Genomic DNA, 56,835 nt, shown 5'->3' with positions numbered 1-56,835 from the left:
GTTGGTTGCGGGTTCGTCGATGGGCATCGTGGTCGACGGCCGGCCGACGTACGTGATGGGCGTCGGCGAGAAGGTGTACGTCGTGTTCCTGTCGGTGTTCTCCGAGGCCGTCGCGCTGCTCGCGTTCGGCCTGGTCAAACGCTGGGGCGAGGTCGCGCCGCGCTGGATCCCGTTCATCGGCGGCCGGCGCGTCAACCCGTACGCCGCGATCATCCCAGCGACCCTCGGCGGCCTCAGCCTGATCGCCATCTGGAGCTACGGCTTCCGCGACGTCTTCACCGACCACTTCATCCCGTTCTCCAGCCCCGCCTGGAAAGCGCTGATGATCGCCTGCTACGCCCCACTCCAGCTCTGGGGTCCGGCCCTCCTGGTCCTCACCTGGGCCTACTACCGCCGCCGCGTCAGCGCGCCCGCGGTCTTGGCTTCAGCGCGGTAGCGGGCAATGCGGGAGCCGGCAGCGGGTCACCGTCGTACCCGGCGACCATCGGGAAGCGGTCGGTGCCGCGACTGGCGATCGCGGCCTGCCAGGCATCACGGGAAGCGACGATTTCCTCGTGGCTGCGGCCGATGAAGTTCCACCACATGACCAGTTGTTCCTCGAAGGGTTCACCGCCGAGGAGCAGCAGGCGGGCTCCGTTGGCTGAGGCAACCAACTCGAGGGTGTCGCGGCCGTCGCCCAGGTAGGCCATCTCGCCGAAGCCCGGGGTCAGGTCTCCGACGGTGAGCGAGCCGTCGACGATCAGTACGGCGTACTCGTTGGAAGGCGTGAGCGGAAGCGTCAGCGTGCGGCCGGGATCGATGGTGAGGTCGGCGCCGACGAGTGGGGTGTACGCCGGCGCCGGTGAGGTGACACCGGCGACGGTGCCGATCATGACGGTGGCGCGGGCGCCGTCGAAGTCGATCGTCGGCAGGTCGGCGTACGCGTTGAAGGCGGGTGCGACCGTCGTACGCACGGAGTCCGGTAGCGCGACCCACAGTTGGGCGCCGTGCAGGATCGGTGGCGCGGTCGGGGTGGACACCTCGGAGTGGGCGATCCCGTTGCCCGCGGTCATGATGTTGAGCTCGCCCGGCCGGACCATCGCATGCGATCCGACGCTGTCACGATGCTCGATCTCGCCCTCGAACAGCCAGCTCACGGTCTGCAGACTCGTGTGCGGGTGCGGCGGGACTTGCATTCCCCGCTCCCCCGGTACGTCGTACGAGTCGACACGGCTCGTGAGGTCGTCCGGGCCGTAGTGGTCCACGAAGCACCAGGCACCGACCATTCGGCGGTTCTTGTTCGGCAGCAGGCGCCGTACCTTCGTCGTCCGGCCGAGGATGACCTCCCGCGGCTCGAGGAACTCCAGCACGGGCCCGTCGTTCCCACCGACGCAGACGATCTCAGCGGGGTCTTTCTCGAGGTCACTCATGACGCCGCCCATTCCTGCAGCTTCTGTTGGTCCCAGGTGTTGATGACGCGGTCGGGGGTCACACCGCAGTCCTCGGCGCGCTCGCAGCCGTAGACCTGCCAGTCGAGCTGGCCGGGCGCGTGCGCGTCGGTGTCGATGGAGAACATGCAGTCCGTCTCGACCGCGAGCGACAGCAGCCGCTTGGGTGGATCGAGGCGTTCCGGGCGGGAGTTGATCTCGACCGCGGTGCCGAACTGGCGGCAGGCCTCGAAGACGATCTCGGCGTCGAAGTCGGATTCCGGCCGGGTACCGCGGCCGCCGGTGATCAGGCGGCCGGTGCAGTGGCCGAGGATGTCGACGTGCGGGTTCGCGATCGCCCGGACCATCCGCTCGGTCATCGGCCCGGCCGCCATCCGCAGCTTCGAGTGCACGCTGGCGACGACCAGGTCGAGCCGGGCCAGGATCTCGGTGTCGCAGTCGAGCGACCCGTCCTCGAGGATGTCGACCTCGATACCGTTCAGGATGGTGAACCCGTCCAGCTCGTCCGCCAGCTTCTTGTTCAGCTCGGCGACCACGTCGAGCTGTTGCATCCGGCGTTCGCGGGACAGCCCGTTGGCGACGGTGAGCCGGGCCGAGTGGTCGGTCAGCGCGATGTACGAGTGCCCGAGGCTGTGCGCCGTACGCGCCATCTCCTCGATCGGGCTGCCGCCGTCGGACCACTCCGAGTGCAGGTGCAGGTCCGCCTTCAGTTCCGCGCGCATCGCCGTACCGGCCGTGGTCAGGGCGCCCGCGGCGTCCTCCAGCTTGACCAGGTACGACGGGGTGCTGCCGTCCATCGCCTCGAGGATGACGGCCTCGGTCTTCGGCCCGATCCCCGGTAACTCGGTCAGCGTCCCGGCCCGGCGGCGGGCCCGGACCTCGGCCGGCGGCAGCGCCGCGATCGTGTCGGCCGCGCGCCGGTACGCCTTGACCCGGTGCGTCGGTTGCTGGTCGCGCTCCAGGTAGTACCCGATCGCCCGCAGCGCCGCCACGGCCGCCGCCACACCCGCGTTGTCCGTCATCCCCCCATGATGGCAGCGGTTATGGTCGGGGCGTGGCGAAGAAGGGTCATCTCGCGCGGGCCGAGCGGTTGCAGGGGGCGACCGGTGCGCTGGCCACCGCCGCGATGGCCGCGATGGACGAGAAGCTGCCCTGGTTCGGCAAGCTGTCGGCGCAGGACCGGTCCTGGATCGGGCTGGTCGCCCAGTCCGGTATCACCGCGTTCGTCGACTGGTTCCGCGATCCCGAAGAGCACTCGTCGATGCCGATCCGGATGTTCGGTTCGGCGCCGCGCGAGTTCACCCGGGTCATCTCGCTGCACCAGACCGTCGACCTGCTCCGGACCACGATCGAGATGATCGAGAACACCATCGGCGACCTGCTCCCGCCCGAGGACGTGCCGGTGGTCCGCGAGGCGATGCAGCGCTACGCCCGCGAGGTCGCGTTCGCCGCCGCCACCGTCTACGCCCAGGCCGCCGAGATGCGCGGCGCCTGGGACGCCCGGCTGGAAGCCCTGGTCGTCGACTCGGTGATCCGCGGCGAAGCCGACGAGTCCGTCCGCTCCCGCGCCTCCGCCCTCGGCTGGACCGGAGCCGGTACGACGGGGTCCTCGGAGGTCGCCGTGGTGGTCGGACGCGCCCCCGAATCGGAGCCCGGGAGCGCCAACGTGGCCGACGTGGTCCGGCACGCGGCCCGGGAGGCCGGTGCTGACGCTCTGTGTGCGATGCAGGGCGACCGGCTGGTGGTGGTACTCGGTGGTACGAGTAAACCTGTCGAGATCGTACAAAACCTTGCTCAATGGTTTGGACCCGGTCCGATCGTCGTCGGACCGGTGGTGAAAGACCTGATGGCGGCCGTGACGTCGGCCCGGGCCGCGATCGCCGGACTCCGCGCGGCGCCGGCCTGGCCGCAGGCGCCACGACCGGTCCAGGCCGACGACCTGCTGCCCGAACGGTCACTCTCCGGAGACGGTCACGCCCGTCGCCAACTCGCCTCGGACGTCTACGGCCCGCTTACCATAGGCGGTGGCGTGCTGCTCGACACCGTGTCGGCATACCTGGACTCGGGTGGTTCGGTCGAGGCGACGGCCCGCGCGATGTTCATCCACGCGAATACCGTCCGGTATCGGCTCCGGCGTGTGGGCGAGATCACGGGCTACTCGCCGCTGAACCCGCGCGACGCATTCACACTTCGTGTCGCACTGGCGTTGGGCCGCCTGCTCAACCCCGAGCCCGGTAGCTCCCTTTTGTAGGAACCCTACAAAGTCGGGGCGGTAGAATTCGTGCTGCCTTCCGGCCCACGGACGGCCTGGCTCAGGGAGAGTTGTCACGTGCTCGTCATCGTCGCGCCCGGTCAGGGTGCCCAGACCCCAGGATTCCTCGAGCCGTGGCTGGAAGATCCCGCGTTCGAGAGCCGGCTGCACTGGCTCTCCGCGGTGGCCGGCCTCGACCTCGCCCACTACGGCACCAAGGCCGACGCGGACACGATCCGGGACACCGCGATCGCGCAGCCGCTGCTGGTCGCGTCCAGCATGCTGGCCGCGCTGGCGGTGTTCCCGCATCCGTCCGACGCGTTCACCAAGGTCGGCGCCGTCGCCGGCCACAGCGTCGGTGAGATCGCGGCCGCGGCCGGCACCGGCGTACTCAGCGCCGAGCAGGCGATGGTGCTGGTCCGCGAGCGCGGCAAGGCGATGGCCGCCGCCTCGGCGCTGACCGCGACGTCGATGACCGCCGTCCTCGGCGGCGACCGCGACGAAGTGCTGGCCAAGCTGGCCGAGCACGGCGTGACCGCGGCGAACGACAACGGCCCCGGCCAGATCGTCGCCGCCGGCACGGTCGAGGAGCTGGCCGCGCTGGCCGCCGACCCGCCGGCCAAGACCCGGCTGATCCCGCTGTCCGTGGCCGGTGCGTTCCACACCAAGCACATGGAGCCCGCGGTCCAGACGTTGGCGCGGTACGCGAGAGCGATCAGCACCCACGACCCGCGGACCCGCCTGATCTCGAACCGCGACGGCCAGGTCGTCCACGACGGCCGCGAGGTGCTGAACCGGCTCGTCTCCCAGGTCAACTCGCCGGTCCGCTGGGACCTGTGCATGCAGACAATGGCGGAGATGCAGGTGACCGGCATCCTCGAGCTGCCGCCGGCCGGCACCCTCACCGGGATCGCGAAGCGGGCACTCAAGGGCGTCGAGACGTTCGCGCTGAAGACGCCGGACCAGCTCGACGACGCCCGCGCGTTCGCCGAGAAGCACGGCAGCCCGTCCGAGATCGACGCCTCACCGACCTGGCGGCTGCTGGTCGCGCCGATGAAGGGCACCTTCACCCGCTCCGAGCAGGTCCGCCGGGAGTCCGGCGACACGGTCGAGGCCGGCGAGGTGGTCGCCCAGGTGAAGAGCCTGCGCGACGAGCTCGACGTCAAGGCCCCGCACGGCGGCATCGTGGTCGAGTGGCTGGTCGAAGAGGGTGACCCGGTCTCCCCCGGACAACCGCTGGTCCGTCTCCACCCGAACGGAGCAAACTGAATGACCGCGATCACTGCACAGACCGGTGCGACGTACGCCGGTGTCCTCGGTATCGGGTCGTACCGGCCGCGTCGCGTCGTACCGAACTCGGAGATCCTGGAGCAGATCGACTCCAGTGACGAGTGGATCCAGACTCGGTCCGGGATCAAGGAGCGGCGCTGGGCCGAGGCGGACGAGACCGTCCTGATGATGTCGGTGAACGCCGCCAAGGACGCGCTGAAGGAGTCCGGCATCGAGCCGGGCCAGATCGGCTGCGTCATCGTCTCCACGGTCACGCACCTCTACCAGACCCCCGCGATCGCGACCCAGGTCGCCGTCGAGGTCGGCGCCCCGACCGCGGCCGCGTTCGACATCTCGGCCGCGTGTGCGGGCTTCTGCTACGGCGTCGCGATGGCCAACGACCTGGTCCGCGGCGGCAGCGCGAAGTACGTGCTGGCGATCGGCGTCGAGCGACTCAGCGACATCACTGACCGGACCGACCGCGGTACGGCGTTCATCTTCGCCGACGGAGCCGGTGCCGCGGTGGTCGGACCGACCGACGAGCCGGGGATCGGCCCGGTCGTGTGGGGATCCGACGGGACCCAGCACGAGGTGATCAGCCAGAAGGAGTCGTGGCAGGAGGCGGTCGACAGTTCCAACTGGCCGCACCTCACGATGGACGGCAACCCGGTGTTCCGGTGGGCGTCGTTCGAGATGGCGAAGACGGCACAGCAGGCGCTCGACGTGGCCGGTGTCAAGGCCGAGGACCTCGACCTGTTCGTACCGCACCAGGCGAACATGCGGATCACCGACGCGATGCGGCGGACGCTGAAGCTGCCCGACCACGTCAAGGTGGCCCGCGACATCGAGCGGCAGGGCAACACGTCGGCCGCATCGATCCCACTCGCGATCACCGCGATGCGCGAGACCGGCGAGGCGAAGAGCGGCGACCTGGCCCTCATCATCGGCTTCGGTGCCGGGCTGGTGTACGCCGCCCAGGTCATCCGGCTGCCGTAGTCCTCGCCCATAGTTGTCCGGGGCGGCTCAGGTGGCCGGCCCGGCTGTAGCAAGCCAGAGAACTCCGAAAGGGAAACCAAGAAGATGGCCAGCACCGAAGAGATCCGTTCCAACCTCGCCGAGATCGTGAACGAGATCGCCGGCATCCCGGTCGAGGACGTCCAGCTGGACAAGTCCTTCACCGACGACCTCGACGTCGACTCGCTCTCCATGGTGGAGGTCGTGGTGGCCGCCGAGGAGAAGTTCGACGTGAAGATCCCCGACGACGAGGTGAAGAACCTGAAGACCGTCGGCGACGCGGTCGCGTTCATCGAGCGCGCCCAGAACGGCTGACAAGCCACCGCTGTGCTGGCCGGTGCTCATCGGACCGCGGTCCGGTGAGCACCAACACACCCCTCGTTGACCGATCCCCGAACTTTGAAGGATGAGGTAATCATGTCGAAGACCCGAGTCGTCATCACCGGGCTCGGAGCCACGACCCCGCTCGGGGGTGACGTGGCCAGCACCTGGGAAGGGTTGCTGGCCGGCCGCTCCGGCGCGCGGCGGCTGACCGACGAGTGGGTCCAGAACCTGGCGGTGCAGATCGCTGCTCCGGCCGCGGTCGAGCCGACCGAGGTGATCGAGCGGGTGAAGGCCCGCCGCCTCGACCGGAATGCGCAGCTCGCCGTCGTCGCGGCTCGTGAGGCCTGGGCCGACGCCGGCCTGGCGGACTCCGGGCTGGACAAGGAGCGGCTCGGTGTCGCCTGTGCCTCCGGCATCGGCGGCCTGCACACCACGCTGGCCAACTACGACGCGCTGAAGACCAACCCGCGCCGGGTGTCGCCGCTGGCGATCCCGATGCTGATGCCGAACTCGTCTGCCGCGTACGTGAGCCTGGAGTTCGGCGCCAAGGCCGGCGTCCACACCCCGGTCTCGGCCTGCGCCTCCGGCAACGAGGCGATCGCCCTCGGCCTGGACCAGATCCGGCTCGGCCGCGCGGACGTCGTACTGGCCGGTGGGACCGAGGGCGCGATCATGGCGCTGCCGCTGGCCGCGTTCGGGCAGATGATGGCGCTGAGCAAGCGCAACGACGAGCCGGAGAAGGCCTCTCGGCCGTGGGACGTGGACCGGGACGGGTTCCTGCTCGGTGAGGGCGCCGGGATCCTGGTGCTGGAGTCGTACGAGCACGCCAAGGCACGCGGCGCGAAGATCTACGCCGAGCTCGCCGGCGCGGGGATCTCAGCCGACGGTCACGACATCGCGCAGCCCGACCCGACCGGTTCCGGCGCGCGCCGGGCGATGGAGCGGGCGCTGGTCGAGGGCGACCTGACCCCGGCCGACATCCGCCACATCAACGCGCACGCCACCTCGACCCCGCAGGGCGACATCGCGGAGTCGCTGGCGATCCGGCTGGCGCTCGGCAACGCCGCCGACAACGCGATCGCGACCGCACCGAAGTCGATGATCGGTCACCTGCTCGGCGCGGCCGGCGCGGTCGAGTCGATCGCGACCGTCCTGGCCCTGCACCACCGGGTGTCGCCGCCCACCATCAACCTGGACAAGCTCGACGACCAGATCGAGTTGGACGTCGCGACGGAGCAGCGCAAGCTGGCCGACGGGGACATCGCGGCGCTGAACAACTCGTTCGGCTTCGGCGGCCACAACGCCGCCATCGCCTTCAAGACGGTCTGATTCAGGTGGGCCCGCACCGCGGGCCCACCTCGCACCTTCTCCTTGTCACCCCGGAGGCCCGATGACTGTATCGATGCCACGCCTCCGGCGCGGCGGGTCATGGGGCTTTGACTCCCGGCCTTCCCTCGTCACTCCAGTCGCTTCGCTCCCTCCGCTCCTCAGTCCAGGCCGGGAGGCCCCATGACCACCGCAGCTCCACAGAAGCCCGCGAAGCTCCCACGTGACGAGGACCCCCGCTATCCGGTCGCCCGGCTGACGCACCTGCTGGACCCGGGCAGCCTGGAGTTGATCACTCCGGACAACCTGTCCGGGATGCTCGCGGCCCGCGGGACGATCGCGGGCGCCGCGGTCATCGCGTTCTGCTCCGACGCCACGGTGATGGGCGGCGCGATGGGCGACGAGGGCTGCGATGTCGTGGTCAAGGCGTACGAGGTGGCCCGCCGCGAGGAGCTGCCGATCATCGGCCTCTGGCACTCCGGTGGTGCCCGGCTGGCCGAGGGCGTGCTGAGCCTGCACGCGGTCGGCAAGATCTTCTACGCGATGACGCAGGCATCGGGGAAGATCCCGCAGATCTCTGTCGTACTCGGCCCGGCCGCGGGTGGTGCGGCGTACGGTCCGGCGCTGACCGACATCGTCATCCTCGGTCCGGAGGGTCGGATCTTCGTCACTGGTCCCGACGTCGTCCGCTCGGTCACGGGTGAGGACGTCGACATGCTGCGTCTCGGCGGTCCCGAGCCGCACGGACGACGGTCCGGCGTCGTCCACATCACCACCGACTCCGAGGCCGAGGCCCTCCGTGAGGCGCGTCGGCTCGCGGATCTGCTCGCGAACCAGGGTTCCGTGGCGGGCGACGTTCCGGACACTGATCTGTCCGGGTTCCTGCCGGAGTCCGCCAAGCGTGCGTACGACGTCCATCCGCTGGTCGGAGGGGTGCTCGACGAGGACTCCGCTGTCGAACTGCACCAGCGCTGGGCGCCGAACATCGTCACCACGCTCGGCCGGCTCGGCGGACGGACCGTCGGCGTGATTGCCAACAATCCGCTGCGGTTGGGCGGCTGTCTCGATGCACTCTCGGCCGAGAAGGCGGCGCGGTTCGTGCGGATGTGCGACGCGTTCGGCGTGCCGCTCGTGGTCGTGGTCGACGTACCCGGGTATCTGCCCGGTGTCGGTCAGGAATGGGACGGCGTCGTACGGCGTGGGGCGAAATTGCTGCACGCTTTCGCGGAGAGCGTCGTACCGCGGGTGACGCTGGTGACCCGGAAGACGTACGGCGGCGCCTACATCGCGATGAACGCACGGTCGCTCGGCGCCACCCGGGTCTTCGCCTGGCCGCGGGCCGAGGTCGCGGTGATGGGCGCGGTCGCCGCGATCCGCGTCCTGCACCGGCGCAAACTCGCCGAGGTCGACCCCGAACTCCGCCCCCAGGTCGAGGCCGAACTCGCCGCCGAACACGAGACGATCGCCGGCGGCATCGAGCGCGCCCGCGAGATCGGCGTCGTCGACGAGGTCGTGGACCCCGCCAAAACCCGCTCCGCCCTGGCCACCGCCATCGCCATCGCCGAGCGCTCCGGCCGGGTCCGCGGCCGGCACGGCAACATCCCCCTCTAGGTTCGCGCGGTCGAATCGGGGCCGCGACACGATGGTGATGTGGTTGACACGGCGAGGTTACTGGTGTTGGTGGGGGCCGTGGTGCAAGATGTACGCAGTGTGCTGTCCGGTGCCTTGTGGGGTCGGGTGGGACACTGGTTCCGCTGGGATCGACGCGGATGTTCGAGAACGCTGGGGAAGGCGCCCCTCGAGCACAGGAGGTCCCGGTGGCGACAACTCGTGGCGTTCTTTACGTCCACACGGTGCCGTCAGCGTTGTGTCCGCATGTCGAGTGGGCCGCGGGCGGCGTACTTGGCGTGCCCGTGAAACTGGACTGGACACCACAGCCGGCGGCCCAGGGCACCTATCGGGCCGAGCTGTCGTGGCAGGCCGAGGCCGGGACCGCGGCGAAACTGGCGTCCGCGCTGCGCGGGTGGCAGAAGCTGCGGTTCGAGGTGACCGAGGAGCCGAGCAACGGGGTCGAGGGCGAGCGGTACTCGTTCACCCCCGCGCTCGGGGTCTTCCACGCGACCACCGGCGTCCACGGCGACATCATGGTGCCGGAGGAGCGGCTGAAGGCGGCGATGCTGAAGGCGGCCAGCGGCGAGGCGGACCTGACCGAGGAGGTCGAGCGGCTGCTCGGCCGGCCGTGGGACGACGAGCTCGAGCCGTTCCGGTACGCCGGTGACGGCGCTCCCGTGCGCTGGCTCCACCAGGTCGTCTGACACCCGCGGTCGATGGCGGCGGATGGTTGTCAGAGGCCACGACTGAGGTGAACCTGAGAACTTCTGAAGAAAGCTGTGAAAGGTACGGACTTCGCCGAACTTTTCGAGAAGACTGAGCATCAGACATCTCACCAGGGTGGGAGGGGCCGTGGCCGCTGGGCCACCGGGTGTCGGGACACCCCCGGTTGTCGTAAACAGCGGCCGCACCACGTGGAGGGCGCGAACCCCAGGGTTCGCGCCCTTCGTGCGTCCCGGGTCTAGGTGGAGGACCTCGCGATCAGGCGGGTGGGGAGGATCAGCGGGGTTGGGGTCTCGCCGGCGATGAGACTCAGGAGCATGCGGGCCATCTCCCGGCCGAGGGACTGGATGGGCTGGGCGATGGTGGTGAGTGGAGGTTCGGTGTGGCGGGCGCTGGTGATGTCGTTGAAGCCGACGATCGCCACGTCGCCGGGGACCGTCTTGCCGGCGTCCTTCAGCACCCGGAGCGCACCGATCGCCATTTGGTCGGACGCGATGAAGACGCCGTCCAGGTCGGAGTGCGTCGCCAGCAGCTCCTCCATCGCGCGGCTGCCGCCGTCCTCGCTGAAGTCGCCATGGACGACCCGGCTTGCGTCCAGCCCCGCCACCGCGAGGGCCTCCTGATAGCCCTTGTACCGCGCCGTGCCGGCCCCTTCGTCCATCCGACCGGTGATGGTGGCGATCCGGGTCCTCCCGGCCGCCACCAGGTGCTCAGTGGCCAGTCGCGCACCACCCCGGTTGTCCGCGTCCACGTAGTACCGCGGCTCGAAGTTGACCGGGCATCCCCCGAACACGACCGGTACGTCGGCTTTGTCGGCCAGCGCGGCCAACGGGTCGTCACCGTGCATCGACATCAGCATCACGCCGTCGGCCTGCCGGGTCCGCAGCAGTTGCTCGAGCCGGGTCTGACCGCGGGTCGACGTCGCGAGCAGCAGCATCAGCTCGAGCTCGGTCTCCTCGAGCACCGAGTTGACCCCGACCACGACCTCGGCGAAGAACGGGTCGGCGAACACCTGCGGGTTGTCGCTGGAGATCGCGAGGACGACGGCGCCGACCTGTTGGGTGGCGAGCGCCCGGGCCGTTGCGTTCGGCACGTACCCGAGGTCCACGACGGCCCGCTGGACGGCCTCCCGCTTGGCCTTGCTGACATGTGGCGCGTTGTTGATCACCCGGGACGCCGCGGATCGCGACACGCCGGCCCGCTCGGCGACTTCGTCGAGCGTCACTTGCCGTTTGTGGATGTCCGTCACCGGCTGGTCCTTAACGTTTGAGTGGGTAGAGGGTAGATCATCACGACCGGACGGCACCGTCCATGATGCCGCTGATCAACTGTCGGCCGAACAGGACGAACACCACCAGCAGCGGCACGATCGCGATCAGCGTGCCGGTGAACATCAGCGTGTAGTCGGTGTAGTACTGCGTGGCGAGCTGGCTGAGCGAGAACTGCACCGTCGGGTTGTCCGCCTCCAGGATCGCCAGCGGCCAGAGGAACTCGTTCCACGTTCCCATGAAGGTGAACAGTCCCAGTACGGCGGCGCCCGGCCGCAGCGCCGGCGACACCACGCGCAGAAACAGGCCGAACGTCGTACATCCGTCCAGCCGGGCCGCTTCGATGAGTTCATCCGGTACGGCGCGCTCGGCGTACTGGCGCATCAGGAACACGCCGAACGCGGACACCAGGAACGGGACGATCACCGCCTGCAGGTGGTTCTGCCAACCGAGCTTCACCATCACCATGTAGAGCGGCACGATGCCCATCTGGACCGGTACCATCATCGTCGCCAGTACGGCGAGCAGCAGCGCGTTGCGACCGCGGAAACGCAGTTTGGCGAAGGCGAACCCGGCCAGCGACGAGAAGAACACCACCGACACGGTCACGCAGACCGACGCGATCGCCGAGTTGAGCATGCCGCGGGCGAAGTGGGCCGCCTCGGCCTCAGGCCCGAACAGCCGCTCGAGGTTGGCGCCGAGGCTCCCGCCGGGGAGCAGCGGAGGTGGCATGTCCCCCACCACGTCGTTGGAGCGGGTCGCCACGACGAACAGCCAGTACAGCGGGAAGACCGACAGCACCAGGCTGACGATCAGCGTGAGATAGACCAGGCTGTTCCCGCCGTGCCTGATCCGGGGCCTCATTGCGTCCCTCCCCGCAGCCGGCGGCTGATCAGCGCGTTGGCGACGCCGGCGAGCACCGTCAGCAGGAAGATCATCCAGGCGATCGCGGATCCGTAGCCGTAGTCGAAGTTCTGGAAGCTCTGCTCGAACATGTACATCGCCACCGTCTGGAACTGCCGCAGGCTGCCACCGGACACGTCCCCCTGACCGAACAGCAGCGGCTCGGTGAACAACTGCATTCCGCCGATTGTCGACATCACTACGGTGAAGATGAGGGCCGGCCGGATCAACGGGACGGTGATACTGCGGAACTGCCGGATCGCACCGGCACCGTCGATCTGCGCGGCCTCGTACAGGTCCCGTGGGATCGACTGGATCGCGGCCAGATAGATGAGCGCGTTGTACCCGGTCCAGCGCCAGTTGACCATGCTGGCGACGGCGACCCAGGACGACGTCTTGCTGGCCTGCCAGTCGATCGGATCGAAACCGACCAGACCGAGTACGCCGTTCACCAGGCCGGTGTCGCGGCCGTAGAGCTGACCGAACACGATCGCGACCGCGGCAACCGACGTGACGATCGGCGCGAGCACACCGAGCCGGAACAACAGCAACGCCCGGATCGGCCGGTTCAGCAACGCCGCGATGATCAGTGCCAGCAGCAACTGCGGCACCGTTGCGAGCACGAACAACCCGAGCGTGTTCAGCAACGCGTTCCAGAAGTCCGGATCCCCGAGCAATCGCGAGTAGTTGTCCAGCCCGACGAACCCGGCATCCCCAGTCAGATCCCAGGCCCGCAACGAAACCCAGGCCGTGTACACCAGCGGAAACAACCCGAACGCCGTGAACAACACGAAGAACGGCGCGATGAACACGTACGGCGACCCGTAAAGATCAAACCGGCTCCAGAACGAACGCCGGCCGGAGGCCGAAGCCCCGGCCGGTGCGGAGGGGGTCCGCACCGGCCGCGGGGGCGCTTCAGCACTCACTTGTCGACGGCTCGCTTGGAGTCGGCGAGCGCCTTGGTCCAGGCCTCGTCCGGCTTCAACTTGCCTTGTTCGAGCGCGGTCAGGGCATCGCCGACCGCGTCGCCGACGAGCTGGTTCTCAGGGCCTAGGTAGACCGGCTTGAGGCTCTTGGCGGACTGGCCGAAGATCTTGCCGACCGGCGCGTTGTTGAAGTAGGCGTTCACCGCACCCGACACGGCCGGGTCGTCGATCGCCTGCGGGGACGACGGGAAGTTGTTCTTCGCCTTGAACGCCGCGGTCTGACCCGCCGGGCTGGTCAGGAACTTCGCCAGCTCGGCCGCCTCCTTCGGATGCTTGCTCTGCGCCGGTACGGCGAGGAAGGACCCACCGCGGACGGCACCCTCACCAGGAACCCGGGCCACGTCCCACTTCCCCGCGTTCTCCGGGCCGGCCTGCTCCTTGATGATGCCGAGCATCCAGGCCGGGCACGGAATGGTCGCGAACGTCCCCTTCTTGAAGCCCGCGTTCCAGGCCGGGCCCCACATCTGCAGCTTGCCGGACAGTCCGGCGTCGATCATCGACACGGTCTGGTCCCAGGCCGCCCGGACGCCCGGGTTGGTGTCGACGATCAGTTTGTTGTCCCGGTCGAAGTACGTCGTGTCGCCCTGCTGCATCAGGATGTTCTGGTAGATCCCGCCGGCCGTGTCGAAGAAGCTCGCACCCGTGCCGGCGGCAACGAAACGCTTGCCGGTGGCAAGGTAGGCGTCCCAGGTCGGCCACAGCTCGCCGACCTTGGCGCGATCGGTCGGCAGCCCGGCCTTGGCGAACTGGTCGGTCCGGTAACACATGCCCTGGGCACCGACATCGGTGCCGAGGCCAACCAGTTTCTTGCCGTCGGCAGTCAACGCCTGCTTCCACTTCCAGTCCAGGAAGTTGCCCTGCACCTCGGCGGCGCCGTAGTCGAGCAGGTTGGCGAACTGGTCGGGCTTGGCCATCAGCTTGACCAGGATGCCCTCCTCCAGCGCGACGACGTCACCGGCGCCGCTGCCCGCGGTCAGCCACTGCTGCAGCTTGGGCGTGTAGTCGTCGAGCTGGGCGATGTTGTCCTGCTTGATCTTGATGCCCGGATGCGATGCCTCGTACTGCTTGTACAGATCCTCGTAGCCGAACTGGCTGAAGGTCTTCACGGTCAGCGTGATCGTGCCGTCCGCGCCGCTCGCATCCTCGTTTGAGCCGCCGCACCCGGCCGCGGCGAACAAGGCAACTGCGGCACCGGCCGCGACGACTTTCCGAAATGCGGGTCGCCGGAGTGACGACATGGACCCTCCTTTGGGGCGAAGTACAGGTCTGGGGAGCGCTCCCAGTACTGCGGACGCAGAGGCCACGGTGACGCCGCTGGGTCAGCGCCCGGCTGGAACCCGGTTGATGCTCGAAGGGCTGATCGGGTCCGAAACTGGGAGCGCTTCCAGGCGACCATAGGGCACCGATGACGCGGTTGGGAAGCCCCCAGTTCACGCTCAGCGAGGTCTTGACACCGCGCGAGGGCCTCGGCAGCATGCTCACCACGTCGACTGAAGTTGGTCGGCGTACTGCAAGCGCTCCCAGCGCTCTACCGGTGCCCGTCCAGGCGCCACGGTCCCTCGGAGGCACGCCCATGCCCACTCCTCGACGGCGATCCGGTGCGATCGCCCTGACCGTCACAGTCGCCCTGCTGGCCGCGTCCACGCCGGCCGTCGCGGCCGATCCGCCGTACGAGCGGGTGCTGAACGGGACGTTCGACAGCGGCAAGGACCCATGGTGGAGCAACTTCCCGGCCGAGGTGAGCGGCGGCCGGCTGTGTGCGCAGGTCCCGGCCGGCACGGTCAACCCGTGGGACGCGATGATCGGGCAGGACGACCTCCCGCTCGAGCAAGGGCAGCTGTACACGCTGCGGTTCGAGGCGTCGGCGAGTCGGCCGGTCCAGTTCCGTACGGCGCTCCAGCAGGCGGCAGCGCCGTACTCGACGGTGCTGAACCAGGCCGTCGACGTGACGACCACGCCGCAGACCTTCGAGTTCACCGGTACGTCGCCGATCACCGACACCCACGGGCAGGTGTCGTTCCAGGCGGGTGGCGCGACCGAGCCGTACACGCTGTGCCTCGACAACATCTCGGTCGTCGGCGGAGTCCTGCCGCCCGGCGGGATCCCGGACTACGGCTCACCGGTGCGGGTCAACCAGCTCGGGTACCTCACCGACGGGCCGAAGCGCGCAACATACGTGACCACGGCAACGACGGCGCTCGACTGGCGTCTGCTTGACGGAGGCAACCAGATCGTTGCCACCGGCAAGACCACGCCGTACGGCGCCGACGCGGCCTCCGGGGACGACGTTCAGCTGATCGACTTCGGCAACGTCCGCAAGAAGGGCACCGGCTTCCGGCTCGCCGTCGGGGACGACCTCAGCGAGCCCTTCGACATCGGCGATCAGATCTACTCCGCGCTCCGGCGGGACGCCCTCGAGTACTTCTACAACAACCGCAGCGGTATCGAGATCGAGGCGAAGTACGTCGGCGAGCAGTACGCCAGGGCGGCCGGTCACCTCGGGATCGCACCCAACCAGGGCGACATCTCCGTCCCCTGCTTCCCCGGCACGTGCGACTACAGCCTCGACGTGCGAGGCGGTTGGTACGACGCCGGCGACCACGGCAAGTACGTCGTCAACGGCGCACTCGCGGCGTGGCAACTGCTTGATCTCTATGAACAGTCCGGCACAGCAGATCTGCGGATTCCAGAGGCAGGCAACGGGATCCCCGACGTACTGGACGAAGCACGATGGGAGATCGACTTCGTACTCGGGATGCAGGTTCCAGCCGGTCAGCCACTGGCCGGGATGGTGCATCACAAGATCCACGACGAGAAGTGGACCGGGCTGCCGCTCGCACCGGCCGCGGATCCGCAGCCGCGGTACCTCTACCCGCCGTCGACCGCGGCGACGCTGAACCTCGCGGCCGTCGGCGCCCGATGCGCACGTGTCTACGCTCGCTGGGATCGGCAGCTCGCGACCACGTGCCGAGCAGCGGCCGAGAAGGCGTGGAGCGCGGCCCGGCAGCATCCGGCGCTGTACGCTCCGCCCGGTGGTGAAGGCGGTGGCGCGTACGACGACACCAAGGTGACGGACGAGTTCTCCTGGGCCGCTGCCGAGTTGTTCGCGACGACCGGCAAGGCGTCGTACAGGAAGTTCATCACGACGTCGTTGCAGGCAGCCGACGGGTTCTCATGGCAGGAGACCGGCGGGCTCGCCGACCTCGCGCTCGCGCGGACACCGTGGCGATTGTCGATTGTCGACCAGTGGAAACTACGCAGTCGGATCGTCGACACCGCGGATGTCTACCTCGCCGATCTCAAATCCCAGGGCTACGCCAACCCCTACAAACCGGCGGACGGCAAGTACGTCTGGGGCTCGAACAGCGGTACGGCGAACAACGCGATGATCCTGGCGATCGCGGCCGACCTCACCAGGCGAGCGGCGTACCGATCGGCCGCGCTTGAATCGCTTGATTACCTGCTCGGCCGGAATGCGGTTGGCCGGTCGTACGTGACCGGCTACGGCGAGCGATCCAGCCACAACCAGCACCACCGCTTCTGGGCCCACTCGCTCAACCCCGCGCTTCCCTCGCCGTACCCGGGCTCACTGGCCGGCGGCCCGAACTCCGGCCTCCAGGATCCCGTTGCCCAACGCAACCTCCAGGGCTGCGCCCCGGCCAAGTGCTACATCGACGAGATCGGCTCCTACTCCACCAACGAGGTGGCGGTGAACTGGAATTCGGCCCTCTCCTGGCTCACCGCGTACGCCGACGGGGAGGGTCGCAGGTGACCGGTCAGTATGGCTGTCGCAATCCGCACTTGAGGTTTATGGTCTAGCTGAGCCTGGGGGACCTTGGTGGGCTCTTGGCAACAATCGGGGTGAGTGGGGCGGCGCCGATCAGACGTGGTCACCGGCGCTCGGTCGCTTGGGCCCACCCGCGTGCACCGCCGGTGTCGAGCGGATCGCTGAGCGAGTTCAGGACGCCACCTGGTCAACGACCGGGTGCGCCGCGTTCGCGATCGCTGCCAGCCGCCTGGCAGCCGCATTGGCATCACCAGAGGGGAATCTCATGCGCAGATTTCTGATCATCCTGCTCACGGCCGTCATCGCGTCGGTCTGCTTCGTGTCCACCGCGTCGGCCGGCAGCCCGCACTTCGTGGGCACGCCGACCGTCACCCGCTCGGGCAACTCGCTGACCGTCGCCGGTAAGGAGGCCGGTCTCGGCAACGAGGAGCAGATCCAGGTGCAGGTCACGGCCCAGGCCGCCTGCCTCAACCGGGGCGAGAACTTCCCGGAGGCCGACAACAAGGAGGCCTTCACGGCCACCGCCACGTTCCCGGTCCAGAACGGGAAGGCGAACTTCTCGCTGACCCTGACGGCGACCTTCCAGCCGAAGTGCAGCCCGCCGATGCGGGTGGTCTTCGGTGACGTCACCATCACCGACCTGACCAACGGCATCTCGATCACGTTGTCCGGCCCCTTCTGAGGCCGAACACCTGGGAGGATCCCTCGAGAGGTCTTCCGCTAGTCAGCTCCGGCCACTCGTGCGGTCCCGGCGCGAGTGGCCGGTCAAGCCATCAGGGGAAGCGGGAGGCCAGCGCGATACAGGCACCGGCGGCGGCCAGGGTGAAGAGCATGGCGATACCGGCGAAGCGAGCGGTGACTTCCTTGTCCACCTCGTCGTAGCCGACCGAGGAACCGATGTCCTTGTAGACGTCCTCGAGCTCACCGGCCGACTCGGCCGTGTAGGCCTCGCCGCCGCTGATCTCGGCGACGCTGCGCAGCTCGGCGCGGTCCGGTGGCACCCGCTGCCGGATGCCGTCCATCTCGATGAAGCCGGAGTCGGTGCCGAAGCAGATCGTGTAGACCGGGGTGTTCTTCGCCTTTGCGGCCTGCGCGCCTTCCTGCGCGGTCCGGCCGACCGTCCGCTTGCCGTCCGACAGCAGCACGATGCGCGCCGGGGCGGGGTCGTTCGGGTGGTCCGGGTCCGGCGGGACCTGGGTGAGCGCCTGCAACGAGGTGAAGATGCCCTCACCGGTCGCGGTGGACTCGGCCAGCTCCAGCCCGTCCACCGAGCGCAGGACAGTGGCCCGGTCCGTGGTCGGCGGCACGATGATGGACGCCGTACCGGCGAAGTTGACCAGCGCCACGTTGAACTTGGACGGCAACTGGTTGATGAAGTTCTTGGCCGACTTCTTCGCCGCTTCCAGCCGGTTCGGCTCGATGTCGGTGGCCATCATCGACAGCGACACGTCGATCGCGACCACGATGGTGGCCCGCTCGCGCGGCACCTTGACCTGGTCCTTGGGCTGCGCGAACGCCACGATGCACGAACACGCCGCCAGCAGGGCCAGTACGACGGCCAGATGCCGGCGCCACTGTGGCCGCCGCGGCGCGACCCGGTCGAGCAGGGCGATGTTGGTGAAGCGGAGCGCGTACTGCGCCCGGCGGTGCTGCAGGAAGATGTAGCCGGCGACGACGACCGGGATGACCAGCAGGAACCAGAGCCGCCCGGGAGACAGGAACTCCATCAGCGGGACACTCCCTTCGGCGGTTGGTGCAGGCGGGGCGCCACTCGCCGGTAGGCGAGCACGAACCGCACGGTGTCGGCGACCCAGTCACGGTCGGTCCTCAGTACCAGGTGCCCCGCACCTACCCTACGCAAAGCGGTCCTCGTTCGTTCCCGTTGCGCGAGGGCGGCCGTCGCGAACGCTTCCCGGACCTTGCGCCGCCGGGTGTCGATCTCCCGGACCGCGCCGGTCTCGGGGTCGCCGATCATGACCACGCCGATATTCGGCAGTTCCAGCTCGCGCGGGTCGACGATCTCGACCGCGAGCACCTGGTGCTGCGCGGTCAGCTTGCGCATCGCCCGCTCCCAGGACGGCTCCATCCGGCTGTCGACCTCGCCGTCCTCAGGGGTGAGGAAGTCGGACACGATCACCCGCAGTCCGCGCTTACGCTGCGTGCGGGCCATCGACTCCAGCGCCGCCGCGAGGTCGCTGCGGTGCGCCTCCTGGTCGCCGTTGACCTGCTCGGCCAGCAGCGCTCGCAGCAGGCCGTAGAGCGCCAGCCGCCCGGACCGCGCCGGCCACCGGCGCAGAGCCGAGTCGCGCAACATCAGCCCGCCGAACCGGTCACCGAGCCGGTGGGTCAGGAACCCGACCGTGGCGACCGCCGCGACGGCCAGCTCCCGCTTCTCCAGCTGTGACGTCCCGAAGTCCATCGAGGCGGACAGGTCGACCAGGGCCCACGTCTCCAGCTCACGGTCCGCAATCAGGTCCCGCACGTGCGGAACCGTCGTACGGGCCGTCACCGCCCAGTCCATCCGCCGTACGTCGTCCCCGACCTGGTACTCGCGTGCCTCGGCCAGCTCGGTGCCGGGACCGGGCAGCAGGCCCAGGTGCTCCCCGTGCAGATAGCCCTCCAGCCGCCGTACGACGGTCAGCTCGAGCCGCCGGAGTGCACGCTCGGGGGCGAGCTGCGAGATCGTCATCGCAGCCCGCGGATCTGGTCGGTTGGGCACTACACGAACTCCGGGCGGCCGGAGCCGTCGGTGCCGTCGCGCCAGACCGGCTGCGGCGGCGGCACGGTGGCGAGGATCCGCTCGATCACCGCGCGCGGGTCGATGTTGTCCGCGACCGCGTCGAAGGTCAGGCCGAGCCGGTGACCCATCACGTCCAGCGCGACGGTCTGCACGTCGCTCGGCAGCAGGTAGTCCCGGCCGTGGATCAGCGCGAGCGCCCGGCCGGCCGCGATCAGGCCGAGGGTGGCCCGCGGGCTGACGCCGAGCTCGATGATCGGCTCCAGGTCGGGCAGGTGGAAGTCGGCCGGCGTCCGGGTCGCCATCACCAGGCGGACCGCGTACTCCGCGACCAGGTTGTGGACGAAGACCTGCTCGGCCGACCGCTGGAGCTCCATGATCGTCTCCGGCTTGAGCACCTGCCGCGGCTCCGGCGGGTCCACGCTCATCCGGCGCAGGATCTCGAATTCCTCGTGCCCGCGCGGGTGCGGTACGTCGATCTTGACCAGGAACCGGTCCCGCTGCGCCTCGGGCAGCGGGTAGACGCCCTCGGACTCGATCGGGTTCTGGGTGGCGATCACGATGAACGGCTTCGGCATCGGGAAGGTCTGGCCGCCGATCGACACCTGCCGCTCGGCCATCAGCTCCAGCATCGCCGACTGCACCTTGGCCGGGGCCCGGTTCACCTCGTCGGCCAGGACGAAGTTCACGAACGTCGGGCCGAGCTCGATGTCGAAGGCCTCCCGGGTCTGCCGGTAGATCCGGGTCCCGACGATGTCGGACGGGACCAGGTCGGGGGTGAACTGGATCCGGGCGAACGTGCCGCCGACGACCGACGCGAAAGTCCGGACGGCGAGCGTCTTGGCGACCCCCGGGACGCCCTCCAGCAGGCAGTGACCCTTCGCGAGCAACGAGACCATCAAAGTCTCGACCATGTGCTCCTGGCCGACGATCACCCGCTTGACCTCGCTGACGGCCTCGCCGATCAGCCGGGACTGCTGGGCCACCGATCCAGCCGGCACAGTGGTTTCGGTCATGCCTGTCCTTCCGGGGTCCACGCTCGGACCTTGTCAACGCCGCGCCGTCTGCCGGCGCACTCACAACACCGGCCATTCCATCAGATCCCCGGGTCCCCCGGGCGCACGGCCCACCAGGTCCACCCCCCATCCTCCCCACTCGTTCAAATCCCCACTCCCCTGCCCGCGCCGTACGGCGACCCGGCGGGCGGCTGTGGCGACAGTGCTACCAGGGATGTGGTGGGATTGGGGGTGATGACTGCGACGGAATCGGACACCGAGCTGCGGGCGGCGGACGCGCCGGAGGAGACGCCTGCCCGGTTGATTCCGGATGCGCTGCCGCTGCTGCCGGAGGATCCGCCCCGGGTCGGCGAGTTCTGGCTGCGCGGGCGGCTCGGGGCGAACGCGGCCGGTTACCTGTACACAGCGGGTGACGAGAACGGCCGGGAGGCCGTCGTCGCGATGATGACCGAGGGCTCGGCCGACGACGCGGCGGCGCGGGACCGGTTCGTGACCGCGGTGGACGAGCTGCCGGGCGACGCCGTACTGGCGCACAACGACAGCGATGACGACGATCTGGCCCTGTGGGTCGCGATCGGGCCGATCCGGGCCGACGACGGGTCCAGCGCGGCCGCGGACGAGCGGCTGATCGCGGAGCGTCGCGGTGAGGACGTGCTGTCCGCGGTCCTGATGGACCGGGTCCCGCAGCTCGGCCGGTTCCGCGGCCCGGACTTCCTGCACTACTGGGAGGGTCGCCGGCGCCCCGGCCTGTTCCGGATCTGGCCGCTGCCGTGGCCGAGCGCGCTGAAGGCGGCGTCGCGGTGGGCGCTGATCCTGTCCCTGATCACGATGGCGCTCATCATGGCGCTGGCGGTGTTCCTCGCCTGGCTGCTGTTCCGCAACGCCGACCCGCTCGAGCCGGAGCCGGTCATCCCGACCCCGACCGGTACGACGACGGTCACGGTCACCCCGACCACGCCGCCGCCGAACACCGGGTCGCCGAGCACATCGCCGTCGACCACAGTCAGTCCCTCCCCGGTCCCGACGACCGGCATTCCGACCGGTGTGCCCAGCTCCCCGGGCACACCCGGCGGGGACCCTGGCGACAAGTTCTAGGTCGCTTGCTCGCGGGTGCGGGTCAGGCTCAGCAGGCCGATCAGGCTGATCACTGCCCAGGTGCCTTCGAGCAGCAGGAAGCCCCACGACGACTCGGCCGCGGCAATCACGGCGAGCGCGGCGGAGCCGACCAGGTTCAGGAGTTGGTACGACGCCGTGCGCTGACGCAGCCGCCCGGCCTGGGCAGCCGCGAAGGCGGTCAGGATCGTGAGCGCACCAGCGATTTCGACGATGTCGATTGCATGCATCGGAGTGCCCCTCCAAGGGGCGTGCGTCGTCTTGTCGTGGACCGGGTACGACGCCACTCGTCCGGGGACCGCAGACCGCGGCTCCTGCCCTCAGGATACCAACCGCAGCAGCTCCGGATCGCGCCAGAGCGTGAGCGGCACAGGCTGCCGGACGAGGGCCGCGTCGGCCCGGATCTCGGCCGGGCTGGCCGCCGCGATCAGCACCGAGGTGACCGCGGAATGCCTGGTGGGAAAGGCGAGTGCGGCCTGCGGCAGGGAGACGCCGTACCGCTCGCAGACCGCGGAGATCCGGCGTGCGCGGATTGTTGCCGGGTCACTCGACTGCTCGGTCTGCAGCACTTGCGGGGTGAGGATGCCGGACACGATCACCGAGACGCCGCGTGCCAGGCATCGATCGAGCAGCGGTCTCGCGGACTGGTCGAGCAACGAGTACTGCCCGGCCAGCAGGACCGCGTCCAGCTCGACGTCGCGGACGATCCGATCGAGCAGCTGCCAATCGCCGGACGCCGCGCCGATGGCCTTGATCACCCCGTCGTGCCGGAGTTCGCTCAGCACCGGGTACGCCGCCTCGATCGAGGACTCGTCGGCGAACGCCAGGTCGACCGCGAGGCCGAGTCGCTCCGCACTCGCCCGCAAAGACTCCCTGGCGTCCGCACCGACCACCGTCGTGGACACCAGGAACTCGCCCCGGGGTCGCCGCTGCAACGCCGTACCGAGGCGATGTTCGGCCGGGCCGTACGCCGGGGAGGTGTCGAAGAGCCGGATGCTGGCCTGGTAGGCCGCGTCGACCGTGGCGATCGCCCGGGCGTCCCCGTCCGGACCTGGTGATTCGCCGAGTCGCGAGCCACCGAGCCCGAAGCGGGCCGGCCGGAACTTGCTCGCCGACACGGGCGTGAGGGCGTGACTGGGAGCAGCCATCGCTTGTCACCTCCCGTGATCGGTAGCTGTAACCAGGATCACGGTTATGCGATGAGTTCGCATCCTTTCCGGGTTTTGCGCCCAGCGGCTTCAGCGTCCCGAGTCGTAAAGGTCAAACACTGACGCAGACCGGAATCGGCGTGCTGAACGAGCTCGTCTGGGTCAGTCCTCCGGTACGGCGGTCGACCGCGAATGTGGTGACGTTGTTCGACCGCTGGTTGGAGACGAACATGAGGGTGCCGGTCGGGTCGAGGGTGCAGTGGCGCGGCCAGTCACCACCGCAGGACGGCGTACTCGTCAGGCTGATCGCCGCGCCTTGGTCCAGGATCGTGAACACGGCGACGCTGTTGTGGCCGCGGTTGGTCAGGTAGACCGAGCGGCCGTTCGCCGAGGTGATCACCTCGCCCGGGAAGTTCTGCGGCGCGCCTGGTGGGATTGTCGACAATGTGCTCAGCGGAGTGAACTGCCCGTCGTCGTACCGGCAGACGGTGATCGTGCTGTCGAGTTCGTTGGCGACGTACGCGAAGTGACCGGACGGGTGGAAGGCGAGGTGGCGCGGACCGGCCCCGGCCTTCAACGTCGTCTGGTACCGCAGGGTTAGCTTCCCGTTGGCAAGTGTGTACGTGTAGATCGAGTCCGTGCCGAGGTCGACGGCCACGATGTACTCGCCGACCTGGAGCACCTGATGCGCATGCGGGGTCGCGCCTTCGTGCTCGACCAGGTCGGTCTGTTGCCCGAGGCTCCCATCCGGCCGGATCGGATGCACGGCGAGATCACCCGATCCGTAGTTTGCGCTGAGCAAGTAGTTCCCCGCGATGGTGAGATGACAGGGCGCGGATCCCTTGTTGGGCTGGCGATTCAGCACCCGAAGCTTGTCTGGGGCATCGATCGCGACCGCGGTCACTCCCCCGGTCGTCTGCTCGTTGACCGCGTACAGGAACTGGCCTCTTCTGACGAGGAACGACGGGTCCTCAACCCCGGCCAGTACACCGGTCGCCGTGATCTTCCCGTTGACGTCGTACGACGCGATGCCGATGCCGGAACCACCTCCGGCCGGCGAGGTGTACGTGCCCAGGTAGAGCGTTCTGGACGGACCGCGGGCAGCGACGGCCGGTGTCGCAACAAGACTGGCAGCGGTGACACCGAGGAATCCTCGGCGGGTGAGACTCATGCCGCGACCGGGATGCTGATCGAGGACGGGTCGCCGGCCGGGGAGCTGAAGGTGACGGTCTTGCCGATCGCGCTGCGGCCGAGGTACCGCGGGTCGACCGTGTCGACCACGAGCACGAGGTGATGACCGGCCGGCACCTCCCAGCTCGTGGCTTCCAGCCTGAGATCGATCGGCACAGCCTCGCCGGGTGTTGCCCCGCGCAGCGTGAACGGCTTGTGCGAGATGAGCGAGCCGATCCCGAGCGCGTCGACGTCGTACAGATAGGCGAACAGCGACGTATCCGGACCGGACGGCCTGACCGTCAAATGCAGCTTCGGCGCACCGTTGACGACGGCACCATCGGGGTAGACCGGGCCGGACCAGACACCTGCGAACGACCTGTCCACCAAGGGCGTCGCGACGCCGGTCGGAATCGACAGAAGCCCTTGCAGAGCACCGGAAACCAGCGCCACACCGCTATCCGCGATCGTCGGCACACCAGCTCCGATGGCGCTGCTCCAGCCCGTCGAGGCCTGCGGCTGGAGAGCGCCGGTCCGCGACAATCCGGTCGGCTTCGTCAGGTACGACGTACGCGGCTGTCCAACGGCAGCCCAGCTCGGGTACCCGCGCCAGACGCCGCGTTGCGACTTCAGCTGGACCGGCGCTTCGTCATCGGCGCCGTTGTTCGCGCCGGTCAGATAGTGATCCAGCCAAGCAGCGAGCTCATCCCAGGTCTCGTTGGGCAGGCCGATCGCGCCGGGCACCTCCGGGGTGGAGTGATCGCCGTGCGCGAGCAGCAGCCGCTTCGGCCCGGTCAGCCGGGTGAAAAAGTCGGTGTACTGCGTCGGCGGGAAGATCGAGTCCTCGAAGGCGTTGGCGAGGAAGACGGCCGGCTGGTTGGCGTTGATCTGGTCGACGACAGTCGCCGCCGACCGGACCGGCGCCAACTGCTTCGCCTCCGCGATCGCGCCATCGAAGTTGCCGCTCAGGAACTTGGACTGCAGCGACGCCATCTCCGGACCCGGCCGGCCGGTGATGTTGCCGAGGGCAAGCAGACCGGCGACGGACTGGAGTGCGAGCGTCTCGTTCGGGTCGAGTGAGGCGATCAGGTCCGCCCAGCCGCTCATCGCGCCGACCGCCTTGATCCGCGGGTCCTGCGCACTCGCGAGCAGCGAACTGCCGGCGCCGTACGAGATCCCGACCGCCGCGACCCGGCTGGTGTCGGCGGGTGTGTGCAGGTCGGCCCAGTCGATCACCTTGGTCACGTCGGCGATGGTCGGCGGGCCGGCGATGTCGATACCGCCGCCGGTGTCCCAGAAACCGCGACTCGAGTAGGAGATGACCTGGAACCCGTCCGTGGCCAGCTTCGCGCCCTGGCCGACGTACTCGAGGTTCGGCACACCCCAGCTGGACGGCATCACGACCAGCGGAAACGGTCCGTCGCCCTGGCCGGTCGGGGTCAGCACGACGGCGCCGATCTCGATCCCACCCGCGCCGGGGATCCGCTGGTACGACGTACTGAAGCCGGCCTGATCCGCCTCGGCACCGACGGCCGGGCCGATCGTGATCAGGGCAAGGACGACAGCAAGGGCGGCTGCGATTCTGCGCACGGGTGCGACCTCCGGCTCGGGATTACCGGAGGGTAACCACAAAGTTGCCGGTGTGTCACTATCTCGGCACGGTGAGTGTCGGATCCACTCCGGTCGCCTCGACCGACCAAGCCCAGAGCTGCTCGGCCAGGGCGGGATCCTGAGCGGTCCGGGTCGGCAGGACGAGGGCTGGTTTGCCGCGGTACTCGAAGAAACCCGGCCCGTAGTAGCTGCCCGGCCGCACGTCCGGGTTGGTGGCGGCGTACAAGCTGGGCCACGCTCCGGCGGCCGCGGACTGCGCGACCAGCTTGGTGGCTCCGGACCACACCCGAGCCTGGAGCGTTCGCCCGGCCAGCTCCGGCCCGGCCGCCTGCAAGTGCGTAGCGGCGTACCCAGGATGCGCGCCGGCGCTGATCAGGTTGGCCCCGGCGGCTCGCGCGCGGCGGTCGAGCTCCAGCATGAAGAGCACGTTGGCGAGCTTGGACTTCCCGTACGCGACCCATTTCGAGTAGCCCTGCCCGGGCTGCCGGAAGTCCGTCGGCTGAATCCCCCGGGCGGTCTTGTGCATGAACGAACTGACAGTCACCACGCGGCTGGAAGGTGCCTTCAGCAACAATGGCAGCAGCCGGCCGGTGAGGGCGAAATGGCCGAGATGGTTGGTGCCGAGCTGCAGCTCGAACCCGTCCGCGGTCTGCCGGTACGGCGTCGCCATCACACCGGCGTTGTTCACCAGCAGATCGAGCTTGTCGTAGGTCTTGACGACCTGATCCGCCGCTTTCTCGACACTCGTCAGATCCGCGAGATCGAGCTCGACAACCGTGGGCGTGCGACCGGAGAGCCTGCTCAGGTTGGCTGCGGCTTCGTCCGCCTTCGCCGGATTGCGCGCCGCGATCAGCACGTCGGCACCGTGTCTGAGCAACTCGAGCGCCGTCTCGTAGCCGAGTCCGCTGGTGGCACCCGTGACGAGCGCGCGACGTCCGGTCAGGTCGGGGATGTCCGCCGTGTTCCAGGTCATGCGCCCACAGTAGCCGTGGGCGCACAACCTGGTGTGGTCAGAGGATCTTGCGGGCCTGGAAGGCTTCGGTCACCTTCGCGGCCGTGGCCTTGCCGTAGAGGAGGCGGGCCGCCTGGACGGTGACCCGGGCGGCGTCGGCGAACGAGGTGTCCGGCGCGTAGAAGAACGTGCCCTCGAGGATCACCTTGTTGGCCTTGGTCCGGCCCAGCGACTTGTGGATGTCCCACAGCGCGTTCGACCAGATCTCGCCGTCGTCATGCACCTGGCCGACGATGTCGTCGGTGGTCTTGCCGGTGTCGGTGCGGCGCAGGCAGTGCGGCTCGGTCGTGGTGTACGACGTCGCGTCCCAGTCCATCACGCACGGCAGGTCGAAGTTCCGGCTCACCGGCACCGACATCGTCACGGCCCAGTAGTCGCCGAAGCCCTCACCGATCGCGCCGGCCTGCAGCGATTCGCCGTACCCGGGAACGATGTCGTCCTGGATCGCGTGACCGTACTCGTGCCAGATCACCTCCGCGTCCTCGGCGTCGTCGACACCGCCCTCACCCATCGTGATGCGGTCCTTCGACGGGTCGTAGAACGAGTTGTCACCGTTGTAGGTGTTGATCTCGAAGTCCTGCGACTCGTTGTTCACCTCGGTGAACCCGAGACTGTGGATGTACTCCTGGGTCTGGTTGACCTGGTAGTACGCCATCACCTGCTCGAACCGGTCGTCGTCGCGGTAGTACAGGAACTGGTTGTTCGCGCTCTCGGCCAGCCCACCCTTGGCCTTGACGATGTTGACGTACGGCCCCTCGAGCTTCCCGTTCCCGGCCAGGTTGCGCAGGATCACGCTCTTGTGCGCCGGGAACAGCTCGTCGGTGTTCGCGTCGTCCTGGTCCGTCAGCTTCTCGTTCCGCTCGCTGACCACCGGGTTCGGGTCGAACACGATGCCGCGGCCGTCGACGTGATCACTGATCACCTTCGACTCGACCACGCTGCCGGACTTCGCGTCGACCAGCGAGCGGGTGACGCCCTGGGCCGACCTGCTGGTCACGTTCCAGACCAGCCGCGCGTCCGGACCGCCGATGACGGCCAACTGCGCCGCACCGTCGGTGGCGGTCGGGGCCGGCGTCACATCCTTCTCCGGCCCGGCGATCCGGGCCCGGGCGGCGCGAGCAGTCACCGCCGCGTTGGCCGACTGGGTCGCCGTTGCCGACGGCACCTTCGCGGTCACATCCAGATTCGCCGGTACGGCGTCCCGCCCGTCGGCGACCTGGACGGCACCGGACGTGGTCACGTGCTTGGCGTAGTACCCGTTGATCACCGGCAGGCCCTTGAACGTCTGCTGGTACCAGTAGTGCTTGCCGAGCAGCGAGGTCTTGGTCTTGATCAGCTTGAGGCCGGCCGGGTTCGCCGCGGAACTCTCCGGCGCCGCCCCCGCAGCGCTGGTGAAGGACAGTCCGACGGAGACGGTGGCCAGACCGGCAGTGACGACCGCGATCACGCGTTTCGCCATGTTTCCCCTCCTAGGTAGACGAGTTGCGTAACGCAACAACTACGATCCGTCGAACCCTAGTTCGCCGAGCACACCGGAGGGAAGGAAAAGTCCCGCCGTACCGCGGCCGCAAGGGAAATCAGCCACCGGCCAGCAGCCGGATGACGTTCGGAAGCACCGAGACACCGACCTGGGGATCGATCGCCCGCTGGACACCGAGACCGACCCCCAGGCTGAGCAACGCGGTGGCACAGTCGGCCGCCGGCATCGGCAGCGTGATGCCGAACTCCTTGGCATGCTCCTCGAGCAACTGGGTGACCGCATCGCGGATCTGCGCGTTCCGCTCCGCGAGCTCCCGCCGTACGACGTCATCCTGACGCGCGCGCGTCGCGAACTCGACCTCGAAGACCGTCCAGGCCTGATCGCCGATGGTGGCCTCGGCCCAGCGCTGGAACGACTGGAGCATCGCCTCGAGCGTGCCGGCGCCTTCCAGAGCCGTGGCCATCCGGTGCGCCTGGTCGGCCCGGATCGCGTCGACCACGGCCAGGCAGAGCTCGTCCTTGTTGCGGAAGTTCGAGTAGACCGCGCCCTTGGAGAACCCGGCCTCGTCCGCGACCTTCTCCAGCGACGTGGCGCCGTACCCGTCCCGCAGGAACAGCTCGGTCGCGGTCGCCACCAGCGTCTCGCGGGTCCGCGCCTGGCTCTCCGCCCGCGTCATCCTCGGCATGATCCGACTCTAGTGCCTACGGTATTGGCATTCTCCTGGTATTCGAATACCGTCGGTTTCTGGAGGTGGTTTCATGGACGTCGTCGTGATCGGCGCAGGAGCTTCTGGAATCGGGGCAGCGATCCGCCTGCTGCAGGCGGGCATCACCGACTTCACCGTGCTCGAGAAGTCGTCGGCGCTCGGCGGGACGTGGCGCGACAACACCTATCCGGGGTGTGCCTGCGACGTACCGTCCGCGCTGTACTCGTACTCGTTCGCGCCGAACCCGTCGTGGACCCGCGCATTCGCCGGGCAGTCGGAGATCGCTGCGTATCTGTCCGACACAGCTTCTCGGTACGGCGTCACGCCGCACATCCGGTTTGGCGTCGAGATGCTGCGGGCGCAGTGGGACGCGGCTTCGCAGCGGTGGTTGCTCGAGACGAGCGACGGACCGTTGGAGGCGCGGGTGCTCATCACGGCGACCGGGCCGTGGCATCAGCCGCTGATCCCGTCGATCCCGGGGACTTTCGATGGGCCGATGTTTCACTCGTCGCGGTGGGATCACTCGGTCGACCTGACCGGTCTCCGGGTGGCCGTTGTGGGCAGTGGTGCGTCGGCGGTGCAGTTCGTGCCGGCGATCCAGCCAGTCGTGTCGTCGCTACATCTGTTTCAGCGGACGGCGCAGTGGGTGTTGCCCAAGCCGGATCATCACGTGCCGGGTGTGGAGCGGTGGGCGTTTCGACGTATTCCAGTGCTGCAGCGCGCGCTGCGGCGGGCCGAGTACCTGGGGATGGAGGCATTGGGGCTGGGGTTCCGGCATCCGTGGATCATGCGGGCGGTGCAACAGGTCGGGTTGCTGCACCTACGTCGATCAGTGTCGTCGGCATCGTTGCGTGCGGCACTCACTCCGTCGTACACCTTGGGTTGCAAGCGATTGCTGATGTCGAACTCCTATTACCCCGCGCTTGCTCAGAGCAACGTTTCAGTGCATCCCACCGCAGTTGCCGGCTTCGATGGTCGTCGCGTGATCGGTGCCGATGGCAGTTGTGCAGAGGTGGATGTCGTTGTCCTCGGCACCGGCTTCCGGATCCTGGATTTGCCGGTGGCAACCACTGTCTTCGACGCTTCCGGCCGCAGCCTCGCCGATCACTGGCAGGGCAGTCCGCAGGCGTATCTGGGCACCGCGGTGGCCGGGTTCCCGAACTTCTTCAACCTGCTCGGGCCCAATCTCGGCACCGGGCACACGTCGGCCTTCACGATCCTGGAGGCGCAACTCGACCACGTGCTCGGCGCGATCTCGTCGTTGCTGGATCGCGGCTGGTCGAGTCTCGACGTGCGGCCGGAAGTTCAGGCCGCGTTCGTCGCGGAGGTCCAGGCGGCCTTGGCGGGGACCGTCTACGAGACGGGAGGTTGTGCGAGCTACTACCACGACACGAACGGCCGGAACAGCTTCAGTTGGCCCTGGTCCAGCGGGCGACTGCGCAGGCGTGTCGCCCAGTTCGATCCGTCCGCCTACACGATCTCGGCCCCCTTGGAGGTCGTCCGATGAAGCCCTTGAACCTGTCCAGCGCAGTCGTCGTCATCACCGGCGGCGCCCGCGGAATCGGCCTCGCCACCGCAACCGCGTTCGCAGCCGCCGGCGCGACCGTCTACACCGGCGACCTCGACCCCTCCCCCGAGCTCCCCGCCGACCTTGTCGACCGGATGCACGGGCCTTGGCCGCTGGACGTCACCTCACGTGAGTCCTTCGCGTCTTTTGTTGACAATGTGATTGCCGACACCGGGCGGATCGACGTCCTGGTGAACAACGCCGGGGTGATGCCGCTCGGCCGCTTCCTCGACGAACCCGACGCGATCAGCCGGACCACCCTCGACGTCAACCTCTGGGGCCTGATCCACGGCATGCGCCTGGTCCTCCCGGGCATGATTGCCCGAGGCAACGGACAGGTGGTGAACATTGCCTCGATGGCCGGCAAGATCCCGTTCCCCGGCATGGCGGTCTACAACGCGTCGAAGTACGCCGCCGTCGGCCTGACTGCCGCCGTACGGCGCGAGCTCCACGGCACCGGCGTGACCGCGAGCGCCGTACTGCCGAGCGCCGTACGCACGTCCCTGTCCTCCGGAGTCCGCCTCGGCGGCGTACTTCCGACCGTGGATCCGTCCGACGTCGCGGCCGCCGTACTGCGAACCTGCCGCACCCGCCAGGCCGAGGTCGCGGTGCCGCGCTGGCTCGGCGGGTGGAAGGTCCTGGACGGCCTACTCCCATCACCACTCATGGCCTGGGGCCGCCGCGTGGCCGGCGACGACCGTGGCCTGACCGTCGACGACGCGGCCCGCTCGGCCTACGCCGACCGGATCGCCTCCTTCAGCCGAACGCGAGAGGCTTGACCGGGTACTCCCGAAGCACGAGCGACGTGGTGACCGGGCCCAAGCGGCCGATCGCGTCGACCACCTGCTCGAGTCGACCGGCGTCGGGCGTGTGTACGTCGAGCAGGAAGCAGTCGTCGCCGGTCAGACGGTAGGTCGCGGTCACCTCCTCGAGCGTGGCGAACAACTCGAGCGCATCGGGGATGCGCGCGTGAGTGGTCCGGACGCGGACGACGGCATGGATGTTCAGACCGACTCGGGCGGGATCGACGACGGCCCGATAGCCGGTGATCACCCCGGATCGCTCGAGCCGCTGGATCCGCGCGGACACGGCAGGCTGCGACAGGTTGACCTTGCGGCCGATGTCCGCGCCGCTGAGCCGCCCGTTCTCCTGCAGGATCGCCAGGATCTCGCGATCGATCTGGTCCAATGGATTCGTGCTCGATTCGCCCATGTGCCTTCATTTCATCAGTTCGCGTCGTCAGGCCCGATGACCTATCCCAGGATGGCAGCACACATTGGCATCCAAGGGAGCACCTATGCGATTCATCATCGTCCCCGGCCTCGACGGCTCGGACCACAACCACTGGCAGTCCACCTGGGAAGCCGGCTGGCTCCCCAACGCGACCCGCATCGCCCCGGCCTCCTGGACGAAGCCGGACCGCGACGACTGGAGCGCGGCCATCGACGACGCGATCGCTCTGGACGACGAACCCGCCGTACTCATCGCACACAGCCTCGGGTGTCTCGCGGTCGCTCATTGGCTGACAACTGTCGGCTCGCCCAGCGTTCGCGGTGCCTTCCTGGTCGCACCACCCGATCAACTCGCGCCCACCTTCCCCGTGGACCTGCTCCCTACCTTCATCCGTCTTCGCGCGACTCCCCTGCCTGTCCCCACGCTCCTGATTGCCAGCGACAACGACCCGTACTGCACCGTCGACGCCGCCGCTCGCCTGGCCGCCGACTGGGAAGTCCCCCTCATCACCACCGGCAACGACGGCCACCTCAACTCCGACAGCAACCTCGGCCTCTGGCCACACGGTCAGGAACTCTTCAACAGCTTCCTCGCCGACCTGCCAGTAGAGGACCGAATCTGACCTCTTCCGCTCCTAGCGTTTGATCCGTAATCCAGGAGAGGATCAGCCATGTCGAAGTTGAGTCTGCAGGCCCTGAACCGCGCCACCCTGCACCGCCAATGGCTGATCGAACGCCACGACGCCACCGCCCTCGAAGCAATCGAACACCTCGTCGGCATGCAGGCCCAGTCGCCGCTGGCGCCGTACGTAGGATTGTGGACACGCCTGAACGGTTTCGACCCCGCCGAGCTGGCCCGGCTGATCGAGGACCGCGAGGCCGTGCGCGGTTCGATGATGCGAGCAACGATCCACCTGATGTCGAGCCGGGACTTCCTCGCGTTCCGTCCGCTGATCCAGCCGCGGCTCGAGCGCGAGGTGTTCCAGAACATGACGTACGGCCGGCACCGGCTCGAGGGAGTCGACATCGACGCCGTACTGAAGGCCGGTATCGAACGCATGGCCGAAGGCCCGGCGACCGCCGTACAACTGCGTGAACACCTCGCCCCACTCTGGCCCGACCGCGATCCCGCGGCGCTGGCCCACGCCGTACGCTGCCTGCTCCCCACCATCCAGACCCCGCCCCGCGGCATCTGGGGCAAGGGCGGCAACCCCGCCATGTCCACCGCCGACCTCTGGCTCGGCTCGCCCGTCGCCGCCAACCCGTCAGCCGACGACCTGGTACGGCGCTACCTCGCCGCCTACGGCCCCGCCTCGGTCGCCGACGCCCAGAACTGGTCCGGCCTCACCCGCCTGTCCGAGGTCTTCGACCGCCTCGATCTCCGCACCTACACCGACGCCGAATCCGGCCGCACCCTCTACGACCTCCCCGACATCGACCTCCCCGACGAGGACACCGAGGTCCCCACCCGCTTCCTCCCCGAGTACGACAACCTCCTCCTCTCCCACGCCGACCGCACCCGCTGGATCGACACCGCCACCCGCCAGTCCCTAACCCTCCAAGAAGTCCTCACCAGAGGCTCAACCCTCCACAACGGCCAAGCCGCAGCCCTCTGGAAACTGACCAAAACCACCAAATCCCAAGCCACCCTAGAAATCCAACCAATCACCAAACTCACCCCCAAAGCCTGGCAATCCATAGAATCCGAAGCCCAGACCCTCCTAACCTTCACCTCCCCAACCGCCACCCACGAAATCAAGCGCATCACGGCCTAAACAAGGATTCAGTGCCCAGGCAGTTGCCTCGACCTGTCAGTGGACGCGCGCTAACACCGACGACGCCGGCTAAGAGTGCGGCGATTCAACGGACCCGACTCCGTGTGCCGCGGTCTCCTGTCTGGATCAGTGCCTACGCGGGCGGAGCCAACCCCTCCAGTGCGCGGACTCGGTCGCCAAGTGACGGGGTGCTCGACATCAACTGGGAGCGTCTGTTGGCCTCTCGCCCGAGCATGTTCTGATGCTGGACCTGCCACCCGTAGAGAACCTGCACGATGGTGGGGCCATAGCCCATTGCCGCCGCCCGACGATCGGCCTGCATGATCTCTCGACGACCGAGCCACGCAAGAATCGGCGGCGCAACGAACGGTGTGAGGAACAGCAGGGGCAACGTAAGGCTGTCGTCGAATGTGAGCACCGCGAGCAATACCCCCAGATAGCCGAGCGTCAGGAAGCCGATGACCAGGCATCCGACCGCCGGGACTGCCTTCATCAGGCGCCCAAGAGCCCGAACGCCGATGAGTGCGCAGCGCGCAGGTATCGAGTACCAGAAGCTCAGCAGGCTCAACCACGTACGTCCACCCAAGTGATGACTGAGTTCATGCGCTAGAACGGCTTCCAGGTGTGCCGCCGGCAGGTTGTACAACGACCATGTCGTCACAGCGATGGTGTGCCCAGGCGTCGGAGTCGCGTTGGCGTCCTCCGACTCCTGAATCCATACGGAGTACCTCCCACCGTCCACGCCGGCGCGGCTCGACAACTGCGGCCAGACCGAAGCAATGCGTTGATCTTCGACCAGAGTCGGCTTGCGGAGACGGAACATGTAGCGAGCGATCAACTCCTCGACCGGCTTGATGAAGACAACTGCTCCAGAGAGGATCCACAGCGCTATCAGGATCCAGCCGTAACCGAAACCGATGATTCCGGCGATCCAGGAAACCGTGACAAAGCTCCAGAAGAACCATGGAACGGCAGTGAAGAGAGTCGTCGCTACCGAGACCTCGACGCGACCACCAGCCGCCTTGGGACCACCTTGTCCATCTGACTTGGCCGATGCCCCCGGCGGCAACTGGCTCCACTGTGGTGCAGGTGGCACGTTTTGCTGAGGGCCGGGGTGGTGGGGGTCTGTCGGTTGCCATGGGCCGGTTGTCCAGGGGCCGTTGGGTTCGTTCTGGTCGCCCGGACTGGTCATTGAGCTCTCACTTCCTGTGCCGCCTCAGCCACATGCGGCAGATTACGGAGACATCGATCATCAGTACAGGGACACGTGGACGTGGTCGTAGTGGCCGCCGGTGGCGTCGGTGGGGCTGTAGACGCCGCCGCCGTTGTATGGGATCCAGGTGCCTCGGCGGGCGGACCAGATTTTGCCGTACCAGATGACGTAGCGCACGCCGGTCTGGCCTGCGGTCTTCACTGCCCAATTGGCTATCTGGTCGCCGCGGGCGCGGGCCGGGGACGATTGACGGGCGTCGGTGCCGACCATGATGTCGCAGGCTTTGCCGCGCGGGTGGTCGCTGGTCGGGTTCCAGACGTGCGCGTCCCAGCAGCTCATGCTCAGGGTGCCGAGGTTCTTACGGGCTTCGGCGACCCAGGCCGCCGTACGCGGGGTGACCAGGCCGCCCGTTCCGGTCGGGTCGGTGACGGTTTGCTGTTCCTCGGGCCAGACGCCGTTCACCGGTTGACCGGAGATCAGGCCTTCGCCGCCGCAGTCGTCGTCCTGCGCGACGCCTTCGTTCGAACCGCTCGGGGCTGCGCCCGCACGGCCGGCGTACGGATCGCCGGCGCGACTGAGGTCGATGCCGGCGGCGGCCGCGATCTGGCGTGCCTCGCTCTCGCGCAGCGCGTAACGGTCGGGGAAGGCAGAAACCTGAACGCGTTGCGCGGCGTCGCCCAACGCCATCGAAGGCCAGCCGTCGATGTCGACCAGGCCGGGTGGGCTAGGCGGGTTGGCCCCGCCGAAGAACGCGTCCGCCGCGTAGTTCGGGTTCATGATTTGGAGCCTCGAGCCCCAACCGGCAGTCCATCGCTGCTGGAACAGGCCAAGCGAGTCGGCGTCGCCGTACGCCAAATTCTGCAGATCGGACTCGACCAGAGCGGTCATCAGCGCGATCAACGTCGCCTGCCCGGGAAGACCGCGCTTGACGGCCACGTTGTCGATGAGCTTCGCATTCGCAATCTGTGTAGCCCGAAGTGAGCCGCCGGGGAGTGGATTGTCGGCTTGGCCCGGTGCGAGCGGTAGGCAGGCGGCCTGCGGTTTGCTCGATCCACCGAACGGGGCGAGCATCAGCAAACTGGCCACGCCGACCACGGCCAAGGCGGCAGCGGCCTTGACGAACACGCCCCTGCTCGCGACCGAGAGGATCCCCCGGCCGAGATCGCGCTCATCGAACATCGCAGCCCCCCACTGACGTGGTCATGGCCCGGTACCGCCCGACACCTCGCTGATGACCCATTGGCTGTTCTGATTCACCAGCGTGACGAGCAGGGGTACGTCGAATCGCTGAGCATTCTTTCCGGTGACATCGATGGTGACCTTGACGAATCTGGTGATCCGCGTCGGTGTGTCGACCGGTGCCTCCGCGTTGGCCGGCGGAGCACTGACCGGGGCCGAGATCACGGTCGACTTGCCGCCATCGTTCTTGAGTGCGTCGTACGTCGGATCGCCGGCAGCTGTGAAGCTCGAGGCGACCTCAGGGGTCATGTACTTCGCGCACTTGGAGACCAATGCGGAATAGCTCTCCGCGGCCGGGTCGCGGGTGTAGAACGCACGGGCCCAGGCACCGACCACGTCCGTTGCAAGCGCGGTTGACTCGGCAGACGGGCGCTGAGTCTGCGGCGGCGGAGTCGTTAAGGTTGGAGTCGTGGCCTGGGAGTTCTCTTCTCGTGGCTGGGTGTTGGACGGCGCGGTCGGCAGTACCACCGAGCGGCCAGGTGTCAGCAGCCCGACGGGAGCGCCGTCATCAGAACTCTCGCGACCGAGCAGGCGCGGCAAGCCGCCGCCCAACCCGAGGATGATGATCGCCAGCAGGACGACCAAGGCCACGATGACCGCCGGGCTGGTGGGCTCAGCCTGGCGCTGGCTGCGCAACCACGCCATCCGCTGCGCGTGGTCGTCCCGTCGCCAGTTCTTCTTCGCCTTACGGCGGTCGCGACCGCTGAGCTCGTCCAACTCGTCCGGATAGTCGTAATCCGTGCTCATCAACGAACGCCAACCGTCCGGTGCCTCCGGCCGGCGTCGCTCGGCGTCGTCGTCGTACTCGGAGTCCGCTCGCGAAGTAGCGCGGGCGTGGCGCGACTGACGTCCGGCGCCCTCCCGCCGGTCGTCAGTCGATCGGTGCTTGCGTGCCATCCGCGATCACCTTCGCGTCGGTACGTGTACGGTCACGCCGTCCTTCGTGATGGCGGAGTAGTCGCGGAACCGGCGCGGCTGCGCGGAAGGCGTCCGGCGCCGATGACGAACCTTCGGTGGTCCCTCGCGAAGGCTGGCCGACTGCGTGTGGATTCTCGGCTCATACCGCGTCTCACTGACCGGAGCCGGTGCCGGCCGGCGCGAATGACGAGCCTTCTGCGCTTCGGCCGATGCGCCGCGCGAAGTCCCCGAACCGCTCGCGGGAACGACATTGGCAGCCGAAACGGAGATCGTCCGCCGCCCCTCGGTCTTCGACTGGGCGCGAGCGCGGGCCAGATTCAACGCAGACGTACTCTTCGCCGGCCCACCAACCCCAGCCGCCCGAACCCCGCCACCTTCACCAGCCACCTGCTGACCACCGGGCCCGACTCCACCTGACGTCCCGGCGCCTTCAGTTCTCCGCCGCTCTGGGCCTGCCGTGAGTTCGTACGGCGAACTAGCGGCGCCCCCTCGAGTCAACGAACCAACTGCAGGCGCCTGCCGGTATACCCGGACTGACGACACACGTTGTGAGGTTGCGGCATCAGAAACCATGCCTCTCTTGCGCTCGGTGAGCGCCGGCGCGGCGCTCCTGCTGGTGAGGGCACCGAACATCCGCTTCGCCACACCGAGAGCACCTCGACGAGCCAAGCCGCCCAGCAGAATGCTCCCCGAGCCTGGGCGCATCATCGAGGTCAGGTTGTCCAGCAGTCTGCGTAGTCTGAAGCCGGCGATCAGCACGGCGATGGCCAGACCTGATACCGGAAGCCAGCCGAGCACGCCGGTCAGGCTGAATACAGCCGTGACCAGGGTGAGAGCCGTGCCAAAGACGAGCATGGCAAGGAATGACTGCATCACAAGTCCGACCAAGGCCTCGAACCAGTTGAGTCCCCATTGCCTCGTCCGGCCTGGGATGATCCACAGGCAGGCGAAAAACACTCCAACGACCAAGAGCAGTAGACAGCCGACGAAGGCCATCAAAGCCGTGAAGGCCAAGGAGATATTGAGAAAGGCGAACAAGGTCGCGGCAATGGCGGCAAGCATGACCACAGCGATGCGACCGAATGCATTCTCGCCCTTCGCCCACTTGACTGTCGGGGCGTCATCGCCACCTTCGGCTGGTGCTATCACGGAGTCGATGTACTTGTTCCTCGCATCGACATCTGTTCCGGCGTCGAGCATTCCCTTGCCGTACCGTCCGCACGCCTCCAGCGAACCGAACTCGGCAATACACCAGGGCGTCACCGCGAATCCGCGCCAGCTTGCGTCGGCCGACTTTCTCAGCAAAGTGTCCCTTGGCGCGCCGGTGAAACCGGGCTCCGGCCAGGCGATGGGACTTTGCATAGTCGGCCCCATGGCGTCAGCGGAGGCCGTCATGATGGCGCCTGCACCCATCTGGCGGGCACCGTCGACACCTCGCAGCCAGGTCGCCGGAGCGAGCGCAAAGCTGATGCTGAGCACACCGGCGACAAAGACCCACGCCAACTGGCCCAATGCGCTGCCGCTGGTCTTGCGTTGCGTGTACGCCGCCACCGCACCGAAGGCCAAAGCCGACGGCAGTAGCCAACCAACCAGCTGCGTGCTCGTCGCTCCGATCGTTGCTGACGTCGCCTCGGTGAGCGGCTTGACGTCAGTGAACGAGAACAGCCACCAACCCACCGAAATCGCACCCCGCGTGATGGCGACGATGTACATCATCACTATGTGGGCGTAGCCGTTGAACACGGCCTCCATGGGATCCCGAATGCTCCGCTCGAAGTCCAGCCCGTAGGCCATCGGGCTGTACTGCTCGAACAGAGTTCGCGTGTCACCGTGCGTCAGGTCGGGCGTCGGAAGCAGGTCACCGAAGCCGGTTGGACTTGTCGGGCCCGGTTCTGGGTCGGCGGCCAATGCGAGTTGGGTGGTGACTATCAGGGAGATGGAGAGCACTGTCACGGCCGTCCGTAGACGGCGTGACCAGGTCATGCGACGTGCTCCTTGTTGCCGGGGGTGGTGGCTTGGGGGGTGGGGTCTGGGGTGGTGGGGGCGGTTTCGCCGTAGGCGGGGTACATGGCTTCGTTGTAGGCGGCTTCGTCGGCTTCTTGGTCGTAGACCTCGTCGGGGCCGATGGGGGATTCGTAGCGCAGGGGGTGGTTGTGGTCCTGGCCGTTGGGGTGGCCGCCGTTTTGGTGGGCCGCTGGGGTGGTGGTGGGCGGCGGGGGTGCGTACGACGGCACGGGTTCAGAGGTTGGGGCCGCGGGCGATGGTTCCGGGGCGGGTTCGGCCGGGTAGTGCGGCTCGGGGGTCTGGGTGTGGGCCTCGGCTTGGGCGGTGGCTGTGGCGGCCGGTTCCAGGGCGTCCTCGTAGTCGTCGGCGAAGGGGTCTTCTTCGACCGGCGGGAGGATGGGTTGGGTGGGTTCGTTGGCGTGTTCGGATTCGGGGGTGGTGCGGAGGAGGGCGGCGACCTGTTGGCTGGGGATGTCGATTTGGACGGTGGCTACTTCGTCCCAGCGGTCGCGCATGATGCAGTGGCCGTGGCGGATGCTCTTGCCGTTGGCGGCGGTGTTGATGCCGCGGACGAGGGTCTGGTACGGCGGGGTCTGCGGCCTGCCCAGAAGCTCGAGCAACGAGTCGACCTGTTCGCGGGAGCGGAGGCTGAAGGCGAACAGGGTGGTGATCTGCTCGACCAGGCCCGGGAGCTTCAGGATCGAAGCGGGGTCCTGGGTGTCCAGCACGAGCGAGGCGCCGAGGGCGCGGCCGACCCGGGCGATGTAGTCGAGGAACGACGCGCCGTCGGGCGTCTTCGTGAGCAGATGGACCTCGGGCACGATGACGACCTTGGAGCGCCCGCGGAACTCGCGGCGTCCCGTCGTACGGACCATCCAGGCGAGGCAGCCGCGCAGGCAGGCCATGCCGACACGTTCGATCGGCGACCAGGATTCCGGCGCCGACTCGGGTGAGGGCAGCGTCAGGCCTGGCATCTGGACGACCCACAGGCCTGGGTTCGTGGTCAGCGAGGACAGGCCGGACGGCGGACCGGCCACGACCGATCCGAGGCCGGTCTCGACCAGGTCGCGCAGGGCGAAACCGACCGTACGCGTCGTCTCGGAGTCCGATTGACACAGCCGCTGGATCACGCCCCACGACGACGGATCGGGCGACTGGATCTCGGCCCGGGTGGCCGCCATCACCGGAGCTTCGGCGGCTCCACGCAAGTGCGGCGGCAGCAGCAACATCAACTGCGACGGCGCCTGCAGCAACGCGTCGTCGACCGGCAGCACGCGCAGCAGGTCGGCAGCCCCGGAGAACTGTGCGGTGATCTCGATGACAGCAGTCGGTACGCCGTACTCCGCAGCGACTGCGGATACGCCCGCGGCGTCACCCTTCAAATCCAGAAGCGGAACCCAAGCACCGGCGAAGGCCGAGTCCAGACCGCCAAGCATCGCGGCCGTCGTCTTGCCTCGACCGGACCGGCCCAAGAACAAAGTCGTCGTCGCGTCACCGAGGGCAGAGCCGGCCGCAGCGTCGAAACGCACCAGACCAGGCGTGGAGCCGGTCAGATAGCCAATCGCCGGACCGGTCGCGTCACCGATCGACGCGCCGCCCCAGAACCAGGAGCCGAAGAACGCGGTCGACTCACGCACGTGCCCGAGATCGGGGACGCGCAACTGGTCGCCGGGCAGCGATTCGAGCCAGAGGTCGCGCTGTTCGTCCGCGCCGGCGGCGACGGTGATGCCGCGGTCGGCGTAGTGCGCGATGACAGCGTCGACGTACGCCTCGAGGTCTTCGCGGGTGTCCGCGCTGACCAGCAGACGGGGGTGGTCCTCGACCAGGGTCAGGCCGCTGCGGTTGATGTCGCGCTTGACCTCGCGCATGACGCGCTCGGTCTCGACGATCTCGTCAGCGGTCTCCTCCGCGGTGCCCTTGGCGGCGGACCGGCGTTGCTCTTTGGCGCTCTTGCGGGTCTCGTCGACCAGGTGCCGAGCGGTCTTCTTCGTCAGGACCCGGAAGCGGACAGACGCCTCCACGGTCACGTCGATCTCGTCGCCGTCGTCGTCGATCGCCTTGATCTCGGACAGCGTGCGCAGCCACTCCCCCGCGCCCGGGGTCTCGAGCTCCTCGGGGAAGTCGGTCATCGCGAGAACGGTCGTGTACGCCGCTATCTGACCACGCGTGTCGTAGATGCGCAGATGGTCGGTGTACGGCACCACTCGACCCGAGGTGAGCCGGGCCAGGGACGCACCGGTGATCAGGCCGCGGCGGGGCGCGGCGACGGCACCGCGGTGCATCTCGCGGCTGATCAGCCAGGAGATCACCTCGGCCGGCGCGGTGTGCGCCCGCCAGACGGTCGATCCGAGCTGACGGCCGAGCTTGCGGACCCGCTCGTCCAGATGGGCGAGCTCACGGGCGCTCACGCGCCAGGACGTCGTACCGAGGGCATCGCTGATGGAACCCCGGACCTGGGCGGTCGCTCGGGGGTCGCGGTCGCTGAGGTGTACGCCGAGAGCGACGTACCGCTCCGGCATCCGCATCTCGTCGATCCGGTCGGCCCGGGTCTGGGCCCAGGCCTCGTGGTCGCCGAGCCGGTAGTGGCCGGCCACGCTGTCGATGTAGTCCTGACCGGTCGAGCGGCCCCAGACCACCTTCAGGTGGCTGAGCCGGTCGCCGAGGATCGTCGCGGCGGCACTCACGGCGGCGTCGAGGGCCGAGTCCTGCTCGGACTCGGTGGCCAGGTCCGTGTTCGCCACGGAGATGAGGAACCACGCCTCGGCGCTGCGTTCGGTGACGAGCAGGCCGTCCGCGATGGCGACCAAGCGTGGCGGCGGCAGGCCGCGCTCGCGGCCGACGCCCACCAGGTTCAGGAGCTTGTCAGCGATCTTCATGCAGGCCTCTTCCCAGACGACGTCCTACGACTGACCCGCTGCACGTGGTCCGCCCCGAGCAGGCGGGCACGCTGGTTGACCGTGATGTCCGCACCGGCGCGGACTCTCGGATCCAGCTCCACCACGACCTCGCGGTCCCATTCCGGGGTCACTCTGGCCTTCGCCAGGTTGGCCACCTTCTGGGTCGCAACGCGCTCACGCCATGGCAAGTACTCCGTCTTGTCGGCGGCCCGGGCGCCGAGACCGATGATCGGGCGGTGGGCGCGCAACGCGTAGCGGACGGCCAGCGCCCACTCGGTCACGCGGCGGCGGCGTTCGTGGAACTTACCGGGTCGCCAGCCGAACGCGGTGATCACGAACGGCGGGACGATGTACAGGCTGACGGTGGTCTTCTGCGGCACCCCGATGAACGGGACGAGCAGCGCGACCCAGAGCACGATGATGACCGCTCCGAAGATGATCATCCGGCGCCGGGCGCCTTCTCCGAGGTCGATGCCGAGCAGGTCGTACTGCCGGGTCTCGATCTCGAAGTGGTGGGTCAGGGTACGGCCGACGCGCATTCAGCTACCTCCGGACAGCAATCCCCAGAAGCCCTTGAGCACGTTGATGGTCTGGTTGTTGGCATAGATCAGACCACCGACGAGCACCCCGGCCGCGATATGGCCGAACAGCTCGCCCCACTCGCGCTTGAAGTAATGGCCGATCGCGCGGAGCACGAGGATGGCGATGAAGATGTTCCCCGCGATGACCAGGACCCAGTCCTTGAAGTCGGCTCCCGTCGGGACGTTGGGGTCGGCCAGTGGCGCGGCCAACTGAACCACGCTCATAGCCAGTTCGTGCGTCGTCATTGCGGTGTCTCCCTTGTTGCCTCGGTCATCCGACGGCGGGTGGGCGTTGTCATCCGACGGCCGCCACTTGCCATCGTTGTGCTCCGTCCGTGGCGACAGTACGCCTCAGCGTGAGCGTGTACGTCTGGTCCAGGGTGGTATCTCCGACCCCGTCCCAGGTGACGGCCGCGGTCGCCCGCCGCTCGTCGTCGTTGCCGGTGAAGACCTGCCAGTCCTTCAGCTCGCCGAATTTCACCGAACCGTTCAGGCTGCGAATCGTCGAACCCGGCGCGGTCACGGCCGACACCTTGTTGTCGGACTCCGCATATGCAGAGAAGAAAGCCTCCGCGTCCTTCAGTGTCGCCGCGGTCAGGTCGTCGTCCGGTACGCCGGCTTCCGGCATGTTGTCCGGCAACGCGGCCCGCTCATCCGGGACGAACGTCGGCGGCCCGCTGGCCACGATGCGTGACGCGGTCCGGGCGACCGGAACGGACAAACGCTCCCAGGAGTACGGTCCCGCGACGAACGCCGGACCGCGCTTGGTGTACGACCGGACCTCTACGCGTACGTCGACCACAGCCGTGACACCACTGGAGTCGACCTTCACCTCGCCCGGGTAGGCGCGGTCGGCAGTCTGCTTGCCGCGACCGTTCCATCCGGCCCGGCTGTCCAGGCCGGCCGCGAGGTCGAGAGCGATCTGGGCCGGCCGAGCGTCCGGGTTCGACTCGTCCCAGTTGAGGTACGAGACGGCGTACCTCGTCGCAACCGCACGGGCCTCGTCGCTCGGGAAGCTGTTCTGATTGCTGACAACGGTTTCCGGTGTCCGGTTCGGCGTGACCCATGAACGAACGCCGCTGATGGCCGCAAGGAGCAGTACGACGACCACCAGACCACGGAAGAACCGCCGGGCCCAGGTGGAGAACGACGACTCGGGCTCGGTGGACCAGGGCGGCTGCCCGGGCTCGAGCGCCTCCCGGACCGGGACCGGCGCTGCGTGCGCACCATGCGGCGAGCGCTGTTTCAAACGTTCGGGTGGACGATGGCCGGGTTGCGAGGCGTCCGTCGTACGCGAGGAAGGACGACGCGGGGGTGCCATCACTCCGCTGGCCGGCGGATGGGCCTGTGGAGCGGAGTACTGCGCCGCTACGCCCTGTGCCTGGCGAGGGGTGGGTGACACCGGTCCATCGGGGTGGGCCCACCACTCCGGTGCGGTGTTCGCCGGGCGTCCTTTGCCCGCTTTCGCCGGGCGCCGCTGGTCCGACCAATGCTCACCTTTTGGCGGCAGGTTCAGCAACGTTCGCCACCAACTCATCGCTACCCGCCCCTCAGACAGCAGTTACGCGGACAGTAGCCGGGAGAATACGGCAAGCAACTGTCCTCCGGGAGACCTGAGACCAGGATCCGGATGCTCCATCGCTCCCCGCAGCCATACTGTTACCCCACTCGCGGGCAGTGTCACCCTCATCGGGCAAGAGTGACACCTTCGGTACCGTCCTCATAGCTCCTCTCCCATGCCCGATCCGGTCGATCGGGCAGCGCAAACCATGCCATACGAGACGGACAGGCTTCGAATATCCGTGCGAACAACATGGTAAAGAACGCATCAACTGATCACGCATAGTAACCGATTCCGGGGCTCAGCCTGTGGAAAACTCTCCCGTGGCGAGGGGTCAAAAACCGCTTTACCGGGCATAGGGTCGCAGTAATCCCTGCTACCCCTGGAGGACCAGGATGGAATCTCGCCGACTGGGCAGACTCGGGCACGACAGCTCGGTGCTGATCTACGGCGCCGCGTCGCTCGGCGGAGTCGACCAGGATCGGGCCGACGCCTCGATCCAGGAAGCCCTCGATGCCGGTATCAACCATTTCGACGTCGCGGCCGACTACGGCGACGCCGAGCTCAGGCTGGGTCCGCGGATGCCGGAGATCCGCGACCGGATCTTCCTCGCCACCAAGACAGGTCGCCGTACCCATGACGAGGCCTGGGCCGAGATCAACCGCTCGTTGGAGCGGCTCCAGACCGATCACGTCGACCTGATCCAGATGCACGCGGTCTGCGATCTGGAGAATCTCGATCTCGTCACCGGCAAAGGCGGTTCGCTCGAAGCGGCGATCCGGGCCAAAGAAGAAGGCCTGGTCCGGGCGATCGGGATCACCGGGCACACCGCGCAGGCACCGGCCGTCCACACCGAGGCACTGCGCCGCTTCGACTTCGACAGTGTGCTGACGCCGCTGAACTACAGATTGTCGACAGATCCGCAGTACGCCGCCGACTACGCCGCCCTGGTCGAAGCGATCAAGGCGTCCGACGCCGCGCTGATGACGATCAAGATGATTGCCCGGCGCAACTGGCAGGACGGCGAGGAGAAGACGTACGACACCTGGTACCGGCCGTTCGACGAGCAGCGCTACATCACCGCGGCGACCGCGTGGCTGCTGAACGGACACCCGGAGATCACCGGCCTGGCCACCGCCGGCGAGACCCGGTTGCTGCGCCAGATGATCGTCGCCGAGCGCGAGCGGGCCGACCTCACGCCGGAGGCCGCCGCCTCGATCCTCGACGAGGTCAAGGACTACACGTCACCCTTCGTGGACATGCCGATCTGACCTGAACGTGTGCCAGGTCACACCCCGTACTCCGCATTTCGGTCACCTGCCGATACGGTCAAGCGCTTGTACGTCGTACCTGCCCCTAAGCGCCGGTACGACGTACATCGGCCGGGAACACCTGTGGTGGGTTCGGTGTTGTAGTGGCTGTATTCGTCTAACTTCGGAGGTCGTAGTGGCAACGGTCGAGCTGTCCCAGGAGAACTTCAACGAGGTCGTCAGCGGTGACGGTCTCGTATTGGTGGACTTCTGGGCGGAGTGGTGCGGCCCGTGCAAGATGTTCGGACCGGTATTCGAGAAGTCGTCCGAGCAGCACACGGACATCACCTTCGGCAAGGTCGACACCGAGGCGCAGGTCGAACTCGCCCAGGCGTTCGACATCCGCTCGATCCCGACCCTGATGGCGGTCCGTGACGGCGTCGTCCTCTACTCCCAGCCCGGCGCGCTCCCGGCCCCGGCCCTGGAAGACCTGATCGGCCAGCTCCGCGCGGTCGACATGGAAGAGGTCCGCGCCCAGATCGCCGCCCACGAAGCCGAACACGGCACCGAACCCCACACCCACTGAGCTCACTGCCAGCGATAGTACAAATCCGAGCACTCAACCACTGAGTGCTCGGATTTGTTGTGCCAGGTCGGCCCTCGCGCTGCCGTCCTTGAGGTGCGGACTGGCATCGATCGCCGATCGCAGCGCGGCATGGTCGGCCGGTGACAGGCGGTGCCACTCGTCTCGAGCCAGCCTGAGCGCGTGGTACTGCTCGTTCCCGGTCAGCGATCGGCTGACGGCCTCGAGCAGGATCTCACCGTCGATCAGGGAGGGATCGCCCTCCATCAGGCCCAGGGCGAGCACGCGCACGATCGGCGTACCTTCGCGGAACATCGTCTTGACCTCGTTCTGGTCGAACTTCTCGACGACCGCCGCACTGGACACCCGCTCGATGATCCGGTCGAGCACCATCGCTCGGACGTTCCTGAGTTCGGGACCACGTAGCTCTGTGTAGACCGTGGCGTAGGCATCGAGCTCGCGGCCGAGGCCGAGTCGCTGCAGGGTGTTGGCAGCTTCCCGGGCGCTGGCGGCGACCTGGCGCACCAACTGCACCTCGAACTGGCCGAGTTTCATCGCTCGGATCCGGTCGACGATCGAGGGCGTGATCAGCAGCAGTACGCCGACAGCCAGCACCATGGCCAGAACGGCTTCGTCGACGTCGGAGAAGAGCCCGACGAGGCCCGTAACGAGCACCCCGACGCCCGCCAGCAGACACACGACCCGAGCCGCGACGTCGAGAATCCGCGGCGCCTGGTCCAGCCAGGAACTCCTCCGCGCTCCCAGCCGGCGCTGACTGGTCACCTGAGGCGGCGTCTGGCCTTGGCCGAACGGCTGAGGAGCGCGGCGCTGCGGAGCTGAGTGCTCTTCGTTGGCGTCGGACATCGCCGCGACCTCCCAGGTCGTTCAAAGGTGTCAACGATCGTGCTCCGAGGCCTGACATTCGGCAAGGTTCAGGTCGTCAGCTTCGCGTCAGTGGTACGGCGCATGAGGAGTGAGCGGCCGACTTGGTCGGTGAAGCCCCAGCGGCGGTAGAAGGTCGGCGGCTCGATCCGCTGTCCACCTTCGGGGTCGGTGAGGACGGTCCAGGAGGCGTCGGCGGGTTGGCCGACGTTGGTGCGGCGGGCTGGAAGCAGACAGCCTGTCGTAGGAGCGGGCCCTGGGCAGGGGATGTCAGCCAGGGCCCGCTCCGGGGCTGACCGGGGCGGCTGGTTAGTCACGGGTGGCGCGGGCGGGTGAGGCAGAGACCGCCCGGGACGGGTCACCCGGTGTGCCGCTCGAGGCGTGGGTCAGCGCAGGTGGAGGGACCACGTCGTTGGGGCCCCTCCCGTTGGTGTCAGCGGAGTGGGTTGAAGGGAGCCAGCTCGCGCGGGGTGCGGCCGGTGGTGATGGTCTCGGCCAGCAGCTGTCCGGTGATCGGGCCGAGGGTGATGCCCCACATGCCGTGACCGCCGGCGGCGAAGACGCGCGGTGACGCGGTCGCACCGATCAGCGGGAGACCGTCCGGGGTGCACGGGCGCGGCCCGACCCATTCGAAGGTGCGGGCGTCCAGGTCGGCGTCCCGCAGCAGCGGACGGGCGGCCTCGACGATCGCGTTGATCCGCCGCTGGTCGAGCTTCGCGTCGGGCTTGCGGAACTCCATCATCCCGGCGACCCGCAGCCGGTCGCCGAGCGGCGTGCACGCGATCCGCTGCGCCGGGAAGTACACCGGCCCGGCCGGGACATGCGCGATCGGCACGCTGAAGCTGTAACCACGTCCTGCCTGTACGACGGTGCGGACGCCGAACTGCCGGGCCAGATCCCCGAGCCAGGCCCCGGTCGCCATCACGACCGCGTCGAACGGGTCGGTCTCACCGTCGCCGGTGACGAGCCGGACGCCGCGGATCTCGTCGACGATGTCCTTCACGACGACGCCGCTGATGATCTGTCCGCCCCGGGCGATCACCGAGTCGGCCAGCATCTTCACGTAGTCGCCCGGGTTGATGAACCGCTGCCCGTGCAGCCGGATCGCGGCCCCGATCTGGTCGGACAGCGAGGGCTCGATCTCGCGGGCGTCGTCACCGCTGATCGGCTCGAACTCGATGCCCTGACCGGCCGCGTGGATGTGCTCGATCTCCTCGAGCAGCACGCTCCGCTCGGCCTCGGTCCGGTACGCGGCCAGGAACGACTTGGCCTCGTACGTCTGCGCCTCGACGCCGGCCTTGGCCAGGAAGTCGAAGGCGGGCAGGGCTTGCCGGTTGATCGGGACCAGCGACTCCATCGCGGTCTTCCAGCGTCCGGCGGTGCTGTTGCGAGCGAAGCGGGTGAGGAAACTGAGGAGCCGCGGGCTCGCGGTCGGTGGAACGTACACCGGTGAGGAGGGGCTCAGCACCGCACGGACGCCGTACTTGAGGACGGCCGGTTCCGGCAGCGGGGTGGCCAGGCCGGGGGTGAGCCAGCCGGCGTTACCCCAGGACGCGCCCGCGGCGACGCCTTCGCGATCGAGCACGGTGACCTCGACGCCGGCCTCCTGGAGGAACCAGGCGGTGGCGAGTCCGACCATGCCCGCGCCGACGACAGCGACGCGATCGGGAACGATGTGATTGACACCAACAGCAGAACCAGCAGCGACCATGTATCGATGGTGCGTCCCCGGCGGACCCCTGTCATGGTGCGATCACACCACTGAAGAGACGAATGACTGTGCTCATCGCACAATAACCTGCACAATAACCGCATGATCACCGCGCCTGACCTGATCGTCGCCGTCGGCCCTGCCTTGTTCGAGGTGGTGGTGACCGGCAAAGGCGACGGAGAGGTCCGTGACGTCTTCCTGGCCGACCCGCAGGAGCCTGCGACCGGTCAGCCCGGCGATCTGGTCCTTGGACTCGGTCTACGCGACGCAGAGGACGCGATCGAGCTGGTGGAGCGCTGCGCCGCCGGCAACGCGTCAGGAGTCGTTCTGCGTACGACGCTCGCCCACGAACCCACCGTGGTCGCGGCAGCCGAGCGCTGGCTGCTCACCCTCGTGGCACTGCAGCCAAGCGTCACCTGGGCACACGTGGTCTGGCTGCTGCGCGGTGTGATCGACAGAGCGGCTGCACCCGACTCCCCCGCCGCAGGGGACGCCGGAGTGCACCAGGAGCTGTTCGCACTCGCCGACGCGGCCGCAGCGATCGTGGACGCGCCAGTCACCATCGAGGACAACCAGTCGCGCGTCCTGGCCTACTCATCCGGCCAGGACTTCACCGACCCCACCCGTGTCTCCACCATCGTCGGCCGACGCGTACCGGCCGAAGTGATCGCGCACTTCCGGGCCCGTGGCATCTTCCGCCGGCTGGCACGGTCCAGCGAGCCGTTCCTGGTGCCTGACGGTCCCAACGGCATCCGTCCGCGTCTCGTCGTACCTGTGCGAGCAGGTGGTGAGTGGCTGGGGTCTATCTGGGCTGTGGTGGACGGACCGGTCAGTGACGAGGTGACGGCCGAGCTGAGCAACGCTGCGTCGGTGCTGGCACTGCATCTGCTGCGGCTGCGCGCACAGGCCGATGTCGCACGGCGGAGTGCCATCGACAGGTTGCGCACGATCCTCCGGCAGTTCTCCCCCGACAATCCGATCGACGTACGGCTGCCACCTCAGCCCTGGCGGGTTGTCGCACTCGGATCACCAGACGGGTACGACGTACCGCAGCAACTCGACCTGTGGGAGTCGACCGGTCGCCGGCACGGATGGGGTGAGCCGCAACTCGCAGACCTCGACGGCACTGTGCTGGCAGTGGTCACCGACGCGGACGGCCCAGGCTCGTGGAACTGGTTGCGCAAGCTGGTCACCGAGCAGGCCAAGACCGCTCCGGGCACCGTCGCCGCGGCAGGCGGGCCAGCACGTGGTCCGGCCGACCTGCCGAGCTCACGCGCCCAGGCGGTCGAGCTGCTGGGCCTGGTACGACGGGGAGTCGCGCCCGGACCCGCATTGCCTGTGGAGGACGCCTGGCACGTGCTGACTGTCCACCGAGCAGTCACCTCGTTGGACACCAGCAAGCTGGACGGACCACTCGCCACACTGCTGCGGCACGACATCGAGCACGACACCGGGTTCGTCGAGACGTTGCAGGCCTGGCTGGAGTACCCGGGGCAACCGCAGCGTGCGGCGCGCGAACTTCACTTACACACAAACACCCTGCGGCACCGGATGAAGCGGATCGGTGAGATCGCGGCTCTGGATCTGTCGAATCCGCGCGAACGGCTCGCCTTACAACTGCAGATCGCCGCGGTGCGAACAGAGCACTGAGATGTTCACCACAGACCTACGTAACAAGGCTTCACATTCCGGCAACTGTTGGGCAACATGCGCCTGATTAAGTCTTCCTCAGAAACACCGAGCACCACCCCAAGGACTGTCCCAGCTTTTCACCAGGAAGCTGGGGCACCGTTCCAGCCTTTCACCAGGAGGCTGGACCGGCCGGTCCGAGCTTTTCACCAGGAAGCTCGGGCTTCTCGGGGCCCGGCGGTTGTCTGAGCGATCGCCGGGCCCTTACGAGAAATCCCTGCCATGACAGGGAAAATCAGGCCAGCCGATTGACGATCCGGGTGTAGAGCCCCGGAAGCAGCGCGGCCGCCGGCACGATACGGGGTGCGAGCAACGATCTGTTGCGGGCCCAGAGCAACGACCCGGTCAGCAACCGGCACTCCCAGGACACCCGCCGCCAAGCCGCGTCGTAGTCGGCCGGCCGGTCCTGCTCCACACAGCGGACCAGCTCCGCGGAGGTCCGGAGCGCGACCGCGATCCCTTCACCGGTCAACGCGTCGACGTACCCGGCGGCGTCTCCGACCAGCAGGACCCGGCCCGCCACCCGCGCTCGCACTCGCTGGCGTAGTGGGCCGGCTCCCATCACCGCGTTCGCGGGACAAGCTCCGCGCAGTCGGCGCTTCAGAGCTGGGAAGGCGTCCAGGTGGGAGTCGAAGGTCCCCCGGGCCGAGGTGAGGACGGCGACCCCCACGAGGTCGTCGGCTACAGGCGTCACGTAGGCCTCGCCGAGTGGAGACCAGTAGACCTCGACGAGGTCGGTCCAGGGCGCGACCGAGAAGTGCTGCCGCAGCCCGCGGCGAACGGCGCCTGCGGCGCCTGAGGTGGGGGTTGAGTTGAGACCTAGTTGGCGGCGGATGCCGGAGTGGAGGCCGTCGGCGGCGGCTAGGTAGCGGGCGGTGTAGCCGGCGGCGGTGACTGAGGTGGTGTTCTGAGTGATCGGCCCGACCCGGGCGTCGACCACCGGGACGTCCAGCGAGGCCAGGCGGTCGATCAGGGCTCGGTGGAGCGTCGTACGACGTACTCCCAGTCCAGGACCGGCGTGGAAGCGCGCATCCACCTGGTGGTGCGCGTCCAGGTATCTGATGCCGTGGAACGGACGGCCTGACAGTTCCACCCCCAACCGCCCCAGATACTCGACCGCACTGTGGGCGATGCCCTCCCCGCAAGCCTTGTCGATAGGCGCAGCCCGAGGCTCGACCACCACGACGGACAGACCCGACATCGCCGCGCGGATCGCAGTCGCAGCCCCGGCAGGTCCGGCACCGGCCACCAAGAGGTCAATCACTTGGACAGAGCGGCGTTCAGAGCCGCCTCCTCCGTCCGGATCCGGACCGCCAGCAACGGGATGTTCAGAACAGTGAAGACAAGAGCAGTCACCCACGCCGTGTGGACCAGCGGCAGCGCGATGCCCTCGGCCACCACCGCGACGTAGTTCGGATGACGCAGCCACCGATACGGGCCGCGTGCAACCAGTCGCAGCCCTGGTACGACGATCACCCGCGTGTTCCACTGCCGGCCGAGCACCGTGATGCACCACCACCGTAACCCCTGCGACAGCAGTAAGACGGCCAGCATCGTCCACCCGAGCAACGGGATGAACGGCCGCTCCAACGCCTCAACCAAACACCCCGCCAACAGAGCTGTGTGCAGCACCACCATGAACGGATAGTGCCCGCGCCCCGACTCCACCCCGCCCTGCGCGAAACTCCACTTGGCGTTCCGCAGTGACACCACCAACTCGGCCACGCGTTCGAACCCGACGAGCACCACGAGTACGACGTACCAACTCATGGCCACTCCAGTAGCACCAGCTCGGAACAGAACCCTGGCCCCATCGCCAGCAGCAAACCCATCCCGACAGGATCTCGCCGCAAGGTCTCACCGAGCACGTGCAACACGGACGACGACGACAAGTTGCCGACCGCATCGAGCGACTGCCAGGTCAGATCGAGCGCCCCCGGAGGCAACGACAGCGTCTCCGCCACCGCCTCCAGCACCTTCGGCCCGCCGGGATGACTCACCCACGTGCCGATCTCGGGCACGGTCAGCCCAAAGCCTCCAAGAAACTCCCGCACGTCACCGCCGAGATACGTCCGCACCACGTCCGGCACGTCCGCACCGAGCACGATCCGGAACCCGCCCGACCCAACGTCCCACCCCATCACCCGCTCGGAGTCCGGATACAGCCGGCTCCGCGTCGCGACGACCGACGGTCCCGACGCCAATGGGTGCTCCGAGCCAGTCATGACCACCGCGGCCGCGCCATCCCCGAACAACGCCCCGCCGACAAGGTTCGGCAACGACGAGTCGTCCCGCTGCAGAGTCAGCGAGCACAACTCAACAGACAGCAGTACGGCGACGTGCGTCGGCCACGCCTTCAGATAGTCATGCATCCGAGCGATCCCGGCCGCCCCACCCACACATCCCAGCCCGAACAACGGCAACCGCTTGACGTCCTCCCGCAAACCCAGCCGCAACGCGATCCGCGCGTCGATCGACGGGGCCGCCACCCCGGTCACCGTGGTGAACATCAGCAGGTCGACATCGTCCAGCGTCAGCCCGGCATCCTTCACCGCCCCGGCGACCGCCTCCGCGCCGAGGTCCACGGCCGCCGCGATCCACGCGTCGTTCGCCTCACCGAAGTCCTTCAGCGCGGTGTACTGCTCCAGCGGCAACGCCAGATGCCGATACGACACGCCCGCATTCGCATGCAGCCGCCGAAGCAACGCCGTACCGCTGCCGTCCGGTAGACAGATCGAGGCGAAGGCCTCGGTCAACGAAGACTGCGGATAGCGGTACGGCGGCAACGCGGGCCGAACCGCTGCGATCCGCGTCATCGTGGCATCGTTACATCGGTGAGCCGAGTCTTCACGACCGTGAGAGGGCTGGCACTCGCCTGCCACCCCGGCCCGACGGCCGCCGTCACCGCACTCACCACGGCCGTGGCCTGGTCGGCCGGGCGCAGTCCGGCCGGATGTCTCCTCGTCGCAGCAACGATCCTCACCGGCCACCTCTCGATCGGCTGGAGCAATGACGCGATAGATGCCGCCCGCGACACCATTGTGAACCGGCAGGACAAGCCGGTGGTACGTGGACTGGTGAGTCGCCGCACTCTGATCGTGGGCGCGGCGGTCATGCTGATCGTCACCATCCCGGTCTCGCTGGCCAACGGAACAGCTGCCGGCCTGATGCATCTACTGTTCGTCGCCTGCGCCTGGGCGTACAACCTCGGCCTCAAGTCGACCACCATCTCCTGGCTCCCGTACGCCGTCGCGTTCGGGGCACTCCCCTCGTTCGTCACCCTCGGCACGACCCACACCTGGGCGCCGTGGTGGGCCACCGCCGCCACGGCTCTGCTCGGAATCGGTGCCCATCTGGCAAACGTCGTACCCGATCTGGACGATGATCTCGCCACCGGTGTCCGCGGGTGGCCGCAGCGGCTCGGCGCCTACGCTCGGCTGATCGCGCCGCTGCCGCTGGCCTTCGCGACCGGGCTGCTGGTGGTCGCTCCGGCCGGTCCGATCGGAGTAGTCGGGTGGGTCGCCCTGGCCGTGGTCGCAGTACTGCTCGCGGTGATCCTGGCGTGGCGGGACGCGCCGTTCCTGGTGACGATCGCGGTGGCGGTCGTCAGCGTGGTCGCGCTGATTCTCCGCGGTGACGCCCTCACCTAGCCGGCGTCGGGTTTCAGCGGCGCGTTGCTGCCGAGGATGGCGGCCGTGAGAGCCTCGGCAGGCTCTTTCGAGGCGCGCGGGTTGGTGATCAGGACCAGGTCGATGGCCGGGAGTTCCGGGAGGCCGGCGCTCGGCGGGGGTTCGACCAGGTCGGCCGGCATCAGGGAACGGGCGAAGATCGCGATGCCGAGGCCGGCCCGGACAGCCGCGAGTACGCCGTTCACGCCACGGACGATGCACGTGATCCGGCAGGACCGGCCGGCCTGCTCGAGCGTCTGCACACCGAGGGACCGGCTGAGGCTGGGTGCCTGGTACGCGACCAGCGGCACCGGTCCGTCGGGCGCGATCCGGGTCCCGTTGATCCCGGCCCAGACGAGCGGATCCCGCCGTACCAGTCGTCCGTTCGGTTCGTAGCCGGTGCCGACGCTGTGCTTCACGTAGGCCAGGTCCAGGTGGCCGGACTCCACCCGGCGGAGCAGGTTGGGGCTCTGGGCAACTGTGAGCTCGAGATCGATCCGCGGGTACAGCTGGCGGAAGTCGCGCAGGATCCGCGGTAGCGGAGTGAGCGCGAGGTCGTCGGTCACCCCGAACCGCAGCCGGCCGCGCAGTTCCGAGCCGGTGAAGTACCCGGCCGCCTCCTCGTGCGCGGCCAGGATGGTCCGAGCGAACCCGGCCATCGCCTCGCCGTCCGCGGTCAGCGTGACCGTCCGCGTGTCGCGCAGGAACAACGGTCGCCCGACCGCCATCTCGAGTTTGCGGATATGTTGGCTGACCGTCGGCTGCCGGATACCCAGCCGCTCCGCTGCCTGGGTGAAGCTGAGCGACTGCGCCACCGCCAGGAACGTGCGCAGCTGATCCGGGTCGTACATCGATGGACCTCCTATTACGCGACGCGATAAGAGTAATAGGAGTAATTCGCTATCCGAATTCAGCACCTACCGACGAGGATGGACATGTCCTCCCCTGACCCGTCCACTCGTGTAGGGAACACTCTTGACCACCCGGGCCACCGGCACTGTCCCATCCGCCCCCGACTTCCACACCCACCGCAGTACGAGCACCCCCGAACCGCAGCGGCGCCCCGGCTTCCGGGACACGTTCAGCGCGCTGCAGGTCCGCAACTTCCGCCTCCTGGTCAGCGGACTGCTGGTCAGCTCGACCGGCGGCTGGATCCAGCGCATCGCCCAGGACTGGCTGGTGCTCACCATCACCGGCAGCGCCACCGCGGTCGGCATCACCACCGCGTTGCAGTTCCTCCCCACCCTCCTGCTGGGCATGTACGGCGGAGTGATCGCGGACCGCTTCCCGAAACGCAAGGTCTTGCTGGTCACCCAGACGACGATGGGCACGGGCGCCGCGGTCCTCGCCGTACTGGCCTTCAGCGGCCAGGTGCAGGTCTGGCAGGTCTACCTACTGGCACTGTTCCTCGGCCTCGCGACTGCCGTCGACAATCCGACCCGGCAGTCCTTCGTCACCGAACTGGTCGGCAAGGAGCGGGTCCGGAACGCGATCAGCATGGTCTCGTCGACGTTCCAGCTGGGCAGCATGATCGGCCCGGCGCTCGGCGGCGTCCTGCTCGGCACGCTCGGCACCGGCTGGGCCTTCGCGCTGAACGCGGCCACCTTCCTCGGCTCGATCTCCGCGCTGCTGATGATGCGCGAGCACGAGATGCCCGGGCTGCAGGCGGCCCGCCGGGCGAGTGCCGGAATGCGGATCCGCGACGGGCTGAGGGACGGCGTGCGGTACGCGTTCCACGAGCCGGCCGTCCGCTGGGCGATCGCGCTGGTCGGCATCTACGGCATGTTCGCGATCAGCCTGCCGGTCACGCTGACCGCCTTCGCCGACCGCGTCTTCCACACCGGCGCGACCGGTTACGGCGTACTGAACTCGGTGGTCGCGGTGGGTGCGCTGACCGGCGCACTGCTGTCTGCCCGACGGGTCCGGACGCCCCGGCTGCGGAACCTGGTCGGCATCGCGTCGCTGCTGACCGTGACCGAGGTCCTGGCCGCGATCCAGCCGTCGCTGTGGACCTTCATCCCACTGCTGGCCGCGCTCGGCATGGCGACGCTGATGTTCCTCACCGCCGCGCAGTCGATGGTTCAGCTGACCACCCCGGACGGTCTGCGCGGCCGGGTCTCCGGGATCTACAACCTGGTGTTCATCGGTGGCGGCGCGATCGGCGGCCCGCTGGTCGGCTTCCTGGCCCAGAACTGGGGTGCGCGCACCAGCCTGCTGATCTCCGGCCTGATCCCGGCCGTGGCGACGATCGCCATCGCCCTCCGGCTCCGGCGCGACGGCCGGTTCCGGCTGGTCCTGATCCGGACCCGCTCGCCCTGGCACCAGCCACCGGTCCGGCTCAACCTCGAGCAGGTCTCGATCCAGCTGTCGGCTCCCACGAGCCACCCGACGACGCGTACGTCGCGACCGTTCGCGCTCGGACGTCGCCAGCACCAGCGCACCGACCCGCACACCCGCCCGCTGCGCCCCCGCCGTCGCCCGCAGCACCACTAGGACGGACTCGCGCCCCCGGCTGGATCGGACCGGGGGCGCGAGGTGCTGATCAGCAGGGACGGCTGTCGATCAGCGAGGCGGCATCAGGCAGCGGTGATGACGCCCGCCGAGGGACCGTCCTCCTCAGCCGGTCCCTCGCTCGTACGACGCCGCAGCGGCGGCCCGAAGTTGATGAAGGTTGTGTCGCAGTCGCGTCACAGCGCCTACGGACAGTCATCGGGGCCGAATACTTGACGGCGTAAATTAAGCGACCCTAGGCTCGGCCGGGTCCGCTCTCTCCTCCCCTGGAGGAACACCCTCATGTCTGTATCAACCCGCCGTACCGCCGCTGTCCTGCTGGCTGCCGTCGCCCTGGTGTCGACGGCAGCCGCGATCGCACCGGCCGACGCGGCCCAATCGACCACGGTCCAACCGGGCCCCAAGCCGACCTTGGTCGAACCCGACTCCGCCTTCCAGGGCACCCCGGACCTGACGACGGCGGCCAAGACGCCGGCGCAGTACCCGCAGGTCGCGGCCAAGCCGTACATGGGCTGGAGCAGCTGGAGCCTGCAGTCCACCAACTACCCGGGTGTGAACCCGGACGGCCCGGGCAGCTTCATCAGCGAGAAGAACATCCTCGCCCAGGCCCAGGCGATGGCGACCAAGCTCAAGCCGTACGGCTACGAGTACATCAACATCGACGCCGGCTGG

52 protein-coding genes and 1 riboswitch (2 of these 53 only partly in view) are annotated in these 56,835 nt (G+C 68.2%); of the genes, 21 read left to right on the top strand and 31 right to left on the bottom strand.

Annotated features, from left to right (window positions below; genetic code table 11):
• Positions 1 to 436 carry the 3' portion of a hypothetical protein gene (locus V9K99_RS34230; RefSeq protein WP_337323662.1) on the top strand. It extends 89 nt beyond the left edge of the window, so only the last 436 of its 525 coding nucleotides appear in the window; the start codon falls outside the window, past its left edge; it ends in the stop codon at positions 434 to 436.
• Here V9K99_RS34230 and V9K99_RS34225 read toward each other — a convergent pair.
• Positions 402 to 1,409, bottom strand: coding sequence for a pirin family protein (locus V9K99_RS34225; protein ID WP_337323663.1), 1,008 nt, complete (start codon positions 1,407 to 1,409; stop codon positions 402 to 404). The genes V9K99_RS34230 and V9K99_RS34225 overlap by 35 nt on opposite strands.
• Positions 1,406 to 2,449, bottom strand: coding sequence for a PHP domain-containing protein (locus V9K99_RS34220; RefSeq protein ID WP_337323664.1), 1,044 nt, complete (start codon positions 2,447 to 2,449; stop codon positions 1,406 to 1,408). The genes V9K99_RS34225 and V9K99_RS34220 overlap by 4 nt, the downstream gene beginning before the upstream one ends.
• A 32-nt stretch (positions 2,450 to 2,481) precedes the next feature.
• On the opposite strand from V9K99_RS34220, the gene V9K99_RS34215 reads away from it, so the two are divergent.
• From V9K99_RS34215 to V9K99_RS34185, 7 genes are all read left to right on the top strand, one after another.
• Positions 2,482 to 3,678 (top strand): PucR family transcriptional regulator, encoded by a 1,197-nt coding sequence (locus tag V9K99_RS34215; protein WP_337323665.1) that lies wholly within the window; start codon positions 2,482 to 2,484, stop codon positions 3,676 to 3,678.
• Positions 3,679 to 3,756: 78 nt separating this feature from the next.
• A complete protein-coding gene (locus V9K99_RS34210) occupies positions 3,757 to 4,947 on the top strand; it encodes an acyltransferase domain-containing protein (protein WP_337323666.1) in 1,191 nt (396 codons plus the stop codon).
• Positions 4,948 to 5,943 carry a beta-ketoacyl-ACP synthase III gene (locus V9K99_RS34205; RefSeq protein WP_337323667.1) on the top strand — a complete coding sequence of 332 codons (996 nt, stop codon included), beginning with the start codon at positions 4,948 to 4,950 and terminating at the stop codon, positions 5,941 to 5,943. It abuts the gene before it with no gap.
• An 84-nt stretch (positions 5,944 to 6,027) separates the two neighbouring features.
• Positions 6,028 to 6,276, top strand: coding sequence for an acyl carrier protein (locus tag V9K99_RS34200; RefSeq protein WP_130446978.1), 249 nt, complete (start codon positions 6,028 to 6,030; stop codon positions 6,274 to 6,276).
• A gap of 102 nt (positions 6,277 to 6,378) precedes the next feature.
• Positions 6,379 to 7,614, top strand: a complete 1,236-nt coding sequence (gene fabF, locus V9K99_RS34195) for a beta-ketoacyl-ACP synthase II (protein ID WP_337323668.1) — start codon at positions 6,379 to 6,381, stop codon at positions 7,612 to 7,614.
• A gap of 180 nt (positions 7,615 to 7,794) precedes the next feature.
• Positions 7,795 to 9,222: an acyl-CoA carboxylase subunit beta gene (locus tag V9K99_RS34190; protein WP_337323669.1), complete on the top strand. Its 1,428-nt coding sequence runs from the start codon at positions 7,795 to 7,797 to the stop codon at positions 9,220 to 9,222.
• 206 nt (positions 9,223 to 9,428) lie between these two features.
• Positions 9,429 to 9,926, top strand: a complete 498-nt coding sequence (locus tag V9K99_RS34185) for a DUF3145 domain-containing protein (RefSeq protein WP_132157315.1) — start codon at positions 9,429 to 9,431, stop codon at positions 9,924 to 9,926.
• Between the two features lie 257 nt (positions 9,927 to 10,183).
• Here V9K99_RS34185 and V9K99_RS34180 read toward each other — a convergent pair whose 3' ends face one another.
• The 4 genes from V9K99_RS34180 to V9K99_RS34165 are packed head-to-tail and all read right to left on the bottom strand — an operon-like array spanning position 10,184 to position 14,340.
• A complete protein-coding gene (locus V9K99_RS34180) occupies positions 10,184 to 11,194 on the bottom strand; it encodes a LacI family DNA-binding transcriptional regulator (RefSeq protein WP_337323671.1) in 1,011 nt (336 codons plus the stop codon).
• A gap of 40 nt (positions 11,195 to 11,234) precedes the next feature.
• Entirely contained in the window at positions 11,235 to 12,077 is an 843-nt protein-coding gene (locus V9K99_RS34175) for a carbohydrate ABC transporter permease (protein ID WP_337323672.1), read from the bottom strand.
• Positions 12,074 to 13,042, bottom strand: coding sequence for a carbohydrate ABC transporter permease (locus V9K99_RS34170; RefSeq protein WP_337323673.1), 969 nt, complete (start codon positions 13,040 to 13,042; stop codon positions 12,074 to 12,076). Before V9K99_RS34170 ends, V9K99_RS34175 begins: the two co-directional genes overlap by 4 nt.
• On the bottom strand, positions 13,039 to 14,340 hold the full coding sequence (locus V9K99_RS34165) for an ABC transporter substrate-binding protein (RefSeq protein WP_337323674.1): 1,302 nt from the start codon (positions 14,338 to 14,340) through the stop codon (positions 13,039 to 13,041). The genes V9K99_RS34170 and V9K99_RS34165 overlap by 4 nt, the downstream gene beginning before the upstream one ends.
• Before the next feature lie 335 nt (positions 14,341 to 14,675).
• Here V9K99_RS34165 and V9K99_RS34160 point away from each other — a divergent pair, with 335 nt between their 5' ends.
• Both V9K99_RS34160 and V9K99_RS34155 read left to right on the top strand, forming a co-directional pair.
• Complete coding sequence (locus V9K99_RS34160) at positions 14,676 to 16,874, top strand: glycoside hydrolase family 9 protein (protein ID WP_337323675.1); 2,199 nt, start codon at positions 14,676 to 14,678, stop codon at positions 16,872 to 16,874.
• 280 nt (positions 16,875 to 17,154) lie between these two features.
• Complete coding sequence (locus V9K99_RS34155; RefSeq protein ID WP_337323676.1) at positions 17,155 to 17,571, top strand: hypothetical protein; 417 nt, start codon at positions 17,155 to 17,157, stop codon at positions 17,569 to 17,571.
• 91 nt (positions 17,572 to 17,662) lie between these two features.
• Here V9K99_RS34155 and V9K99_RS34150 read toward each other — a convergent pair whose 3' ends face one another.
• Genes V9K99_RS34150 through V9K99_RS34140 form a run of 3 tightly spaced genes read right to left on the bottom strand, consistent with a single transcriptional unit; the run spans position 17,663 to position 20,642 of the window.
• Positions 17,663 to 18,616, bottom strand: a complete 954-nt coding sequence (locus V9K99_RS34150; protein WP_337323677.1) for a VWA domain-containing protein — start codon at positions 18,614 to 18,616, stop codon at positions 17,663 to 17,665.
• Entirely contained in the window at positions 18,616 to 19,578 is a 963-nt protein-coding gene (locus V9K99_RS34145) for a DUF58 domain-containing protein (protein WP_337323678.1), read from the bottom strand. Before V9K99_RS34145 ends, V9K99_RS34150 begins: the two co-directional genes overlap by 1 nt.
• Before the next feature lie 29 nt (positions 19,579 to 19,607).
• Entirely contained in the window at positions 19,608 to 20,642 is a 1,035-nt protein-coding gene (locus tag V9K99_RS34140) for an AAA family ATPase (RefSeq protein ID WP_337323679.1), read from the bottom strand.
• 234 nt (positions 20,643 to 20,876) lie between these two features.
• On the opposite strand from V9K99_RS34140, the gene V9K99_RS34135 reads away from it, so the two are divergent.
• Complete coding sequence (locus V9K99_RS34135; protein ID WP_337323680.1) at positions 20,877 to 21,737, top strand: hypothetical protein; 861 nt, start codon at positions 20,877 to 20,879, stop codon at positions 21,735 to 21,737.
• On the opposite strand, the gene V9K99_RS34130 is transcribed toward V9K99_RS34135, so the two are convergent.
• The 7 genes from V9K99_RS34130 to V9K99_RS34100 all read right to left on the bottom strand — a co-directional run bounded on the left by V9K99_RS34130 (position 21,734) and on the right by V9K99_RS34100 (position 28,861).
• Complete coding sequence (locus V9K99_RS34130) at positions 21,734 to 21,985, bottom strand: CBU_0592 family membrane protein (RefSeq protein WP_337323681.1); 252 nt, start codon at positions 21,983 to 21,985, stop codon at positions 21,734 to 21,736. The genes V9K99_RS34135 and V9K99_RS34130 overlap by 4 nt on opposite strands.
• A gap of 20 nt (positions 21,986 to 22,005) precedes the next feature.
• Positions 22,006 to 22,072: riboswitch (guanidine-III (ykkC-III) riboswitch) on the bottom strand.
• A gap of 3 nt (positions 22,073 to 22,075) precedes the next feature.
• Entirely contained in the window at positions 22,076 to 22,903 is an 828-nt protein-coding gene (locus V9K99_RS34125) for an aldo/keto reductase (RefSeq protein WP_337323682.1), read from the bottom strand.
• A 112-nt stretch (positions 22,904 to 23,015) separates the two neighbouring features.
• Positions 23,016 to 24,074: a lactonase family protein gene (locus tag V9K99_RS34120; RefSeq protein ID WP_337323683.1), complete on the bottom strand. Its 1,059-nt coding sequence runs from the start codon at positions 24,072 to 24,074 to the stop codon at positions 23,016 to 23,018.
• A complete protein-coding gene (locus tag V9K99_RS34115; protein ID WP_337323684.1) occupies positions 24,071 to 25,663 on the bottom strand; it encodes a CocE/NonD family hydrolase in 1,593 nt (530 codons plus the stop codon). The genes V9K99_RS34120 and V9K99_RS34115 overlap by 4 nt, the downstream gene beginning before the upstream one ends.
• A 58-nt stretch (positions 25,664 to 25,721) precedes the next feature.
• Positions 25,722 to 26,657 (bottom strand): oxidoreductase, encoded by a 936-nt coding sequence (locus tag V9K99_RS34110; RefSeq protein ID WP_337323685.1) that lies wholly within the window; start codon positions 26,655 to 26,657, stop codon positions 25,722 to 25,724.
• A gap of 37 nt (positions 26,658 to 26,694) precedes the next feature.
• Positions 26,695 to 28,155, bottom strand: a complete 1,461-nt coding sequence (locus V9K99_RS34105) for a M4 family metallopeptidase (protein ID WP_337323686.1) — start codon at positions 28,153 to 28,155, stop codon at positions 26,695 to 26,697.
• Positions 28,156 to 28,273: 118 nt separating this feature from the next.
• Positions 28,274 to 28,861, bottom strand: coding sequence for a TetR/AcrR family transcriptional regulator (locus tag V9K99_RS34100; protein ID WP_337323687.1), 588 nt, complete (start codon positions 28,859 to 28,861; stop codon positions 28,274 to 28,276).
• Positions 28,862 to 28,934: 73 nt separating this feature from the next.
• Between V9K99_RS34100 and V9K99_RS34095 the strand changes: the two genes are divergently transcribed.
• Positions 28,935 to 30,389, top strand: coding sequence for a flavin-containing monooxygenase (locus V9K99_RS34095; RefSeq protein WP_337323688.1), 1,455 nt, complete (start codon positions 28,935 to 28,937; stop codon positions 30,387 to 30,389).
• A complete protein-coding gene (locus V9K99_RS34090) occupies positions 30,386 to 31,228 on the top strand; it encodes an SDR family oxidoreductase (protein WP_337323689.1) in 843 nt (280 codons plus the stop codon). The genes V9K99_RS34095 and V9K99_RS34090 overlap by 4 nt, the downstream gene beginning before the upstream one ends.
• Here V9K99_RS34090 and V9K99_RS34085 read toward each other — a convergent pair.
• Positions 31,206 to 31,661: an Lrp/AsnC family transcriptional regulator gene (locus tag V9K99_RS34085; RefSeq protein WP_337323690.1), complete on the bottom strand. Its 456-nt coding sequence runs from the start codon at positions 31,659 to 31,661 to the stop codon at positions 31,206 to 31,208. The two genes, V9K99_RS34090 and V9K99_RS34085, sit on opposite strands and share 23 nt — an antisense overlap.
• A gap of 85 nt (positions 31,662 to 31,746) precedes the next feature.
• Here V9K99_RS34085 and V9K99_RS34080 point away from each other — a divergent pair, with 85 nt between their 5' ends.
• Together V9K99_RS34080 and V9K99_RS34075 are read left to right on the top strand one after the other, a co-directional pair.
• Complete coding sequence (locus V9K99_RS34080) at positions 31,747 to 32,304, top strand: RBBP9/YdeN family alpha/beta hydrolase (RefSeq protein ID WP_337323691.1); 558 nt, start codon at positions 31,747 to 31,749, stop codon at positions 32,302 to 32,304.
• Positions 32,305 to 32,352: 48 nt separating this feature from the next.
• Complete coding sequence (locus tag V9K99_RS34075; RefSeq protein WP_337323692.1) at positions 32,353 to 33,456, top strand: winged helix DNA-binding domain-containing protein; 1,104 nt, start codon at positions 32,353 to 32,355, stop codon at positions 33,454 to 33,456.
• Positions 33,457 to 33,589: 133 nt separating this feature from the next.
• Here the strand turns inward: V9K99_RS34075 and V9K99_RS34070 are convergent, their stop codons facing one another.
• The 8 genes from V9K99_RS34070 to V9K99_RS34035 are packed head-to-tail and all read right to left on the bottom strand — an operon-like array spanning position 33,590 to position 43,557.
• Entirely contained in the window at positions 33,590 to 34,648 is a 1,059-nt protein-coding gene (locus V9K99_RS34070) for a M48 family metalloprotease (protein ID WP_337323693.1), read from the bottom strand.
• A 60-nt stretch (positions 34,649 to 34,708) separates the two neighbouring features.
• The gene (locus V9K99_RS34065) at positions 34,709 to 35,848 is read right to left on the bottom strand and encodes a hypothetical protein (protein WP_337323694.1); all 1,140 of its coding nucleotides are present in this window, start codon (positions 35,846 to 35,848) and stop codon (positions 34,709 to 34,711) included.
• A gap of 21 nt (positions 35,849 to 35,869) precedes the next feature.
• Positions 35,870 to 36,805: a hypothetical protein gene (locus V9K99_RS34060; protein WP_337323695.1), complete on the bottom strand. Its 936-nt coding sequence runs from the start codon at positions 36,803 to 36,805 to the stop codon at positions 35,870 to 35,872.
• A 6-nt stretch (positions 36,806 to 36,811) separates the two neighbouring features.
• Positions 36,812 to 38,809, bottom strand: coding sequence for a hypothetical protein (locus tag V9K99_RS34055; protein ID WP_337323696.1), 1,998 nt, complete (start codon positions 38,807 to 38,809; stop codon positions 36,812 to 36,814).
• Positions 38,806 to 41,706 (bottom strand): ATP-binding protein, encoded by a 2,901-nt coding sequence (locus V9K99_RS34050; RefSeq protein ID WP_337323697.1) that lies wholly within the window; start codon positions 41,704 to 41,706, stop codon positions 38,806 to 38,808. Before V9K99_RS34050 ends, V9K99_RS34055 begins: the two co-directional genes overlap by 4 nt.
• Positions 41,703 to 42,266 (bottom strand): hypothetical protein, encoded by a 564-nt coding sequence (locus V9K99_RS34045; protein ID WP_337323698.1) that lies wholly within the window; start codon positions 42,264 to 42,266, stop codon positions 41,703 to 41,705. The genes V9K99_RS34050 and V9K99_RS34045 overlap by 4 nt, the downstream gene beginning before the upstream one ends.
• Positions 42,267 to 42,554, bottom strand: coding sequence for a hypothetical protein (locus V9K99_RS34040; protein ID WP_337323699.1), 288 nt, complete (start codon positions 42,552 to 42,554; stop codon positions 42,267 to 42,269). It abuts the gene before it with no gap.
• Between the two features lie 49 nt (positions 42,555 to 42,603).
• Positions 42,604 to 43,557 carry a conjugal transfer protein gene (locus V9K99_RS34035; RefSeq protein ID WP_337323700.1) on the bottom strand — a complete coding sequence of 318 codons (954 nt, stop codon included), beginning with the start codon at positions 43,555 to 43,557 and terminating at the stop codon, positions 42,604 to 42,606.
• Between the two features lie 707 nt (positions 43,558 to 44,264).
• On the opposite strand from V9K99_RS34035, the gene V9K99_RS34030 reads away from it, so the two are divergent.
• Both V9K99_RS34030 and trxA read left to right on the top strand, forming a co-directional pair.
• Complete coding sequence (locus V9K99_RS34030) at positions 44,265 to 45,140, top strand: aldo/keto reductase (RefSeq protein ID WP_337323701.1); 876 nt, start codon at positions 44,265 to 44,267, stop codon at positions 45,138 to 45,140.
• 175 nt (positions 45,141 to 45,315) lie between these two features.
• Positions 45,316 to 45,705 (top strand): thioredoxin, encoded by a 390-nt coding sequence (gene trxA / locus V9K99_RS34025; RefSeq protein ID WP_337323702.1) that lies wholly within the window; start codon positions 45,316 to 45,318, stop codon positions 45,703 to 45,705.
• 33 nt (positions 45,706 to 45,738) lie between these two features.
• On the opposite strand, the gene V9K99_RS34020 is transcribed toward trxA, so the two are convergent.
• Positions 45,739 to 46,566 carry a hypothetical protein gene (locus tag V9K99_RS34020; RefSeq protein WP_337323703.1) on the bottom strand — a complete coding sequence of 276 codons (828 nt, stop codon included), beginning with the start codon at positions 46,564 to 46,566 and terminating at the stop codon, positions 45,739 to 45,741.
• Positions 46,567 to 47,017: 451 nt separating this feature from the next.
• Positions 47,018 to 48,295 (bottom strand): NAD(P)/FAD-dependent oxidoreductase, encoded by a 1,278-nt coding sequence (locus V9K99_RS34015; protein ID WP_337323704.1) that lies wholly within the window; start codon positions 48,293 to 48,295, stop codon positions 47,018 to 47,020.
• Between the two features lie 102 nt (positions 48,296 to 48,397).
• Between V9K99_RS34015 and V9K99_RS34010 the strand changes: the two genes are divergently transcribed.
• Positions 48,398 to 49,945, top strand: coding sequence for a helix-turn-helix domain-containing protein (locus V9K99_RS34010; protein WP_337323705.1), 1,548 nt, complete (start codon positions 48,398 to 48,400; stop codon positions 49,943 to 49,945).
• A gap of 274 nt (positions 49,946 to 50,219) precedes the next feature.
• Here V9K99_RS34010 and V9K99_RS34005 read toward each other — a convergent pair whose 3' ends face one another.
• The 3 genes from V9K99_RS34005 to V9K99_RS33995 are packed head-to-tail and all read right to left on the bottom strand — an operon-like array spanning position 50,220 to position 52,800.
• Positions 50,220 to 51,248: an NAD(P)/FAD-dependent oxidoreductase gene (locus V9K99_RS34005; RefSeq protein WP_337323706.1), complete on the bottom strand. Its 1,029-nt coding sequence runs from the start codon at positions 51,246 to 51,248 to the stop codon at positions 50,220 to 50,222.
• Positions 51,245 to 51,754, bottom strand: coding sequence for an isoprenylcysteine carboxyl methyltransferase family protein (locus tag V9K99_RS34000; protein WP_337323707.1), 510 nt, complete (start codon positions 51,752 to 51,754; stop codon positions 51,245 to 51,247). Before V9K99_RS34000 ends, V9K99_RS34005 begins: the two co-directional genes overlap by 4 nt.
• Positions 51,751 to 52,800 (bottom strand): type III polyketide synthase, encoded by a 1,050-nt coding sequence (locus V9K99_RS33995; protein ID WP_337323708.1) that lies wholly within the window; start codon positions 52,798 to 52,800, stop codon positions 51,751 to 51,753. The genes V9K99_RS34000 and V9K99_RS33995 overlap by 4 nt, the downstream gene beginning before the upstream one ends.
• Before the next feature lie 18 nt (positions 52,801 to 52,818).
• On the opposite strand from V9K99_RS33995, the gene V9K99_RS33990 reads away from it, so the two are divergent.
• Positions 52,819 to 53,634 (top strand): UbiA family prenyltransferase, encoded by an 816-nt coding sequence (locus tag V9K99_RS33990; protein WP_337323709.1) that lies wholly within the window; start codon positions 52,819 to 52,821, stop codon positions 53,632 to 53,634.
• Here V9K99_RS33990 and V9K99_RS33985 read toward each other — a convergent pair.
• Positions 53,631 to 54,503 (bottom strand): LysR substrate-binding domain-containing protein, encoded by an 873-nt coding sequence (locus V9K99_RS33985; RefSeq protein ID WP_337323710.1) that lies wholly within the window; start codon positions 54,501 to 54,503, stop codon positions 53,631 to 53,633. The genes V9K99_RS33990 and V9K99_RS33985 overlap by 4 nt on opposite strands.
• Positions 54,504 to 54,627: 124 nt before the next feature.
• On the opposite strand from V9K99_RS33985, the gene V9K99_RS33980 reads away from it, so the two are divergent.
• The gene (locus tag V9K99_RS33980) at positions 54,628 to 56,145 is read left to right on the top strand and encodes an MFS transporter (RefSeq protein ID WP_337323711.1); all 1,518 of its coding nucleotides are present in this window, start codon (positions 54,628 to 54,630) and stop codon (positions 56,143 to 56,145) included.
• A 300-nt stretch (positions 56,146 to 56,445) separates the two neighbouring features.
• On the top strand, positions 56,446 to 56,835 hold the 5' end (the start) of the coding sequence (locus V9K99_RS33975; RefSeq protein WP_337323712.1) for a fibronectin type III domain-containing protein. It continues 1,731 nt past the right edge of the window; the window shows 390 of its 2,121 coding nt (coding positions 1–390); its start codon is at positions 56,446 to 56,448; the stop codon falls past the right edge of the window.

Origin of the sequence: Kribbella sp. CCNWLW201, from assembly GCF_037203805.1 — a bacterium.
GTDB lineage: Bacteria > Actinomycetota > Actinomycetes > Propionibacteriales > Kribbellaceae > Kribbella.
The sequence above is the reverse complement of the archived record's forward strand: the minus strand, read 5'-3'. Positions and strand labels throughout refer to the sequence as shown.

Excerpts from the sequence above, each read along its gene's own strand:
- V9K99_RS34050 (WP_337323697.1), bottom strand. The coding sequence starts at position 41,706 with ATGAAGATCGCTGACAAGCTCCTGAACCTGGTGGGCGTCGGCCGCGAG.
- V9K99_RS34105 (WP_337323686.1), bottom strand. The coding sequence starts at position 28,155 with ATGGCGAAACGCGTGATCGCGGTCGTCACTGCCGGTCTGGCCACCGTC.
- V9K99_RS34225 (WP_337323663.1), bottom strand. The coding sequence starts at position 1,409 with ATGAGTGACCTCGAGAAAGACCCCGCTGAGATCGTCTGCGTCGGTGGG.
- V9K99_RS34120 (WP_337323683.1), bottom strand. The coding sequence starts at position 24,074 with ATGAGTCTCACCCGCCGAGGATTCCTCGGTGTCACCGCTGCCAGTCTT.
- V9K99_RS34100 (WP_337323687.1), bottom strand. The coding sequence starts at position 28,861 with ATGCCGAGGATGACGCGGGCGGAGAGCCAGGCGCGGACCCGCGAGACG.
- V9K99_RS34015 (WP_337323704.1), bottom strand. The coding sequence starts at position 48,295 with ATGGTCGCTGCTGGTTCTGCTGTTGGTGTCAATCACATCGTTCCCGAT.
- V9K99_RS34010 (WP_337323705.1), top strand. The coding sequence starts at position 48,398 with ATGATCACCGCGCCTGACCTGATCGTCGCCGTCGGCCCTGCCTTGTTC.
- V9K99_RS34190 (WP_337323669.1), top strand. The coding sequence starts at position 7,795 with ATGACCACCGCAGCTCCACAGAAGCCCGCGAAGCTCCCACGTGACGAG.
- V9K99_RS34200 (WP_130446978.1), top strand. The coding sequence starts at position 6,028 with ATGGCCAGCACCGAAGAGATCCGTTCCAACCTCGCCGAGATCGTGAAC.
- V9K99_RS34160 (WP_337323675.1), top strand. The coding sequence starts at position 14,676 with ATGCCCACTCCTCGACGGCGATCCGGTGCGATCGCCCTGACCGTCACA.
- V9K99_RS34175 (WP_337323672.1), bottom strand. The coding sequence starts at position 12,077 with ATGAGGCCCCGGATCAGGCACGGCGGGAACAGCCTGGTCTATCTCACG.
- V9K99_RS34060 (WP_337323695.1), bottom strand. The coding sequence starts at position 36,805 with ATGGCACGCAAGCACCGATCGACTGACGACCGGCGGGAGGGCGCCGGA.
- V9K99_RS34075 (WP_337323692.1), top strand. The coding sequence starts at position 32,353 with ATGTCGAAGTTGAGTCTGCAGGCCCTGAACCGCGCCACCCTGCACCGC.
- V9K99_RS34020 (WP_337323703.1), bottom strand. The coding sequence starts at position 46,566 with ATGTCCGACGCCAACGAAGAGCACTCAGCTCCGCAGCGCCGCGCTCCT.
- V9K99_RS34045 (WP_337323698.1), bottom strand. The coding sequence starts at position 42,266 with ATGCGCGTCGGCCGTACCCTGACCCACCACTTCGAGATCGAGACCCGG.
- V9K99_RS34085 (WP_337323690.1), bottom strand. The coding sequence starts at position 31,661 with ATGGGCGAATCGAGCACGAATCCATTGGACCAGATCGATCGCGAGATC.
- V9K99_RS33985 (WP_337323710.1), bottom strand. The coding sequence starts at position 54,503 with ATGTACGACCCGGATCAGCTGCGCACGTTCCTGGCGGTGGCGCAGTCG.
- V9K99_RS34095 (WP_337323688.1), top strand. The coding sequence starts at position 28,935 with ATGGACGTCGTCGTGATCGGCGCAGGAGCTTCTGGAATCGGGGCAGCG.
- V9K99_RS34125 (WP_337323682.1), bottom strand. The coding sequence starts at position 22,903 with ATGGCTGCTCCCAGTCACGCCCTCACGCCCGTGTCGGCGAGCAAGTTC.
- V9K99_RS34145 (WP_337323678.1), bottom strand. The coding sequence starts at position 19,578 with ATGACGATCTCGCAGCTCGCCCCCGAGCGTGCACTCCGGCGGCTCGAG.
- V9K99_RS34000 (WP_337323707.1), bottom strand. The coding sequence starts at position 51,754 with ATGAGTTGGTACGTCGTACTCGTGGTGCTCGTCGGGTTCGAACGCGTG.
- V9K99_RS34055 (WP_337323696.1), bottom strand. The coding sequence starts at position 38,809 with ATGACCTGGTCACGCCGTCTACGGACGGCCGTGACAGTGCTCTCCATC.
- V9K99_RS34080 (WP_337323691.1), top strand. The coding sequence starts at position 31,747 with ATGCGATTCATCATCGTCCCCGGCCTCGACGGCTCGGACCACAACCAC.
- V9K99_RS34140 (WP_337323679.1), bottom strand. The coding sequence starts at position 20,642 with ATGACCGAAACCACTGTGCCGGCTGGATCGGTGGCCCAGCAGTCCCGG.
- V9K99_RS34205 (WP_337323667.1), top strand. The coding sequence starts at position 4,948 with ATGACCGCGATCACTGCACAGACCGGTGCGACGTACGCCGGTGTCCTC.
- V9K99_RS34150 (WP_337323677.1), bottom strand. The coding sequence starts at position 18,616 with ATGGAGTTCCTGTCTCCCGGGCGGCTCTGGTTCCTGCTGGTCATCCCG.
- V9K99_RS34065 (WP_337323694.1), bottom strand. The coding sequence starts at position 35,848 with ATGTTCGATGAGCGCGATCTCGGCCGGGGGATCCTCTCGGTCGCGAGC.
- V9K99_RS34040 (WP_337323699.1), bottom strand. The coding sequence starts at position 42,554 with ATGACGACGCACGAACTGGCTATGAGCGTGGTTCAGTTGGCCGCGCCA.
- V9K99_RS34090 (WP_337323689.1), top strand. The coding sequence starts at position 30,386 with ATGAAGCCCTTGAACCTGTCCAGCGCAGTCGTCGTCATCACCGGCGGC.
- V9K99_RS34220 (WP_337323664.1), bottom strand. The coding sequence starts at position 2,449 with ATGACGGACAACGCGGGTGTGGCGGCGGCCGTGGCGGCGCTGCGGGCG.
- V9K99_RS34070 (WP_337323693.1), bottom strand. The coding sequence starts at position 34,648 with ATGACCAGTCCGGGCGACCAGAACGAACCCAACGGCCCCTGGACAACC.
- V9K99_RS34135 (WP_337323680.1), top strand. The coding sequence starts at position 20,877 with ATGACTGCGACGGAATCGGACACCGAGCTGCGGGCGGCGGACGCGCCG.
- V9K99_RS34165 (WP_337323674.1), bottom strand. The coding sequence starts at position 14,340 with ATGTCGTCACTCCGGCGACCCGCATTTCGGAAAGTCGTCGCGGCCGGT.
- V9K99_RS34130 (WP_337323681.1), bottom strand. The coding sequence starts at position 21,985 with ATGCATGCAATCGACATCGTCGAAATCGCTGGTGCGCTCACGATCCTG.
- V9K99_RS34155 (WP_337323676.1), top strand. The coding sequence starts at position 17,155 with ATGCGCAGATTTCTGATCATCCTGCTCACGGCCGTCATCGCGTCGGTC.
- fabF (WP_337323668.1), top strand. The coding sequence starts at position 6,379 with ATGTCGAAGACCCGAGTCGTCATCACCGGGCTCGGAGCCACGACCCCG.
- V9K99_RS34110 (WP_337323685.1), bottom strand. The coding sequence starts at position 26,657 with ATGACCTGGAACACGGCGGACATCCCCGACCTGACCGGACGTCGCGCG.
- V9K99_RS33995 (WP_337323708.1), bottom strand. The coding sequence starts at position 52,800 with ATGACGCGGATCGCAGCGGTTCGGCCCGCGTTGCCGCCGTACCGCTAT.
- V9K99_RS34030 (WP_337323701.1), top strand. The coding sequence starts at position 44,265 with ATGGAATCTCGCCGACTGGGCAGACTCGGGCACGACAGCTCGGTGCTG.